Raw genomic sequence first — 52,428 nt, forward strand, 5'->3', positions numbered from 1 at the left:
CTCTCGCCGAGGTCGACGCGGAGTTCGAAGGCGGCAAGGCCGTCGCCGTGGACGGGTGGACCACTCTTCCGCTCGCCACCGTCTTCACCCTGTCGGAGGAGCTGGAGCAGCTCTCCGTCCCGTTCAGTGACGACCCCAACGACGGCAGCCTCCGTGCCCCCGACGGTCAGAACGGCTACCTGTACGTCTCGACGCTGACCTACGACGCCGCTGCCGACACGATCACGGACACCGCGACCGGCACGGTCTACAGCGACACCGGCGACGGTGCGTTCACGGCGGAGGACGGCGAGCAGCTGCTGCCCGGCTGGCAGACCACGGTCGGCTTCGACAACTTCGTCCGCGCGGTGACCGACGAGTCCATCCGCGGTCCGCTCATCTCCGTCACCGTCTGGACCTTCGTCTTCGCGCTGGTGTCCGTCGCGACGACCTTCTTCCTCGGCCTGCTGCTCGCGCTCGTCTTCAACAACACGCGCATGCGCTTCCGCAACGGCTACCGGATCATCCTCATCCTCCCGTACGCCTTCCCCGCGTTCCTCTCCGCGCTCGTCTGGGCCGGGATGATGAACGAGAGCTTCGGGTTCATCAACCAGGTGCTGTTCGGCGGCGCGGCCATCCCGTGGCTCACCGACCCGGTGCTGGCGAAGGTGTCCGTGCTGCTGGTGAACCTCTGGCTCGGCTTCCCGTACATGTTCCTCGTCTGCATGGGCGCGCTGCAGGGCATCCCGGACGACGTGAACGAGGCCGCCGTCATGGACGGCGCGAACGCGTGGCAGATCTTCCGCCGCATCAAGCTGCCGCTGCTGCTGGTGACCGTGGCGCCGCTTCTGATCTCGTCGTTCGCGTTCAACTTCAACAACTTCAACCTGATCTACATGCTGACCAAGGGCGGCCCGCGCTTCAGCGACGTGTCGATCCCCGTCGGCCACACCGACATCCTCATCTCGATGGTCTACAAGGTGGCCTTCACCGGACAGACCCGCGACTACGGACTCGCCTCCGCCTTCACGATCCTGATCTTCGTCGTGGTCGCGACGATCTCGATCATCAGCTTCCGCAAGACCAAGGCCCTCGAGGAGCTGAACTGACATGAGCACCGTCCCCAGCACCGCCACCGCCACCGCCCACCGCACCGCTCCGCGGCGTCGTTCGTTCGGCGCCTGGTTCGCCGACACCGGCTGGCGTCATCTCGTCGCCATCGTGGTGAGCGCCTTCGCCCTCTTTCCGCTGCTGTACGTGGTGTCGGCCTCGCTCAACCCGAAGGGCACGCTCACCGGGTCGAACCAGCTCTTCTCGGCCATCGGGATCGACAGCTACGTGCGCATCCTCAGCGACCCGCAGAACCCGTACGGGACGTGGTTCCTGAACACGCTGCTCACCGCGGTCGTGACGGGCGCGGTCACCGTCTTCATCGGGGCCTGTGCGGCATATGCCTTCTCCCGCATGCGCTTCGCGGGCCGCCGCGTGGGGCTCGTCACCATCGTCGTCGTGCAGATGTTCCCGCAGCTCCTCGCGGTCGTCGCGATCTTCCTGCTGATGTCGACGCTGGGGGACTGGTTCCCGGCGATCGGCCTCAACACGCACACGGGCCTGATCCTCGTCTATCTCGGCGGCGCGCTGGGCGTGAACACCTACCTGATGTACGGCTTCTTCAACACGATCCCGAAGGAGATCGACGAGGCCGCCCGCATCGACGGCGCCGGGCACGCGCGGATCTTCTTCACGATCATCCTGCGCCTGGTCGCCCCGATCCTCGCGGTCGTCGGTCTGCTCTCCTTCATCGGCACGGTGAACGAGTACGTGATCGCCAGCGTCATGCTCGTCGACGTGGATCAGCAGACCCTTGTCGTCGGTCTGACCAAGCTCGTCGCGAACCCCCGCTATGCCGACTGGTCGGCCTTCTCCGCCGGCGCGGTCATGGCCGCGATCCCGGTCATGGTGCTGTTCCTCTTCCTGCAGAAGTACATCGTCGGCGGTCTGACCGCCGGAGCGACAAAGGGCTGATCGAAGAACCGCTGCCGCTATCCTGCGTCACATGCTACCTTGTGAGGCATGACAGCGGACGTCGGTGCGCAGATGCGCAAGGGAGTGGTCGAGTACTGCGTACTCGGTCTGCTCTCGCGCGAGCCCATGTACGGCTGGCAGCTGTCGGATGCACTCACCGGCGCCGGGCTGATCGCCAGCATCGGCACGCTGTATCCGCTCCTCGGGCGGCTACGCGACAACGGCTGGGTGACGACGTTCGACCGGCCGTCGGAGAGCGGTCCGGTGCGCAAGTACTACCGGCTCACGGATGCCGGTATCGATCAGCTCGCGCGCTTCCGGGCGCAGTGGGCGCCGTTCGCTCGTGCCGTCACGGGCATGGTGGGGGAAGGATGACAATGACCGAGAAGACCGCAGCCGAGCTGCGTGACGACTACCTGGCTCGGCTGGACGAGGCGATGCGGGGACTACCGCACGGTGTCGCGTCGGACATCCGCGGCGGGATCGCGGAGGAACTCGACGGGCTCGATGCGGAGGCGACCGCGGAGCGGATCGACCGGCTGGGGGACCCCCGAGGGATCGCCCGCGAGGCGGAGGACGAGGTGCCGACCGCGCCGCCCGTCGTGCTCCCTGCGCCCACGCCCGCACCCTCGGCTCCGCGCACGCCGACGACCGCGACGCGGGGCTTCGCGATCGCGGCCGCGCTCACCCTCAGCTTCGGCGGGATCGTGGTGCCGGTCGTCGGCTGGTTCGTGGGTGCGGTGCTCGTGAGCCTGAGTGCGATGTGGCGGACGTGGGAGAAAGCGGTTGCGATCCTGGTGCCCTTCGTCGCCACCGGGCTGACCGTCCTGATCGCATCGACGATGACCGGCTTCTCCACCGGATCGGCGTCCGGCAGCTCGACCGGCGGCGAAACCATGCCGGAGGTGGTGAACCCACTCGTCCCCTCCTTCGGGGAGTGGCACCTGCTCCTGCTTCTGGGGTTCCTACTGGTCCCGGCTTCCGGGCTCTGGCTGCTCTGGCGGATGCGCGGTCGTAGCGCCCGTTGAGCGACACCACCTCGACGCGGCGTTGCTCACGACCCTCGCGACGGCTCGGGCCTACGGTGAGACCATGGCACGGGTGGGTGGACGCAACCTCGGGATGAGCTGGTTCGCCGGCATCGTGTGTGCAGGGATCGTCGCCGGACTCGTCTGGCTCTCGCTGCCGATGGTGCCGATCCTCGCGCAGTTCGCCGGGGATGCGCTTCGCAGTACCTTTCCCTGAGCGGCGAAACCGCGGGACCACGCGTATGGCGACACGACGGCACGCCTGCGGAAGCGCCGGGACAGGCGGCGGTAATCTCGCACTGCACATCCCCGATGAGAGGCGCACCCCATGAGTGATCCCGAGGCTCGTCAGCCCGAGAAGTCGAACGACGTCGACGACGTCGTCGGCAGCGCGAACGCCGGTCTCGACGCCGCGGCGGCGGCCCGCGGAGATGTCCCCGGCCACGCCGACGACGCCCGTGCGGATGATTCCCGCGCCGCAGACGTCACCGCGGCCTCCTCCGAGCCAGTGGCCGACCAGGCCGCGACCCGGCAGGAGTCCGCCGTCGACCCCGATCTCGCCGCCTTCGAGGCCGCCGAGCGGGACCACCCCGGTACTTTCAGCTCCGCCGCCCCGATGCCCTCGCGCACCGACGGCGACCGCCGTGACGCGGACCTCCGCGACGCCGACCGCCGCGATGCGTCCCCCGAGACCTCGCTGTACGCGACGCCGGAGACCTCGCTGTACTCCACGCCCAGCAGTCACGCGCACGAGGAGTCGGCCATGGCCGGTGCGGCCTACGCATCGCACGCCGATGACACCGACACCCGGATCGTGCCGTCCGAACCGCTCACGAACGGCGCGGCCGCCGCACCGCAGCAGCCGCAGCCGATCTTCGTGCAGGCACCGGAGCCGCCGCGCGAGCGCGGCAACCGGGGTACCGCCGGGGCCATCGGCCTGCTCGCCACCGTCGCCTTCGCGCTGCTCTACCTCGCCACCACGCTCGGCCTCGGCGCCCTCGCGGGTGACGTGAACGGGGAGAACATCGGCGAGGCGCTCGTCGCCCCGCTCCTCACCTGGGGGTTCTGGACCCCGGTGGTCGTGTTCTTCCTCGGCTTCTGGCTCCTGGGAGCCATCATCAACCGCGGCCGCTGGGGCCTGTGGGTGGTGTTCGGCATCGTGGTCGGGCTGATCGCCTACGCCGGACACATCTTGGGCCAGCTCTTCGAGGCGCCCTTCTGGAAGCTCACGGCGTCGCAGGGTCTCGAACTCGCGGGTGACCAGTTGCTCGCCCCGCTGGCCATCGCGGCCTTCGTCTTCGCCCGCGAACTCACCATCTGGTTCGGCGCCTGGGTGGCCCGCAGCGGTGCCCGCAAGACCGAGCTGAACGAGGAGGCGCAGCGCGAGTACGAGCGCACCCTCGAGGCCGGTCCCACCCTGTCGAGGTAATCACGAACACCACCACGCCGAACCCCCGCGGGCCCGAGTCCGCGGGGGTTTCGGCTGTCCTGGCGGCGGTCATGGCCACCATCGCCTTCTTCGCCCTCGCGGTCTTCGGCCTCGGCGCCCTCAGCGTCGCCACCGACCGCGACATCATCGACGTCCCGGGCCTGGGGCAGGTCCCCGGGGTGTCCGGCATGGTCGCGGCCGTCGTCGTGTTCGCACTCACGCTGTGGGCGACGGTGCGGAGAGGACACGCCTCCTTCGGGTCTGCTCCCGTGATCGCGCTGCTCACGGCACTCGTGCACCTGGCCGCGGTCTGGATCGCCGTGCTCGTCGCGACGAGCGATGTGGTCGTGGCCACGGCCGTCGCCGGAGATCTCGTCCGCGGCGGCGCGAGCCTCGTGCTCCTCGCCGCCGCAGCGGTGGCCGCCTGGGGTGGGATAGCCCTCCGCCGGACGAGGTCCGCACAGCCGCGATGGCCGTGGGAGCGTGACGAGGGGGAGTGACACCCCGTAAATCCGCGCCGTGAGCGGCGACGCGCCGTACGCTGGTGGGGTGGAGCGCTCATTGGAGACGCAGGTCGACCAGGCCGTCGAGGCCTGGTTGCGCTGGGTGCCGCGCTGGGAGCCGGCGACCCACCGCGGAAGGACTGCGCCGTGCCGGCGCTGTCTCGGCTCGCCCGTCCTCGCCGCCGCAGGCATTGCGGGCACCACGCCGCACGGTGTCCAGCATGGGCTGTCGACGCGCATCAAGACGATCGTCGACCACGCGGTCGCGGAGTACACGGCGCGGAACCTCCCGACCCTGCAGCGCGAGCTCGATCAGCAGGCAGCGCGCAACCGCGCCCGCAGCTACCGGCCGACGGAGGACCTCGACCCCGAGTTCGAGGGCATGCCGCTGGATCCGGAGCCGGTACCCGGCGCCCCCTTCCTCTTCACGATCGCCGGTCTCGCTGACGATTCCGCTGCGGAGTTGCCGCCGCTGCCCCCGCTGTCGGACGAGGCGAAGACCGCTCTCCGGCAGGAGGTCGCCCTGGCCGACGAGTACGCGAACCTCGTCGGGCGCGAGATCTGCGGGATCCTGCTCCGACACCGGATCACGATCCAGGCTGCAGTGTCGCGACATGTCGAGCCGCAGATCGAGGCGCTTCTCGCCGAGCTCACGGAGTCGCTGGACTCGCCGTTCGACCCCGACACCCCCTGACTTCGGGTGGCGCGGGGGAGTGCGGCCATCATTTGACCGTCAGGTTACGCGGCATTACACTTGATCAGGTGTGTGCACGTCCTGACGTGCGCGCTGGGCGTCGGCACCTCGCCGGTCCGCCCCCACGGCATACCCACCAAACCAAAAGCTCGTCGGTTCCGGCGTGCCGGTGGGTCATGATGTGAAACCCATCACGCTGTCACCGTGCAGCACTATGAGGAGAGAACGTGCCAACCATTCAGCAGTTGGTTCGCAAGGGTCGCTCGCCCAAGGTCACCAAGACCAAGGCGCCAGCGCTCAAGGCGAACCCGCAGCAGGCCGGGGTCTGCACCCGCGTCTACACCACCACCCCGAAGAAGCCGAACTCGGCGATGCGCAAGGTCGCTCGTGTGAAGCTCCGCAACGGGACCGAGGTCACCGCGTACATCCCCGGTGAGGGCCACAACCTGCAGGAGCACTCCCTGGTGCTCGTCCGCGGCGGTCGTGTGAAGGACCTCCCCGGTGTGCGTTACAAGATCGTCCGTGGCGCTCTGGACACCCAGGCCGTCAAGAACCGTAAGCAGGCTCGTTCCCGCTACGGCGCGAAGAAGGGTTGAGTTAGATGCCTCGTAAGGGTCCCGCCCCCAAGCGCCCCGTCGTCAACGACCCGGTCTACGGCGCTCCGATCGTCACCTCGCTGGTGAACAAGATCCTCGTCGACGGCAAGAAGTCGCTGGCCGAGTCGATCGTCTACGGCGCCCTCCGCGGTGTCGAGGCGAAGAACGGCCAGGACGCCGTCGCCACCCTGAAGAAGGCGCTCGACAACGTGCGCCCCACGCTCGAGGTCCGCAGCCGCCGCGTCGGTGGCTCGACCTACCAGGTTCCGGTCGAGGTCAAGCCGCACCGTGCGAACACTCTCGCGCTGCGCTGGCTCGTGAGCTACGCCAAGGGTCGTCGTGAGAAGACGATGACCGAGCGTCTCCAGAACGAGATCCTGGACGCGTCGAACGGCCTGGGTGCCGCGGTCAAGCGCCGCGAGGACACCCACAAGATGGCCGAGTCGAACCGCGCGTTCGCTCACTACCGCTGGTAACCCCTTCGACGGGCTCAGGGACCCTTCCGCGTTCCTGGGCCCGTCGCACCCCCTCTTCGCAGTACACCTGCTGCTCCAAAAGATAAGGACACTCCTGTGGCACAAGACGTGCTCACGGACCTGAGTAAGGTCCGCAACATCGGCATCATGGCGCACATCGATGCCGGCAAGACCACGACGACCGAGCGCATCCTGTTCTACACGGGCGTCAACCACAAGCTCGGCGAAACGCACGACGGTGCGTCGACCACCGACTGGATGGAGCAGGAGAAGGAGCGCGGCATCACGATCACGTCTGCCGCCGTGACCTGCTTCTGGAACAAGAACCAGATCAACATCATCGACACCCCCGGTCACGTGGACTTCACGGTCGAGGTGGAGCGTTCGCTCCGCGTCCTCGACGGTGCGGTCGCCGTGTTCGACGGCAAGGAGGGCGTCGAGCCCCAGTCCGAGACCGTGTGGCGTCAGGCCGACAAGTACAACGTGCCCCGCATCTGCTTCGTCAACAAGATGGACAAGCTCGGCGCGGACTTCTACTTCACGGTCGACACGATCATCAACCGCCTCGGCGCCAAGCCGCTGGTGCTGCAGCTCCCGATCGGTGCCGAGAACGACTTCGTCGGCGTCATCGACCTCGTCGAGATGCGTGCTCTGGTGTGGCCCGGCGATGCCAAGGGTGACGTGACCATGGGCGCCTCCTACGAGGTGCAGGAGATCCCGGCCGACCTCAAGGACAAGGCCGAGGACTACCGCCAGCAGCTGCTGGAGACGGTCGCCGAGACCGATGAGGAGCTTCTCGAGAAGTTCTTCGGCGGCGAGGAGCTCACCGTCGCGGAGATCAAGGGCGCCATCCGCAAGATGGTCGTCGCCAGCGAGATCTACCCGGTCCTCTGCGGCTCCGCCTTCAAGAACCGCGGTGTGCAGCCGATGCTGGACGCCGTCGTCGACTACCTCCCGTCCCCGCTGGACGTGCCCGCCATCGAGGCGCACGACCCGAAGGACGAGGAGAAGATCATCGAGCGTCACCCCGACGCGAAGGACCCGTTCGCGGCCCTGGCCTTCAAGGTCGCCGTGCACCCGTTCTTCGGTCGTCTGACGTACGTGCGCGTCTACTCGGGCGAGCTCGAGTCGGGCGCCCAGGTCATCAACTCGACCAAGGGCAAGAAGGAGCGCATCGGGAAGATCTTCCAGATGCACGCCAACAAGGAGAACCCGGTCGACAAGCTGACCGCCGGCAACATCTACGCCGTCATCGGCCTGAAGGACACCACCACCGGTGACACCCTCGCCGACATCGCGCAGCCAGTCGTCCTCGAGTCGATGACGTTCCCGGAGCCGGTGATCGAGGTCGCGATCGAGCCGAAGACCAAGGCCGACCAGGAGAAGCTGGGTCTCGCGATCCAGAAGCTCGCTGAGGAGGACCCGACCTTCCGCACGGAGCTCAACCCGGAGACCGGTCAGACGACCATCAAGGGCATGGGCGAGCTGCACCTCGACATCCTCGTGGACCGCATGAAGCGCGAGTTCCGCGTCGAGGCGAACGTCGGCAAGCCGCAGGTCGCGTACCGCGAGACGATCCGCAAGGCCGTCGAGAAGCACGACTATACGCACAAGAAGCAGACCGGTGGATCGGGCCAGTTCGCCAAGATCCAGTTCAACATCGAGCCGCTCGAGCTCGACGGCGAGAAGACGTACGAGTTCGTGAACGCGGTCACCGGTGGCCGCATCCCGCGCGAGTACATCGGCTCGATCGACGCCGGTTTCCAGGACGCCATGAATGTCGGTGTCCTCGCGGGCTACCCGATGGTGGGCGTCAAGGCGACCATCGTCGATGGTGCGGCGCACGACGTCGACTCCTCGGAGATGGCGTTCAAGATCGCGGGCTCCATGGGCTTCAAGGAGGCCGCGCGTCGTGCCAACCCCGTGCTGCTCGAGCCGCTGATGGCCGTCGAGGTCCGTACTCCGGAGGAGTACATGGGCGACGTCATCGGCGACCTGAACTCGCGTCGTGGCCAGATCCAGTCGATGGAGGACGCCGCCGGCGTCAAGGTCGTGCGCGCCGCGGTGCCGCTGTCCGAGATGTTCGGCTACATCGGCGACCTGCGCTCGAAGACCTCGGGCCGTGCCGTCTACTCCATGGAGTTCGACAGCTACGCCGAGGTCCCGCGCGCGGTGGCCGACGAGATCGTCCAGAAGGCCAAGGGCGAGTAATCGCTCTTCTGGGAGCCCTGGGTGCTGAGCAAGTCAAAGCACCCGGGGTTCCCAGGTCACCTACAACTTCACATTCCCTCTCTACTAAACTGAGAACCTAACCCGTAGAGAACCGGTCGCAAACCAGTGCCCGGCACCTCTACAACGACGTCCTGAGGAGGACCCAGTGGCTAAGGCCAAGTTCGAGCGGACCAAGCCGCACGTCAACATCGGAACGATCGGTCACGTCGACCACGGCAAGACCACGCTCTCCGCAGCGATCTCGAAGGTGCTTGCTGACAAGTACCCGTCCGACACGAACGTGCAGCGCGACTTCGCTTCCATCGACTCGGCGCCGGAAGAGCGCCAGCGCGGTATCACGATCAACATCTCGCACATCGAGTACGAGACCCCGAAGCGCCACTACGCCCACGTTGACGCCCCCGGCCACGCCGACTACGTCAAGAACATGATCACGGGTGCGGCGCAGATGGACGGCGCGATCCTCGTCGTCGCGGCCACCGACGGCCCGATGGCGCAGACGCGCGAGCACGTTCTGCTCGCCAAGCAGGTCGGCGTCCCCTACCTGCTCGTCGCGCTGAACAAGTCCGACGCGGTCGACGACGAGGAGATCCTGGAGCTCGTCGAGCTCGAGGTTCGCGAGCTGCTCTCGAGCCAGGGCTTCGACGGCGACAACGCTCCCGTCGTCCGTGTCTCCGCTCTCAAGGCCCTCGAGGGCGACGAGAAGTGGGTCGACGCGATCCTCGAGCTCATGCAGGCTGTCGACGACAGCGTTCCGGACCCGGAGCGTGACCGTGACAAGCCGTTCCTCATGCCCGTCGAGGACGTCTTCACGATCACCGGTCGTGGCACCGTCGTCACGGGTCGTGCCGAGCGTGGCACCCTGGCCATCAACTCCGAGGTCGAGATCGTGGGTCTGCGCCCGACGCAGAAGACGACCGTCACCGGTATCGAGATGTTCCACAAGCAGCTCGACGAGGCATGGGCCGGCGAGAACTGTGGTCTGCTCCTCCGCGGCACCAAGCGCGAGGACGTGGAGCGCGGCCAGGTCATCGTGAAGCCGGGTTCGGTCACGCCGCACACCAACTTCGAGGGCACGGCCTACATCCTGTCCAAGGACGAGGGTGGCCGCCACAACCCCTTCTACACGAACTACCGTCCGCAGTTCTACTTCCGCACCACGGACGTCACCGGCGTCATCTCGCTGCCCGAGGGCACCGAGATGGTCATGCCCGGCGACACCACCGACATGACGGTCGAGCTGATCCAGCCGATCGCCATGGAGGAGGGCCTCGGCTTCGCCATCCGTGAGGGTGGTCGTACGGTCGGCGCCGGTACGGTGACGAAGATCATCAAGTAAGCAACCGCTTCCTCGCAGAGGGGTCGAGCCTTCGGGCTCGACCCCTCTGTCGTTTCCGGGTCGAGGGTTCCGTCGCCCGGTTCCGCCCGGCACAATGAGGTGTCCGGCGCGATCGTCGGAAGCACACACCTCCGAAGGGGATTCACATGGGTATCGAGGACGCCGTCAACAAGGGCAAGGACCTGTACGAGCAGAACAAGGACAAGCTGGCCGAAGCGGTCAAGAGCGAGCAGGCCGAGGACATCAGCGACAAGGTGCTCGACGGCGTCGCCGACTTCGCGAAGAAGATCGCGCCCGGTGCCGCCGAGAAGATCGATGAGATCCGCGAGAGCGCCGACAAGAGCGTGGGCAACGAGTAGATCCCGACATCTCCGTGGAGAGCGGCGGTCCCGAGAGGGGGCCGCCGCTCTTCCGTGTCGAGGGGACGCATGGCGCCCTCGGATGTGGCGGATTCTCGAAGACATCGAGTAGGATCGTGTCGACCGCCTGGGGATCTTGCGGTCGGGGTGCCGAAGGGGTTCGGCTCCCGAATCACGCGGGTTCATCCGCGTTCACACTGGGGAAAGCGATCTTGGGGATCATCGTGCGACGCGCGCACTCTCTGCGCCTGAGCGTCTCCCCGCCCGCGCGGCGGGTCTTCCGCCGCGCCCTCGGTCGAGGCATCCGGCGTCCCTTCACGCTGGATTCCTCGCGTTCGGTGTGCCCCCTCGCACCGGACGCCCTCCCCAAGCGGGGCGAGGCATGGGGATGCCTCGCCCCGCGCTCCTCCGCGGGCTGAGGCGCCCGGGAAGAGGCGTTCACTGGGAGTCCGGTGAGCGCGACACGCCCGGGTTTGCAGAAGTGAAATCCGTCGTGGCAGAATAGACAGGTTCGATATTCCGTCGCCGCTGTGCGTGCGCCGGATCACTGCCAGGGCAGTGCATAGACGGCGCCTCCTCCGGGAGGCTGCAGGGTTCTAGGCCGCGGGCAGCAGAACACAATCCCGACACCTTCATCATCGAGGGCACTGCCGTGCGCGGCGGGCGTCGGGCATCCGTCACCTTCGGGTGTGCGGCTGACAGCAGAACAGTGGTGCAGCCTCTTCGACAGGCTCCCTGACCGCGAGGTCGAGAGCCGGAGAAGACGAGTGCCGAGGCGCGAACAGCGCCGACGTGCGTCCAATGCCCCAAGGCCACCCGGTCTCGGACGGTAAGACGCTTAAAGAGAGAGAGCAGACAATGGCGGGACAGAAGATCCGCATTCGCCTGAAGTCGTATGACCACGAGGTCATCGACACGTCCGCACGCAAGATCGTCGACACCGTGACCCGTGCGGGCGCGACCGTCGTCGGACCCGTGCCCCTTCCGACCGAGAAGAACGTCGTGTGCGTCATCCGGTCGCCCCACAAGTACAAGGACAGCCGCGAGCACTTCGAGATGCGCACCCACAAGCGCCTGATCGACATCGTCGACCCGACGCCCAAGGCTGTCGACTCGCTGATGCGTCTCGACCTTCCGGCCGACGTCAACATCGAGATCAAGCTCTGAGGTCCGCCATGGTTGACATCAACTCCAAGGTTTCCAAGGGCATGCTCGGCACCAAGCTCGGCATGACCCAGGTCTGGAACGAGAACGGCAAGCTCGTTCCCGTCACCGTCATCGAGCTCGCGCCGAACGTGGTCACCCAGATCCGTACCCCCGAGAAGGACGGCTACAACGCCGTGCAGATCGCGTACGGTCAGATCGACCCCCGCAAGGTGAACAAGCCCCTCTCGGCTCACTTCGAGGCTGCCGGCGTCACGCCGCGTCGTCACGTGACCGAGGTCCGCACGGCCGACGCCGCCGACTACACCCTGGGCCAGGAGCTCACGGTGGACGGCACGTTCGAGGCCGGCCAGCTCGTCGACGTCGTCGGCACGAGCAAGGGCAAGGGCACCGCCGGTGTCATGAAGCGCCACAACTTCAAGGGCGTCTCGGCATCGCACGGTGCACACCGCAACCACCGCAAGCCCGGCTCCATCGGCGCATCGTCGACCCCGAGCCGCGTATTCAAGGGCATGCGCATGGCCGGCCGTATGGGTGGCGAGCGCGTGACCGTCCTCAACCTCACGGTGCACGCCATCGACATCGAGAAGGGACTCATGCTCGTCAAGGGCGCCGTCCCCGGTGCTCGCGGCCGCATCGTCTACGTCCGCAACGCAGTGAAGGGTGCCTGATCATGGCTGACTCCACTCTCGCGCTCGACGTCCTCAAGGCAGACGGCAAGAAGGCAGGCTCCGTCGAGCTTCCCGCCGCGCTGTTCGACGTCAAGACGAACATCCCGCTCATCCACCAGGTCGTCGTCGCGCAGCTCGCGGCGGCTCGCCAGGGCACGCACTCGACCAAGCGTCGTGGCGAGGTCTCGGGCGCCGGCCGCAAGCCCTTCAAGCAGAAGGGCACGGGTAACGCCCGTCAGGGCTCGATCCGCGCGCCGCACATGACCGGCGGTGGCATCGTGCACGGCCCGAAGCCGCGCGACTACTCGCAGCGCACCCCCAAGAAGATGATCGCTGCCGCCCTCCTGGGCGCGCTCAGCGACCGCTTCCGCGGTGACCGTCTGCACGCGATCGACACCTTCGGCACCGACGGCGCGCCGTCGACCAAGGCCGCCGCGGGCTTCCTCGCCCAGGTCGCCACGTCGAAGAACGTCCTCGTGGTCATCGAGCGCGGCGACGAGCTCGCGCTCAAGAGCATCCGCAACCTCGGCCACGTCCACGTGCTGACGTTCGACCAGCTCAACGCCTACGACGTGCTCGTCTCCGACGACATCGTCTTCACCCAGGCCGCGCTCGAGGGCTTCATCGCCTCCAAGTCCGGCGCCAACCAGGAGGTCTCCGCATGAGCGAGCAGGCATCTGTTCTCCAGACGGCCCTGAACAAGGACCCGCGCGACATCATCCTGAAGCCGGTCGTGTCCGAGAAGAGCTACGGCCTGATCGACGAGGGCAAGTACACCTTCCTCGTCGACCCGCGCGCTTCGAAGACCGAGATCAAGCTCGCCATCGAGAAGATCTTCGGCGTCAAGGTCGCGTCCGTCAACACGATCAACCGCGTCGGCAAGGCCCGTCGCACCCGCTTCGGCACCGGTAAGCGCAAGGACACCAAGCGCGCCATCGTGAGCCTGAAGTCGGGCACCATCGACATCTTCACGGCAATCGGCTGATCCGGGGGATAAGGACAATCATGGCTATTCGCAAGTACAAGCCCACGACCCCGGGCCGTCGCGGCTCGTCGGTGGCTGACTTCGCCGAGATCACCCGATCGACGCCGGAGAAGTCGCTGCTGCGCCCGATCTCGAAGACCGGTGGTCGCAACAACCAGGGCCGCATCACGACCCGTCACATCGGTGGTGGCCACAAGCGCCAGTACCGCGTCATCGACTTCCGTCGCAATGACAAGGACGGCGTGAACGCCAAGGTCGCTCACATCGAGTACGACCCCAACCGCACCGCGCGCATCGCGCTGCTGCACTACTTCGACGGCGAGAAGCGCTACATCCTCGCGCCGGCGAAGCTGAAGCAGGGCGACATCGTCGAGTCCGGCCCCGCGGCGGACATCAAGCCGGGAAACAACCTCCCGCTGAAGAACATCCCCACGGGTACCGTCATCCACGCCATCGAGCTCCGCCCCGGCGGCGGCGCGAAGATGGCGCGCTCGGCCGGTGCGTCGGTCCGCCTCGTCGCCAAGGACGGCCCCTACGCCCAGCTGCGTCTGCCCTCCGGTGAGATCCGCAACGTCGATGCGCGCTGCCGCGCGACCATCGGCGAGGTCGGCAACGCCGAGCAGTCGAACATCAACTGGGGCAAGGCCGGCCGCATGCGCTGGAAGGGCGTCCGCCCGACCGTCCGCGGTGTCGCGATGAACCCGGTCGACCACCCGCACGGTGGTGGTGAGGGCAAGACGTCCGGTGGACGTCACCCCGTCTCCCCGTGGGGTCAGGCCGAGGGCCGCACCCGCCACGCCAACAAGGAAAGCGACAAGTACATCGTGCGTCGTCGCAACGCCGGCAAGAAGCGCAAGTAGGAGTAAGAGAAGATGCCTCGCAGTCTCAAGAAGGGCCCCTTCGTCGACGAGCACCTGCTTCGCAAGGTGGTCGTGCAGAACGAAGCCGGCACGAAGAACGTCATCAAGACCTGGTCCCGCCGGTCCATGATCATCCCGGCCATGCTGGGTCACACGATCGCGGTCCACGACGGTCGCAAGCACATCCCCGTGTTTGTCTCCGAGACCATGGTCGGTCACAAGCTGGGCGAGTTCGCGCCCACCCGCACCTTCCGCGGCCACGAGAAGGACGACAAGAAGGGCCGCCGCCGCTGACGCGGTGGCGATAGAGGAGAGAGAAATGGTGGAGTCCATCGCACGCGTGCGACACATCCGCGTGACCCCTCAGAAGGCTCGTCGTGTCGTCGCGCTCATCAAGGGCAAGCAGGCCCAGGAGGCTCTGGCGATCCTGAAGTTCGCTCAGCAGTCCGCCAGTGAGCCGATCTACAAGCTTGTCGCGTCGGCCATGGCCAACGCGCAGGTCAAGGCGGATCGTGACGGCGAGTACCTCGACGAGCAGGACCTGTACGTGAAGAACGCGTACGTGGACGAGGGCACGACGCTCAAGCGTTTCCAGCCCCGTGCACAGGGTCGCGCTTTCCAGATCAAGAAGCGCACGAGCCACATCACGGTCGTGCTCTCGACGCCGGAGGCGGCTCCTGCTGCGGCCGGCGACAGCAACAAGAAGGCGAGCAAGTAATGGGACAGAAGGTCAACCCGTACGGCTTCCGCCTCGGCATCACCACGGACCACGTGTCGCGCTGGTTCTCCGACTCGACGAAGCCGGGTCAGCGTTACGCCGACTACGTGGCCGAGGACATCAAGATCCGTCGCCTGCTGCAGACGCAGCTCGACCGTGCCGGCGTCTCGAACATCGAGATCGAGCGCACCCGTGACCGCGTCCGCGTCGACATCCACACCGCCCGCCCGGGCATCGTGATCGGTCGTCGTGGTGCAGAGGCCGAGCGCATCCGCGGCGACCTCGAGAAGCTCACGGGCAAGCAGATCCAGCTGAACATCCTCGAGGTCAAGAACCCCGAGGCCGACGCCCAGCTGGTCGCCCAGGGCATCGCCGAGCAGCTCTCGGCTCGTGTGGCGTTCCGCCGCGCGATGCGCAAGGGTCTGCAGGGCGCGCAGCGCGCCGGCGCCAAGGGCATCCGCATCCAGGTCTCGGGCCGTCTCGGCGGCGCCGAGATGAGCCGGTCGGAGTTCTACCGCGAGGGTCGTGTGCCGCTGCACACGCTGCGCGCGAACATCGACTACGGCTTCTACGAGGCCAAGACCACCTTCGGCCGCATCGGCGTGAAGGTGTGGATCTACAAGGGCGACCTCACCGCCAAGGAGCTCGCGCGCGAGCAGGCCAACGCGCCGAAGTCGCGCCGTGACGACCGTGGTGACCGCCGCCGTGCCCCGCGCAACGAGGCACCTGTTGCAGAAGGAGCTTCGGCATAATGCTCATCCCCCGTAAGGTCAAGTACCGCAAGCAGCACCACCCGGGGCGCTCGGGTCAGGCCACCGGCGGCACGAAGGTCTCCTTCGGCGAGTTCGGCATCCAGGCCCTCACCCCCGCGTACGTGACGAACCGTCAGATCGAGTCCGCTCGTATCGCGATGACCCGTCACATCAAGCGTGGCGGCAAGGTGTGGATCAACATCTACCCGGACCGTCCGCTCACGAAGAAGCCTGCCGAGACCCGCATGGGTTCCGGTAAGGGTTCCCCCGAGTGGTGGGTCGCCAACGTCAAGCCGGGCCGCGTCCTCTTCGAGGTCGCGGGTGTCGACGAGCAGCTCGCTCGCGAGGCACTGACCCGTGCAATCCACAAGCTGCCGCTCAAGGCACGCATCATCAAGCGCGAGGAGGGCGACGCGTAATGGCGATCGGCACCAAGGAGCTCGCTCCGGCAGAGCTCGACACGTTCGAAGACCAGCGCCTCGTTGAGGAGCTGCGCAAGGCCAAGGAGGAACTGTTCACCCTCCGTTTCCAGTCGGCCACCGGCCAGCTGGAGAGCCACGGCCGCATCCGCGCCGTCAAGCGCGACATCGCGCGCCTCTACACGGTGATCCGCGAGCGCGAGCTGGGCATCCGTGCGACGCCCGCTCCGGTCGAGGCTCCCGCGAAGAAGGCGACCAAGTCGAAGGCGAAGAAGGCGGACGCCGCCGAGGACGCCCCGAAGGAAGAGGCTGAGTGATGGCCACCAAGAAGGAAGCCGCCGTCGAGGCTGAGCACGCCGCTCACGACGTGCGCGACGCCGACGCCCGCGGGTACCGCAAGGCCCGTCGTGGCTATGTCGTCAGCGACAAGATGGACAAGACGATCGTCGTCGAGGTCGAGGACCGCGTGAAGCACCCGCTTTACGGCAAGGTCATCCGCCGCACGTCGAAGGTCAAGGCGCACGATGAGGCGAACTCCGCCGGCATCGGCGACCTGGTCCTGATCAACGAGACCCGCCCGCTGAGCGCCACCAAGCGCTGGCGTCTGGTGGAGATTCTGGAGAAGGCCAAGTGATTCAGCAGGAGTCCCGTCTCAAGGTCGCCGACAACACCGGCGCCAAGGAGCTGCTCACGATCCGCGTCCTCGGTGGCTCGCGCCGCCGGTACGCCGGTCTGGGCGACACCATCGTCGCGACCGTCAAGGACGCGATCCCCGGTGGCAACGTCAAGAAGGGCGACGTCGTCAAGGCGGTCATCGTCCGCACCAAGAAGGAGACCCGTCGTCCCGACGGCTCCTACATCAAGTTCGACGAGAACGCCGCCGTCATCCTGAAGAACGACGGGGAGCCCCGCGGCACCCGTATCTTCGGGCCGGTCGGCCGTGAGCTTCGCGACAAGAAGTTCATGAAGATCGTCTCGCTGGCACCGGAGGTCATCTGATCATGGCGAAGATCAAGAAGGGCGACCTGGTTCAGGTCATCTCGGGCGCCAAGCCCGAGCGTGGTGGCGACCGCGGCAAGCAGGGCAAGGTCCTCGACGTCCTCGTCGAGCAGAACCGTGTCGTCGTCGAAGGCGTCAACTACGTCACCAAGCACACGCGCGTCGGTCAGACGCAGCGTGGCACGAAGACGGGTGGCCTCGAGACCGTCGAGGCGCCCATCCACATCTCGAACGTCGCACTCGTCGACCCCTCGACCAAGAAGCCGACCAAGGTCGGCCACCGGGTCGAGGAGCAGACCAAGGACGGCGTGAAGCGCACCGTCCGCGTGCGCTTCGCGAAGAAGAGCGGTAAGGACCTCTGATGGCAACGACCGACGCTGCGGTGGCTGGCAAGATCCAGCCCCGCCTGAAGGCGAAGTACAACGCCGAGATCAAGAAGGCTCTGCAGGACGAGTTCGGCTACGAGAACGTCATGCAGATCCCCGGCCTGGTCAAGGTCGTCGTGAACACCGGTGTCGGCGAGGCTGCTCGCGACAGCAAGGTGATCGATGGTGCGGTCGACGACCTCACCAAGATCACCGGCCAGAAGCCGATCGTCACCAAGGCCCGCAAGTCCATCGCGCAGTTCAAGCTGCGTGAGGGCCAGGCCATCGGTGCGCACGTCACCCTCCGAGGCGACCGTGCGTGGGAGTTCGTGGACCGCCTGGTCTCGCTCGCGCTGCCCCGCATCCGCGACTTCCGCGGTCTGTCGGCCAAGCAGTTCGACGGCAACGGCAACTACACCTTCGGTCTCCAGGAGCAGAGCGTGTTCCACGAGATCGATCAGGACAAGATCGACCGCGTCCGTGGTTTCGACATCACCGTCGTGACCTCGGCGAAGACGGACGACGAGGGCCGGGCACTGCTCCGTCACCTCGGCTTCCCGTTCCGCGCGGACGACGCCCAGGCGTGACCCTTCGACGGGCTCAGTGGTCTCGTGTCACTGAGCCCGTCGATGTGCACGTACAATTGAAGATTGCGTGCTCATCGCAGGCCGTCTGTCGTGTAACGGCAGCCGGAACCTCATGAACGAAAGTAGACAACAATGACAATGACAGACCCGGTCGCAGACATGCTGACCCGTCTGCGCAACGCGAACTCGGCGCACCACGACACCGTGACGCTGCCGTCGAGCAAGCTCAAGACGCACATCGCAGAGATCCTCCAGCAGGAGGGCTACATCGCCGGTTGGGAGACCTCCGACGCGCGCGTGGGCAAGAACCTCACGCTGACGCTGAAGTACGGCCCGAACCGCGAGCGCTCGATCGCGGGCATCAAGCGCGTGTCGAAGCCCGGCCTCCGCGTGTACGCGAAGTCGACCGAGATCCCCACGGTCCTCGGCGGCCTCGGCGTGGCCATCCTGTCCACCTCCTCCGGTCTCCTCACGGACCGCCAGGCTGAGCAGAAGGGCGTGGGCGGAGAAGTTCTCGCCTACGTGTGGTAATCCGAAATGTCGCGTATTGGACGACTTCCCATCGACGTTCCCGCGGGCGTGACCGTTTCGGTCGACGGCCGTGAGGTCGCGGTGAAGGGCCCCAAGGGTGAGCTCACCCTCACGGTGGCCAGCCCCATCGAGGTGTCGGTCGAGGAGAACCAGGTTCTCGTCACCCGCCCCGACGACGAGCGCGAGTCCCGGTCGCTTCACGGCCTGACCCGCACGCTCATCAACAACAACATCATCGGCGTGACCCAGGGCTACACCAAGGGTCTCGAGGTCGTCGGCACCGGTTACCGCGTGCAGCAGAAGGGCAACTCGGTCGAGTTCGCCCTCGGCTTCTCGCACCCGGTCCTGGTCGACCCGCCCGCCGGCATCACGCTCACGGTCGAGGGCACGAACAAGCTCACCGTCAGCGGGATCGACAAGCAGGCCGTCGGCGAGGCGGCTGCGAACATCCGCAAGATCCGCAAGCCCGAGCCGTACAAGGGCAAGGGTGTGCGCTACGCCGGCGAGGTCGTGCGTCGCAAGGCCGGAAAGGCTGGTAAGTAACCATGGCTGTGAAGTCGAAGTCCGACGCCCGCGCGCGTCGTCACGCCCGTCTTCGCAAGAAGATCGTGGGCACCGAGGTGCGTCCGCGCCTCGTCGTCAACCGTTCGGCGCGTCACGTCTTCGTGCAGCTCGTCGACGACAGCAAGGGCCACACGGTCGCCTCGGCCTCGACGCTCGAGACCGACCTGCGTTCGCTGGATGGCGACAAGACCGCCAAGGCCCGCAAGGTCGGCGAGCTCCTCGCCGAGCGTGCGAAGGCCGCAGGCGTTTCCGAGGCAGTGTTCGACCGTGGCGGCAACCGCTACGCGGGTCGTGTCGCCGCCATCGCCGACGGCGCCCGTGAAGGGGGTCTGGCACTGTGAGTGACAACAAGGAGAACGAAGTGACCGAAGCGGCTGCTGCCACTTCCGAGACGGCCGCCGGCACCGCGCAGGCTGAGCCCACTCGCGACCAGCGGGACGGCCGCCGCGGCGGACGTGACCGCAACCAGGGCGGCCGCGACCGCAACTCGCGCGACCGCGGCGACAACCAGTTCCTGGAGCGCGTCGTCACCATCAACCGCGTCTCGAAGGTCGTGAAGGGTGGTCGTCGCTTCAGCTTCACCGCTCTCGTGGTCGTCGGCGACGGCAACGGTCTGGTGGGCGTCGGCTACGGCAAGGCCCGTGAGGTCCCCCTGGCGATCTCGAAGGGTGTCGAAGAGGCGAAGCGCAACTTCTTCCGCGTCCCGCGCGTCGGCAGCACCATCCCGCACCCCGTGCAGGGTGAGTCGGCCGCCGGTGTGGTGCTCCTGCGCCCCGCCGCCGCCGGTACCGGTGTCATCGCCGGTGGTCCGGTCCGCGCCGTGCTCGAGTGCGCCGGCATCCACGACGTGCTGTCCAAGTCGCTCGGCTCGTCGAACACGATCAACATCGTGCACGCGACGGTCACCGCCCTGAAGGAGCTCGAGGAGCCCCGCGCCGTCGCCGCACGTCGTGGTCTCGAGTTCGACCAGGTCGCCCCGGCCCGGCTCGTCCGCGCCGAGGCCGAGGCCATCGCCGCACAGAAGGTAGGTGCCTGATGGCCGCGCGACTCAAGGTCACGCAGATCAAGTCCAAGGTGAGCGAGAAGCAGAACCAGCGCGACACGCTGCGCAGCCTCGGTCTCAAGCGGATCGGTGACACCACCGTCCGCCCCGACGACGCGCAGACGCGCGGCTACGTCAAGACCGTCGCCCACCTCGTCAAGGTTGAGGAGATCGACTAATGGCTGAGAAGAACGAGGCCGTCGAGGCCGAGAAGGCCACCAAGAAGGCGGCGGCTCCCAAGGCCGACGCCGCCAAGAAGCCCGCCGCGAAGAAGGCACCGGCCAAGACCGCTGCCGCCGACGCCAAGGCCGACGGCTCCGCCAAGGCTGCGCCGAAGAAGGACGCCCCGGCGTCCCGCCCCGGTGTGCTGAAGGTCCACCACCTGCGTCCCGTCCCCGGCTCCAACACCGCGAAGACCCGTGTCGGTCGCGGTGAGGGCTCGAAGGGCAAGACGGCCGGTCGCGGCACGAAGGGCACCAAGGCCCGCAACACCGTGCGCGTCGGCTTCGAGGGTGGCCAGATGCCGCTGCACATGCGCACGCCGAAGCTGCGCGGCTTCAAGAACCCGTTCCGCGTCGAGTACCAGGTCGTGAACCTGGAGAAGCTCGCGGAGCTCTACCCCCAGGGTGGCGACGTCACCGTGAGCGACCTGGTCGCCAAGGGTGCGGTTCGCAAGAACGAGAAGGTCAAGGTTCTCGGAGGCGGCGACATCGCCGTGAAGCTCACCGTCGCGGTCGATAAGGTCTCGGGTTCTGCCGAGCAGAAGATCGTGGCTGCGGGCGGATCCGTCAAGTAACCACTGCGGAAGAGGGGTCGGAGATTCTCCGGCCCCTCTTCTGGTTCGGCGGGGGAGAAGCCGACCGCTCGCATTCCCCGGACCTCGGAGTGGGTTACCCTGGTGTTTCAGCCGCCCCTCGAGGGTTCGGCCACCTTTTCAGGAGGAACGTTCTTGTTTAGCGCCATCGCGCGGATCTTCCGCACGCCCGACCTGCGTCGGAAGATCGGTTTCACTCTCGCGATCATCGCGATCTACCGTCTGGGCTCGAACGTCCCTGCGCCGTTCGTCAACTTCCCGAACGTCGAGCAGTGTCTCGCTGCCAACGCCGGCACCGAGGGCCTGCTCGGACTCGTCAACCTCTTCTCCGGCGGCGCTCTGCTGCAGCTGTCGATCTTCGCGCTCGGCGTCATGCCGTACATCACCGCGACGATCATCACGCAGCTCCTGCGCGTCGTCATCCCGCACTTCGAGGCCCTGCACAAGGAAGGCCAGGCCGGACAGGCCAAGCTGACCCAGTACACGCGGTACCTCACGATCGCCCTCGCGCTCCTGCAGTCGACGACACTCGTCACTGTGGCCCGTACAGGCCAGCTCTTCGGCACGACCGACATCGGGGCGTGCACGCAGCTCCTCACGAACGACGTGTGGTGGGCGCAGGTGCTCATCATCATGGCGATGACGGCCGGCACCGGTCTGATCATGTGGTTCGCCGAGCTCGTCACCGAGCGGGGCATCGGCAACGGCATGTCTCTGCTGATCTTCACCTCGATCGCTGCGACCTTCCCCGGCGCGATGTCGATCATCTGGCAGACCCGCGGCTTCGAGGTGTTCCTCCTCGTGCTGCTCGTCGGCATCATCGTGATGGGGCTCGTGGTCTTCGTCGAGCAGTCGCAGCGGCGCATTCCCGTGCAGTACGCGAAGCGCATGGTGGGCCGCCGCACGTACGGCGGGACGAACACGTACATCCCGATCAAGGTCAACATGGCGGGCGTGATCCCGGTCATCTTCGCCTCGTCGCTGCTGTACATCCCGGCGCTCATCGCGCAGTTCAACACCCCGCAGGACGGCTCCACGCCGCCCGCGTGGGTCAGCTGGATCAGCGCGAACTTCACCACCGGCAACAGCCCGATCTACATGGCGGCGTACTTCCTGCTGATCATCGGGTTCACCTACTTCTACGTCGCGATCACGTTCAACCCGGTCGAGGTCGCCGACAACATGAAGAAGTACGGCGGCTTCATCCCCGGGATCCGGGCCGGCCGTCCGACCGCGGAGTACCTGGACTACGTGCTCACCCGCATCACGCTCCCCGGTTCCCTCTACCTGGGTCTGATCGCCCTCATCCCGTTGATCGCCCTCGCCACGGTCGGCGCCAACCAGAACTTCCCGTTCGGTGGCGCGTCGATCCTCATCATCGTCGGCGTGGGTCTCGAGACGGTCAAGCAGATCGATGCCCAGCTGCAGCAGCGACACTACGAAGGACTTCTCCGATGACGGTTCGACAGGCTCACCGACCCACTGCCCGTTTGCTCATCGTCGGCCCCCAGGGTTCCGGCAAGGGCACGCAGGGTGTGCGCATCGCCGAGTCCTACGGGATCCCCGTCGTCTCGACCGGCGACATCTTCCGCGCGAACATCAAGGAGGGGACGGCTCTCGGGCAGCAGGTCACGGCGATCCTCGACAAGGGCGACCTCGTGCCGGACGAGCTGACGAGCGAGATCGTGCGCGACCGGCTGAGCCAGGACGACGCGCAGAACGGCTTCCTCCTCGACGGCTACCCCCGCAACACCGCTCAGGTCGCGCACCTGGACGCGTTCCTCGAAGGACGCGGCGAGGCGCTGGACGCGGTGATCCTCCTCGACGTCCCGCGCGAGGAGAGCATCGCCCGCCTCGCGCTCCGGGCCGCCGAGCAGGGGCGTTCCGACGACACGGACGAGGCCATCGCGCACCGACTCGACATCTACGAGAAGGAGACGGCGCCGATCATCGAGGTCTACAGCAGCCGCGGCATCGTCGACCGCATCGACGGTGTGGGCTCCCTCGAGGAGATCACGGAGCGCATCTCCGCCGCCCTGGCCGCTCGTGGGCTGCGTTCCACCACGTCCGCCGTCTGAGATGTTCCGGCGCTCGATCTACAAGACCCCGGCTCAGCTGCGAGCCATGGTCGAACCCGGCCTCATCACCGCCGAAGCCCTCGATGGCGTCCGGGCCCTCATCAAGCCGGGGGTGAAGACGATCGAGCTCGACGCCGCCGCGAACCGCGCCATCCTGCAGCGGGGGGCGGAGTCGAACTTCCAGCTCGTCAAGGGGTACCACCACACGATCTGCGTCTCGGTCAACGAGCAGGTCGTGCACGGCATCCCGGGGGAGCGGGTCCTCCAGCCCGGCGACATCGTCTCGGTGGACTGCGGCGCCCAGTTCGAGGGCTGGAACGGTGACAGTGCGATCACGGTCGTCGTCCCCGATCCCGAGCGCCCCGAGCTCGTCGCGCGCCGCGAGGAGCTCTCCCGCGTGACCGAGGGGTCCATGTGGGCGGGGATCGCCGCGATGGCCACGGCCTCGTCGATCGACGAGATCGGCGCCGCCATCCAGGACTACATCGAAGCGCAGGGGCCGTCCGCAGTGAGCGGTGAGCCCTACGGGATCCTCCGCGAGTACGTCGGACACGGCATCGGGCGGAAGATGCACGAGGCCCCCAGCGTCTTCAACTACCGGACGCCCGACCGCGGCGCGGACGTGAAGCCCGGGCTCGTGCTCGCCATCGAGCCCATGGTCACCGCCGGCGGCGAGGCGACGTTCGTGGAGGATGACGACTGGACCGTCACGACGGTCGACGGCACTGACGGCTCACATTGGGAACATAGCGTCGCCCTGCATGATGGGGGCATCTGGGTGCTCACCGCGCCCGATGGTGGAAGAGCCGGACTCGCCCCGTTCGGGGTCGAGCCTCGAGAGATCGGAAAGTAATGGCAGCGGCGAAGAGCAACACCAACTGGTTCGCGATCGGCGTCTCCATCGCCGTCGTCGTGGTCCTGGTGGCCCTCGGCGGACTCGTGGTGTTCCTCAACAACCAGGCGACCTCTCCCGGCGCCACCCCGACCGCTAACGAGAACTTCGACGCCGAGGCCGGCTCCATCTCCATGGGTGACGGCGACACGACGGTGTCGGTCTTCCTCGACTTCCAGTGCCCGGTCTGCAAGTCCTTCGAGGACCAGTTCGGTGCCGCCCTCGAGGCCAAGGCGCAGAGCGGCGAGATCACCCTCGAGCAGCACCCCATCGCGATCCTGGACCGCTTCTCGCAGGGCACCGAGTTCTCCTCCCGTTCGGCCGGTGCCGCGTTCTGCGTCGCCGAGTCGGACTCCGACCTCTACTTCGACTACGCGAAGGTCCTGTTCGAGAACCAGCCGGCGGAGAACACCCCCGGCCTCACGAACGAACAGCTCGCCGAGTTCGCCACCCAGATCGGCGCGGGCGACGACGTCGTGTCCTGCATCACGGACGAGACGTACCGCAAGTTCGGTGCCGCGCAGGCGAAGGCCAACGACATCCAGGGCACGCCGACCGTCGAGATCGACGGCGAGCGGCTCGACCTCCAGAACCAGGAAGACATGAAGCGGTTCACCGACCTGCTCGGCTGAGACCCGCTCACCCGCTCGACGCCCCATTCGGCCAAGTTGCCGGATGGGGCGTCGTCGGATAACATAGATCTTTGGTGCCTTGTGCCATGCGTTCGGCGTGTCCGATCCGGCCCGGTACCGCACACCACCCACCCACCGCAGATCGACCGATCTGCAGAAGCGTCAGCGAGGCTATGGCTAAGAAAGACGGTGTCATCGAGATCGAGGGCGTGATCTCCGAGGCTCTTCCCAACGCGATGTTCCGCGTTGAGCTCAGCAACGGACACAAGGTCCTGGCAACGATCTCCGGAAAGATGCGGCAGAACTACATCCGTATCATCCCCGAGGACCGTGTGGTCGTGGAGCTCAGCCCCTACGACCTGACCCGCGGCCGCATCGTCTACCGCTACCGCTGATCGGTCGAGAAGTAACGGCTGCCCTTCGACGGGCTCAGGGACCCAGGTCTCGGAGGTCGGACATCGGGCAGCACGAAGACAGCGAACAGGAAACATCATGAAGGTCAACCCCAGCGTCAAGCCGATCTGCGACCACTGCAAGGTGATCCGCCGCCACGGCCGCGTGATGGTGATCTGCAAGAGCAACCCGCGCCACAAGCAGCGCCAGGGCTGAGCCCCCGCTGCGTGAGCGCCGCTCTCGCAATCTCATAACTCAATACGAAACGGCAGGATCAGAACCCGCGGAAGCGGGGGACACCTCGGGGCGGAGGCCCGGGCACCGATCCTGCTCCACACCTCCACAACACCCAGGAGAACCGCATGGCACGTCTTGCCGGCGTTGACATCCCGCGCGACAAGCGCGTGGTGATCGCCCTTACCTACATCTACGGCGTCGGCCGTACCCGCTCGGTCGAGATCCTCAAGGCGACCGACATCGACGAGAGCATCCGCGTCAAGGACCTCAGCGATGACCAGCTCATCGCCCTCCGCGACTACATCGAAGGCAACTACAAGGTGGAGGGTGACCTGCGCCGCGAGGTCGCCGCAGACATCCGCCGCAAGGTCGAGATCGGCTCCTACGAGGGCCTCCGCCACCGTCGTGGCCTTCCGGTCCGCGGTCAGCGCACCAAGACCAACGCCCGTACCCGCAAGGGCCCGAAGCGCACCGTCGCCGGCAAGAAGAAGGCCCGCTAAGCAGCGGCCAGGGACTAGGAGAACACTTTCATGGCTGCACCCAAGGCCGCCGCGCGCAAGCCGCGCCGCAAGGAGAAGAAGAACATCGCGCTGGGCCAGGCCCACATCAAGTCGACGTTCAACAACACCATCGTTTCGATCACCGACCCGTCCGGCGCCGTCATCGCCTGGGCTTCGTCGGGTGGCGTGGGCTTCAAGGGCTCCCGCAAGTCGACCCCCTACGCCGCAGGCATGGCAGCGGAGTCCGCTGCCCGCCAGGCCGCTGAGCACGGCGTGAAGAAGGTCGACGTCCTCGTGAAGGGTCCGGGCTCCGGCCGCGAGACCGCGATCCGCTCGCTGCAGGCCGCCGGCCTCGAGGTGGGTTCGATCCAGGACGTCACCCCGCAGGCGCACAACGGCTGCCGTCCGCCGAAGCGCCGCCGCGTCTGATGCGTGTGCCGAGCCGCTCGTCCTTCGGGTCGAGCGGCTCGGCGCCCCGCGTGGGGCATCGACTTCCACAACTCAAGACCTCACCCCACCACATGTCATATAGCGGGCATGTGATCGAAAGGAACACAGAGTGCTTATTGCACAGCGTCCCACACTGACCGAGGAAAAGATCGTCGAGAACCGGAGCCGGTTCATCATCGAGCCTCTGGAGCCCGGCTTCGGCTACACGATCGGCAACGCGCTGCGTCGCAGCCTGCTGTCGTCGATCCCCGGCGCCGCTGTCACCAGCGTCCGCATCGACGGTGTGCTGCACGAGTTCAGCACGATCCCCGGCGTGAAGGAGGATGTCACCGAGATCATCCTCAACATCAAGCAGCTGGTCGTCTCCAGCGAGCGCGACGAGCCCATCACCGCGTACCTCCGCAAGACCGGTGCCGGTGAAGTGACCGCCGCCGACATCTCGGCTCCGGCCGGTGTCGAGGTGCACAACCCCGAGCTCGTCATCGCGACGCTCAACGACACCGCCAAGTTCGAGCTCGAGCTCACCATCGAGCGCGGCCGTGGCTACGTCTCCGCGACGCAGAACCGCAACGAGTACGCCGAGGCCGGTCAGATCCCGATCGACTCGATCTACTCGCCCGTGCTCAAGGTCAGCTACCGCGTCGACGCCACCCGTGCCGGTGAGCGTACCGACTTCGACAAGCTCATCCTCGACGTCGAGACCAAGTCGGCGATCAGCCCGCGCGACGCCGTCGCCTCGGCCGCCAAGACGCTCACCGAGCTGTTCGGTCTCGCCCGCGAGCTGAACGTCGAGGCCGAGGGCATCGAGATCGGCCCGGCGCCGGTGGAGGCTGTGAACTCCAGCGAGCTGTCGATGCCGATCGAGGACCTCGACCTGTCGGTCCGCTCGTACAACTGCCTGAAGCGTGAGGGCATCAACACCGTTTCTGAGCTCGTCGCCCTGTCGGAGACGCAGCTCATGAACATCCGCAATTTCGGCCAGAAGTCGGTCGACGAGGTGCGCGACAAGCTCATCTCGCTCGGTCTGTCGCTCAAGGATTCGGTGCCCGGTTTCGACGGCGCCCACTTCTACGGCGGCAGCGAAGACGAGTCCTTCTGATACCCGACCCTTTCTGACCAGGAGTTAGACGATTATGCCCAAGCCCACCAAGGGTCCCCGCCTCGGAGGCGGCCCCGCCCACGAGCGCCTGCTGCTTGCCAACCTCGCGGCTGCGCTGTACACCCACAAGTCGATCAAGACGACCGAGACGAAGGCCAAGCGCCTGCGTCCGCTCGCCGAGCGCCTCATCACCTTCGCCAAGCGCGGGGACCTGCACGCCCGCCGTCGCGTGCTGTCGGTCATCGGTGACAAGGAAGTCGTGCACGTCCTGTTCAACGAGATCGCTCCGCTCGTCGCGGACCGCGAGGGTGGCTACACGCGCATCACCAAGGTCGGCAACCGCAAGGGCGACAACGCTCCCATGGCCGTGATCGAGCTCGTCCTCGAGCCCGTCACCCCGAAGGCGAAGTCGACCAAGAAGGCCGCCGCGGCTCCGAAGGACGAGAAGCCCGCTGCCGAGGAGGCTCCCGCTGAGGAGGCCGTCGAGGCTCCCGCGGACGAGACCGCTGCCGACGACACGGCTGCCGAGGCCGGCGCCAAGTCGCAGGCCGAGGGCGAGGCCGCTGAGGCCGCCGCCGAGGACGCTGTCGAGAAGAAGTCCGAGTAAGGACCGCTCTCCCACGAAGCCCGCCGCCCCTCTCGGGGTGGCGGGCTTCGTCGTTCAGCGGGGATCGGTGACCCGATAGCGCGCTCCGGGGCGCCCCTTGGTCGAGTAGTCCAGGGACCGCACGGCCTGGCCCGTGGCGGCGAGGTGCTCGAGATAGCGACGGGCGCTGACGCGGGAGATGGCGAGGTCGTCCCCGATCTCGGTCGCTGAGGCATCCGGTCGGGCGGCGAGGGCGGCGGAGACCCGTTCCAGGGTCTCCGCACTCAAGCCCTTCGGCAACCCGTACCGCTCCCGGAAGGCGATGATCGCGTCGGCCGCCTCGACTCGGCGGACGACGTCGTGCAGCTCGGTGTGGTCGCGGAGCAGGAGCGTCGCCCCCACGTCGGCGGATCCGTCTCCGGAGGCGGTGCTGCGGGCGACGAGCACATGCGAGCCGACGATGACGGGGCGGCCCGCGGCCTCCCCTTCCCGGAGCACGGTGGCGAGCTCCTCCCCGAGGACCTCGTCCGCGGGAGCGCCGTCGAGATCGGCGGCATCGCGGCCGAGGAACCTCGCAGCCGCGTCGTTGACCAGGGTGATCCGACCGGCGCCGTCCACGGTGACGACGCCTTCGCTGAGCCCGTGCAGGGTCGTCTCCTGGTTCTTGACCAGCGCCGCGATCTGGTGCGGCTCGAGCCGGTAGATGCGTCGCCGGATGAAGGACGTCACCCACGCGGCCCCGAAGACCCCGAGGACCGCTGCCACGAGCATGGCGGAGATGAGACCCACGAGGTTGCTGGTGAACTCCTCGTTCAGCTCGGACTCCAGGATGCCGACGGAGGCCGTGCCGATGACGGCACCGTCCTCGTCGCGGATGGGCACCTTCACCCGCCACGAGGTCCCGAGCGTGCCGGTCTGCGTGCCGACGAAGATCTCGCCGCCGAGCGGGATCGACGGGTCGGTGGACACCCGCTCGCCGATGCGGTCGGTGTTCGGATGCGAGTACCGGATGCCCTCGTCGTTGGCGACCACGACGTACGCGAGGTCGGAGGCCTCGCGGATGACCTCGGCGACCGGCTGGATGGCAGCGGCCGGGTCCTCGTCGTCGAACGCATCGAGGACGACGGGGAGAGCGGCGACGGACTGGGCGACCGCCTGCATGCGGTCCTTGTAGGCCTCGCGAAGCGCGTTCTCCTGGAACGCTCCGGCGGCGATGCCGGTGCCGAGGGTCACCAGGAACACGATCAGCGCCTGCAGCGCGAGCAGCTGCACACGGAGCGTCATCTTCGAGGCCACGGATCCATTCTCCCGGGTGGGTGGACGGGCCGCGAGCCGGCGCCGGAGCTGTTCGCGACCAATAGTTACGGAACGCGACCAATGGTTTCCGAAGCTTGAGCGGGTGCATCGGCGCCTCGACAGTGGACGGATTGCACTCGAACGCTCAAGGAGGAGCGCCATGAATCACGCCCGCATCGGGACCCTCGCCGCGGCAGTCGCCGCGACCGCCCTCGTCCTCACCTCGTGCTCGACCGCCGACGGCGGAACGGCCGGCTCCGACGGCGGCGACGACGCGGCCGCCATCACCGACGTCAACATCGTCGTCCCCGCCGACCCGGGCGGCGGCTGGGACCAGACCGGCCGCGCCCTCTCGCAGCTGCTCACGCAGGAGGACATCGTCGGTTCGGCGCCCGTCACCAACGTCGGCGGCGCGGGAGGCACGGTGGGTCTCGCGCAGCTCGCCAACGAGAAGGATCCGGCGACCCTCATGGTCATGGGCCTCGTGATGGTGGGCGCGGTGGAGACCAACGCCTCCGCCGTCCGCATCGAGGACATGACCCCGATCGCCCGACTCACGGACGAGCCCCTCGTCGTGGTCGTCCCCGCGGACTCGGAGTACGACACGCTGGAGGACCTCGTCGAGGATGTCGTGGACAAGGGCCAGGAGGTCACGATCACGGGCGGCTCCGCCGGGGGAGCCGATCACATCCTCGCCGGGCTGCTGCTCGAGGAGGCGGGACTCGACGGCGCCGAGATCGCCGAGAAGCTGAACTACACGCCCAACTCGGGCGGCGGCGAGGCCACCTCGCTGATCCTCGGAGGCAAGGTCTCGGCCGGCATCTCCGGCGTGGGCGAGTTCCTGCAGCATATCGAGGCCGGCACCATGAAGGCCCTCGCCGTCTCGTCGGAGGAGCCGGTCACGCAGCTGCCGGACGTCGACACGATCACCGAGTCCGGGTACGACGTCGTGCTCACCAACTGGCGCGGCGTGATCGCTCCGGGTGGGATCAGCGACGCCGAGCGCTCGGAACTCGAGCGCCTCGTCACCGAGCTGGAGGCGTCCGACGCGTGGAAGGACGAGCTGGAGACGCGAGGGTGGGCGGACGCGTTCCTCACCGGCGCGGAGTTCGACGAATTCCTCGACGGCAACATCGCCGAGGTCACCACGACGCTGCAGAACATCGGGCTGGTCGGCTGAGATGACGACCGGGTCTTCCGGACCCGGCGAGGAGGTGCGGACCGACGCCCGTCGGTCCGCACGTCTCGTCGCGTCCCTGCCGCGGGGGGAGCTCGTCTTCGCCCTGCTCATGGTGGCCCTCGGCGTGTTCGCGTTCGCCGGTGTGTTCACCATCCACGTGCCCGCGGGCGGCCAGGTCGGGCCGACGGTCTTCCCGCTGTTCGTCTCGGTGCTGCTTCTGGGCTCGTCTCTCGCCGTCGTGGTGAGCATCCTCCGCGGCCACCGCGGTGTGCCCGAGGAGGGGGAGGACGTCGATCAGAGCCTGCCGACCGACTGGCTCACGCTCGTGAAGATCGTGGCGCTCGTGGTCGCTCATCTGCTCCTCATCGAGCCGCTCGGCTGGGCCCCGGCGGCGGCTCTGCTGTTCGGCGGCGTCGCGTGGGCGCTCGGCGCCCGCCGCTGGTGGATGGCGCTCCTCATCGGCAGCATCCTCGCGCTGGTCGTCCAGGTCGTGTTCGGCGGTCTGCTCGGGCTGTCGCTCCCCTGGGGACCGGCGCTCGGTTGGCTGGGAAGGATGTTCTGATGGACAGCTGGAGTCTGCTCCTCGAGGGGTTCGCGACCGCGCTGCAGCCCCAGTACCTCGTGTTCGCCTTCTTCGGCGTGCTGATCGGCACCGCCGTTGGAGTGCTCCCCGGGATCGGGCCGGCGATGACCGTCGCCCTGCTCCTTCCCCTCACCTACACGTTGGAACCGGCCGCAGCGCTCATCACGTTCGCGGGGATCTACTACGGCGGCATGTACGGCGGGTCGACCACGAGCATCCTGCTGAACACCCCGGGGGAGTCGTCGTCGATCGTGACGGCGATCGAGGGCAACAAGATGGCCAAGCTCGGGCGGGGCGCGGCGGCGCTGGCCACCGCGGCGCTCGGGTCGTTCGTCGCGGGGACCCTCGCCACCGTAGGCCTGACGCTGCTCGCACCGGTGCTCGCGCAGTTCGCCGTGAACCTCGGGCCCGCCGACTACGTGGCTCTCATCGTCGTAGCCTTCGTCACCGTCGGTGCGCTGATGGGGTCCTCCGTGCCGCGCGGCCTGCTGTCGCTCGGCGTCGGCTTGTTCCTCGGCCTGGTCGGCACGGACTGGCTCTCGGGCCAGCAGCGGTACACGCTCGGCCTGCTGCCCCTGGCGGACGGCATCGACGTGGTGCTCGTGGCGGTGGGGCTCTTCGCGGTCGGCGAGACGCTGTACGTCGCGGCCCGGCTGCGGCACGGCGCGATCGACGTGATCCCCGTGTCGCGCGGGTGGCGCAGCTGGATGACGAAGGACGACTGGCGCCGCTCATGGAAGCCGTGGCTCCGCGGCACCGCCATCGGCTTCCCGATCGGCACGATCCCGGCCGGCGGTGCGGACGTGGCGACCTTCCTGTCCTACGCCACCGAGCGCAAGCTCTCGCGCCGCAAGGACGAGTTCGGCCGCGGGGCCATCGAAGGCGTCGCGGGCCCGGAGTCGGCGAACAACGCGGCGGCCGCGGGCGTGCTCGTGCCGCTGCTGACGCTGGGACTTCCGACGACGGCGACGGCCGCGATCATCCTCACCGCGTTCCAGACGTACGGTCTGCAGCCCGGGCCGCAGCTGTTCACCGGACAGGCTGACCTCGTCTGGGCACTGGTGGCGAGCCTCTACATCGGCAACGTGATCCTGCTCGTGCTGAACCTGCCGCTCGTGGGCATGTGGGTGAAGCTCCTGCAGATCCCGCGGCCGTACCTGTACGCGGGCATCCTCCTGTTCGCCGCCTTCGGCGCGTACGCGCTGAACTTCGCGGTCGTCGACATCCTGATCCTGCTGATCATCGGCGTCCTCGGCTACTTCCTGCGGCGGTACGGGTTCCCGGTGGCGCCGCTGGTGGTGGGCATGATCCTCGGGCCGATGGGCGAGGAGCAGCTGCGGCGCGCGCTGCAGCTCAGCCAGGGCGACCTGACGACGCTCATCGCGCAGCCGTTCTCCGCAGTCGCCTACGTCATCCTCGCGCTGCTCATCGTCGGCGGGCTGTGGCTGCGGCGCCGACAGCGCCGGTACGAGCAGGCGCTCACGGAGTCCATCGCGGTGCCCGTCAAAGCGGACTCGGAGGTTTGAGCCCGCTCGATTCGAGGAGGGGAGAGGCCGGGAGTAGGCTGGTCCGGTGAGCGATGCGACGGTCCTGAAGCGCGGGCCTCGCGCCTACGCCACGTTCATCGGCATCGGCCTCCTCGCCGGCCTCCTCTCCGGTCTCTTCGGCGTCGGCGGCGGCACGGTCATCGTCCCCCTGCTGGTGCTGCTGCTCGCGTTCGACCAGCGGCTCGCGGCCGGGACCTCGCTGGCGGCGATCGTCCCGACGGCGACCGTCGGGGTCATCTCCTACGCTGCGTCGGGCTCCGTCGCCTGGATCCCGGCGCTGATCCTCGCCGCCGGAGCCGTGGTCGGAGCGCAGATCGGCACCCGCCTGCTCCCGCGGATCTCGCAGACCGCCCTCCGCTGGGGGTTCGTCGGCTTCCTCGTCGTCGTTATCGTGAGCCTCTTCCTCGTCATCCCCTCGCGCGACGCCGTCTTCGAGCTCACCTGGCTCACCGGGATCGCCCTGGTGGTCGTGGGAATCGGAACCGGCATCCTGGCCGGGCTCATCGGCGTGGGCGGCGGTGTGATCGTCGTGCCGGTGCTCATGCTCGCGTTCGGCACGAGCGACCTCGTCGCGAAGGGCACCTCGCTGCTCATGATGATCCCGACCGCGCTCTCCGGCACGGTCGGCAATCTCCGCAACCGCAACGTCGATCTCCTCGCCGCGCTGCTCATCGGCGTCTCGGCGTGCACCACGACGGCCCTCGGCGCCTGGCTGGCGACCATCGTCGACCCGACCGTCGGCAACCTCCTCTTCGCCGCGTATCTCGTCGTGATCGCGGTGCAGATGGCCCTCAAGGCCGTCCGCGGGCGTCGGCGCGGCTGAGTCAATTTCCGCCGGCCCCGCCCGGACCGGACTGTCGGCGTGCCTCGGTAGGATCGACGGGTGGCAGTGAACCAAGAACTCGTCGGCCGGGAGTTCCCGCCGACCGCCCCCTACCTCGTCGGGCGGGAGAAGGTGCGCGAGTTCGCGCGCGCCGTCTTCGCCGACGCCCCGCAGCACACCGACGTCGAGGCCGCCCGTGCGGCCGGCTTCGCCGACGTCGTCGCGCCGCCGACCTTCGCGATGGTCCTGCAGGACCTCACGCTGCAGCAGCTGCTGGCCGAGCCGGATTCCGGCATCGTCTTGGCGCGCACCATCCACGCCGAGCAGCGGTTCCGCTACACCAGGCCGATCGTCGCGGGAGACGAGCTGACGGCGCAGCTGCGCGTCACCGGCATCCGCATGATGGGCGGCAACGCCATGATCACGAGCGAGGCCGAGATCACCGACGACGGGGGCGCGCACGTCGTCACCGCCACCAGCGTGCTCCTCGTCGGCGCCGAGGAGGAGACCGCATGAGCGCGTTCACCGTGGGAGACGTGCTGGCCGAGCGCACCGTGCACCTGACGAGGGAGTCTCTCGTCCGCTACGCCGGTGCCTCCGGGGACTTCAACCCGATCCACTACCGCGACGACGTCGCCGCCGCGGTGGGCCTTCCCGGCGTGCTCGCGCACGGCATGCTGACCATGGGGATCGCCTCGTCGGTGGTCGTCGCCGCGCTCGACCCGCAGACCCGGATCCTCGACTACGGTGTGCGCTTCACGAAGCCCGTGGTGGTCGACCCCGAGACCGGCGCCGACGTGCACGTCGTCGCGACGGTCGGCGCGGTGGACGATGCGTCCGCGCGCATCGACCTCAAGGTCACGACCGGCGACACCACCGTGCTCGTCAAGGCGCAGCTGCGCGTCGCCGTCCGATGAGCGACGTCGAGCCGATCCGGCTGGCCGAGCTCACGACGCTCCGCACCGGCGCCGCCCCCGCGCGCATGCGCGAGGCGACGACGACGGCGGAGCTCGTCGCGGTCCTCCGGGAGACCTGGGCGGAGGGCGACCCCTGGCTGGTACTCGGCGGGGGTTCGAATCTCTTCGTCGGCGACGAGCCGTTCGAGGGCACCGTCATCCGCATCCGCACGAGCGGGATCGAAGAGCTCCCGTCGCCGCATGCCGGCCGCATCCGCCTGCGCGCGCAGGCCGGACACGGCTGGGACGATCTGGTGTCGTACGCGGTCGAGCGGGGCTATGCCGGACTCGAGGCCATGAGCGGCATCCCCGGCACGGTCGGCGCTGCGCCCGTGCAGAACATCGGCGCCTACGGGCAGGAGATCCAGGAGACCCTGGTCGAGGTCGAGCTGATCGATGAGGGTTCCGGCGAGATCTCCACTGTTCCGGCGACCGAGCTCGGGCTCGGATTCCGCACCTCGGTGCTCAAGCACCATCACGGGAGCGAGCCGCAGCGCCGGGCCGTGATCCTGTCCCTCACGGTCGATCTCCTCGTCGCCCGCGAACGCGTGGTCCGCGGTGAGCAGCTGCGACGCGCTCTCGGCCTGACCGACGACACCCCGGTGCCGCTGGTATGGGTCCGGGAGCGCATCCTCGCCACGCGCGCATCGAAGGGCATGCTGCTCGACGCCGACGACCCGGACACGCACGGGGTCGGCTCCTTCTTCCAGAACGCGATCGTCACGGCCGCCCAGGCCCGGTCCCTTCCGCCGGAGTGCCCGCGCTGGCCGGTCGCCCCCGACCTCGACGCCGTGACCGTCATCCCCCTCGCCTCCTACGACGGACACGTGCCGCCGACGAAGACCGAGGCCCCGGACGTGAAGGTGAGCGCCGCCTGGCTGATCGAGCAGGCCGGCATCCGCAAGGGGTTCAAGCTGCCCCGCTCGCGGGCGTCCGTCTCGACCAAGCACGCCCTGGCCCTGACCAACCGGGGCGGCGCCACGGCGGCCGAGGTCGCCGAGCTCGCCCGATTCATCCAGCACCGTGTGCACGCCGAGTTCGGTCTGGTGCTGCAGCCGGAACCCGTTCTGGTGGGCGTCGACCTGTGACGAAGCTCGAGCGGGTGTCGCGGACGCAGGCCGTCGTGGACGGTCTGCTCGACGCCATCATCACGGGTCGGCTCGAAGCCGGACAGCCGCTGCCGCCCGAGGGGGAGCTCGCGGAGCAGTTCGGGGTCTCCCGCCTCACGATGCGCGAGGGCGTCCGCCTGCTGCAGGCGCAGGGTGTGATCGTCGCGGTGCCCGGCACCCGACACCGCATCGCGCCGACCGACGAGTGGACGGGCCTCGACGCGGTCGTCCGGCACGCCCAGAGCGCAGGCGCCCGAGAGCGCTCCTCGCTGGAGATGCTCGAGATGCGCATGATGTTCGAGACCGGGGCGGCGGAGTTCGCGGCGGGGCGCCGCACCGAGGAGCACCTCGCCGAGATGGCCGCGCTCCTCGAGGAGATGCAGGCGGCGCACGAGCGGGCCGACGTGGACGCCTTCGTGGCCGCCGACCTCGCCTTCCACGACGTGATCATCCGCGCGGCGGAGAACCGCATCCTCGTGGCCTCGATGCGTCCGCTGACGACGATGCTGCAGGCCACCCGCAGCGAGACGAGTGCCATCCCGGACATCCGCGAGCACGCGCTGGCGGAGCACGCGGCGGTGCTGGAGGCGATGCGGACCGGGTCCGGCGCGGCTGCCCGCCAGGCCATGCGCAGCCACATGCGCCAGACCCGCGACGACCTGCTGCGCTACGTCCACGGGCGCTGAGCAGCACGCTCTCCGTCGGTTTGGAAGGACGGTGATCGTGAGGTACGCTCGTCGTTATCTGATATCGGATAGCGATGCAGATTCCCCTGGCCCGTGGCCCCCACCACGGGCCATCTTCCGGAACGAAGGAGTTCGTGTGCACATCGACGACCTGCTGGCCCCCCTGCCTGCACCCGTCGCCGTCACCGCGGCCGACGTCCGCACCGAGGTCGACCCCGCCGCCGTGCTCCTCGTCCTCGACGACGACCCGACCGGCACGCAGTCGGTCGCGAACCTCCCGGTCCTCACCCGATGGGAGCGCGCAGACCTGGACGAGGCGCTCGCGACCGGCGCCGCCGCCGTCTATGTGCTCACGAACACCCGGTCCCTCGACGAGGAGGCCGCGGCCGCCCGCAACCGCGAGATCGTCGACGTGGCCCTCGCCGCCGCCGAGGCCCAGGGGCGGCGCGTGACGTTCGTGTCCCGGGGCGACTCGACGCTGCGCGGCCACTTCCCGCTCGAGACCGATGTCCTCTCGGCGGAGGTCGGTGCCCGCACCGGCCGCACCCCCGCACTGACCCTGCTCGTCCCTGCGTTCCCCGACGCCGGGCGCATCACGGTCGACTCCGTGCACTACTGGGTGACCGACGGCGAGGCCACCCCGGTCGGCGAGACGCCTTTCGCGGCGGACGCGACCTTCGGCTACGGCTCTTCCGACCTGCGCGAGTGGGTCGCCGAGAAGACCGGCGGACGCATCCCGGCGTCCGCGGTCGCGGGTCTCGACATCCGCACCATCCGCGCCGGGGTGGACGCCGTGGCCGGCTTCCTCGAGGGACTGACCGACGGCACGGTCGTGGTGGTCGACGTGGTCGAGGAATCGGACATGCGCGTCGTCGCGCTCGCGCTGCACCGCTTGCGGGACCGCGACGTGCTCCTCCGAGTCGGCCCGCCCTACGTGCGCGCGCACATCGGACAGGAGATCGCCGAGCCGGTGCGCGCGGAGGACATCCCCTTCGCGCATGATCGCGGTGGCCTCGTGGTCGTCGGCAGCCACGTGCCGCTCACCACCGCTCAGCTCGAAGCTCTCACAGCGGCCCGGCCGAACACCCGCACGATCGAACTCGACGTGCGTGCCCTCATCGGCTCCGAGCGCGAGACCCACCTCGAGACGCAGGCGCACGCCGTCGCCGAAGCGCTCGCCACGGGGACCGTGATCGTGCACACCACCCGCGAACTCGTCACGGGTGCCGACGGCGACGAGAGCCTCGCGATCGCCCGCCGCATCTCCAGCGGCGTGGTCGAGCTCGTGCGTCGGGTCCTCGCCATCGCTCCGCCCCGCTTCGTCATCGCGAAGGGCGGGATCACCTCCAGCGATGTCGCGAGCGAGGCCCTCGAGATCCGCCGGGCCACCGTGCTCGGTCCCATGCTGCCCGGCCTCGTGTCGCTGTGGCAGCCGGAGACCGGCCCTGCCGTCGGTATCCCGTACGTCGTGTTCGCCGGCAACGTCGGCGACGCGGACTCCCTCGTCACGGTCGTCGCCACGCTCGCAGGCGACGATGGAAACAACCCGGAAGGACACTCATGACATCCACCGTCGCTGTCATCGGACTCGGCGCCATGGGGCTGCCGATGGCCACCCGCCTCGCCGAGCGCTTCGCGGTGCGTGGCTTCGACATCGCTGCCGAACGCGTCGCCCTCGCCGCAGAGGCGGGTGTCACGCCGGCGGCGTCCGCAGCCGACGCCGTGGACGGTGCCGACGCGGTGCTGGTCGCCGTCCGGACCGGCGCGCAGCTCGAGGCGCTGCTCTTCGGCGAGGACGGGTTCGCCCCGCACCTCGCGGACGGCGCGGTCGTGATCCTCACTAGCACGGTGGGCACGGACGGCATCGATGCCATCGCCGCCCAGCTCGCCGCGCACGGTGCGCAGCTCGTCGACGCTCCGCTGTCCGGAGGGCCGGTCCGTGCCGGGGAGGGCGACCTCCTCATCGTCGTCGGCGCCACCCCGACCGCTCTGGAGACCGCGCGGCCCGTGCTCGACCAGCTCGCCTCGACGCTGTCCATCGTCGGCGACAAGCCCGGGGACGGCCAGGCGCTGAAGACCGTCAATCAGCTCCTCTGCGGCGTGCACATCGCCGCGGCCGCGGAGGCGCTCGCGCTCGCCGACGCCCTCGGACTGGATCGCGCCCGCACACTGGACGCGCTGACGGCCGGTGCCGCGAACTCCTTCATGCTCGGCAACCGCGGTCCGCGCGCCCTGCAGGCCTACGACGAGGACGGCGCCGAGGTGCTCAGCCGCCTCGACATCTTCGTCAAGGACCTCGGCATCGTCGGCGACGCCGCCCGCCGCGCGCACCTGTCCACGCCGGTCGCTGCCGCGGCCGAGCAGCTGTTCCTCCTCGGCGAAGCGCAGGGCCTCGGGGCCCTGGACGACTCCGCCGTCATCCGCGTCGTCGCACCCGAACGACTGTCCTGAGCGCGACGTCGCGCCCTCACTGAAAGAAGAGATCCAGAGATGCTTCCTCTTCCGATCCTCATCCTGATCGGCCTGGCGGGCCTCGGCCTGCTGCTCCTGCTCATCATCCGGTTCAAGATGCAGGCGTTCTACGCCCTCATCCTCGTGTCGATCATCGTCGGCATCGCGGCAGGTCTACCGCTGACCACGATCCCCGCCGACGGTGACACCCCCGAGCAGCTCGGCGTCATCCAGGCGATCATCGCCGGTGTCGGCGGCACCCTCGGCTCGGTGGCCGTGCTCGTCGCCCTCGGCTCGATGCTCGGCAAGATCATCGAGCTGTCCGGCGGCGCCGAGTCGCTCGCCGGACGCTTCACCAGCTGGCTGGGCCCGAAGCGCGTGGGCATCGCGCTCGTCATCGCCGCCGGCATCCTGGCGATCCCGGTGTTCTTCGATGCCGGCTTCATCATCCTCATCCCCATCGTGTTCGCCTTCTCGAAGGTGGCCGGTCTCAACCCGATCAAGTTCGGCCTGCCGGTCGCGGGCATCATGCTCGCGGTGCACGTCGCGGTGCCCCCGCACCCGGGCATCGTCGGCGGTTCCGCGATCCTCGGTGCCGACATCGGCTGGGTGACGATCTTCTCCCTCGCGATCTCCGTGCCGCTCGGCGTGCTGTCCTACCTGGTGGCGAAGTGGATCAACACCCGCGAGTTCGCGATGCTCGCGGCCACGAAGGAGATGTACGACAACTTCGGGACGGAGAAGTCGACGCTCACCGGCGGACTCGGCGAGGGCGAGAAGGCGCCGGGCGCCGGCACCGTCCTCGGCCTCATCCTCCTGCCGCTCGTGCTCATCATGCTCGGTACCGCGGTCGCGCCGCTGTTTGAGGCCGGGACGTTCTGGAACGGATTCCTCAGCATGGTCGGCCAGCCGATCTTCGCGCTCATGGTCGCGATCGCCGCCGCGATGTACCTGCTCGGCGTGCGCCGCGGCTGGTCCGCCGCCCACCTGGGCGAGGTCATGGAGTCGGCGCTGCCGGCCGCCGCGGTCATCATCCTCGTGACGGGTGCCGGTGGTGCCTTCGGTCGGGTCCTGACCGAGACCGGGATCGGTGGAGCGGTCGCCGAGGTGCTCGCGTCCAGCGGGATGCCCCTGCTGCTCGCGGCCTTCCTCATCTCGCTCATCATGCGTGCCGCCCAGGGGTCCGCGACCGTCGCGATCGCCACGACCGCGGGGCTCCTGCTGCCGTCGGTCTCCGCGATGGGGCTCGACACCGTGCACACCGCGCTGCTTGCGGTCGCGATCGGCTACGGCGGTCTCGGCCTCAGTCACGTGAACGACTCGGGCTTCTGGGTGGTCACGCGGTACCTCGGCCTCTCGGTGAAGGATGGTCTGCGCACCTGGACGCCGCTCACGACGGTGCTCGGCGTGACCGGCTTCGCGCTGACCTGGATCCTCTACGCGGTGATCCCCGTCTCCTGACCCGTCCGCACGAGCGGCCGTCGCCTCCGGGTGGCGGCCGTTCGGCGTCTCCGGCGGGTGGTGACCGGGGCCACGGCGGACTACGCTCGCGGGATGAGCGGACTGATCCCGTACCTGCTGTTCCCCGGCAATGCCGCAGAAGCGCTCGGCCACTACCGCGACGTCTTCGGCGGCGAGCTCCAGCTGATGGACTACGCGAGCGCCGGTCGTCACGACGGCCCGGGCGATGCGGTCGCGCACGGACAGCTCAGCGGGCTGGTCGAGCTCGCCGGGGCCGACGCGGGCGCCGATGACGACGCGGTGCAGATGAGCGGGATGTTCCTCTCGCTCCTCGGCGCCGCCGCCCCGGGGACGCTCACCCGCTGGTACGACCGCCTCGCCTCCGGCGGCCGCGTGATCGACCCGCTGCAGCAGCGCCCGTGGGGAGACGTCGACGGCACCCTCGTCGATCGCTACGGCGTCCGCTGGCTGATCGGCTTCCACCCCGAGGACTGACCCGAGACCCCGGATTCACGCCGAGACCCCCTCGTACCTGCGCAGGTACGAGGGGGTCTCGGCGCTAAAGCGGGGTCTCGGGTCAGGAGGAGAACAGACGCTGCAGGCGCTGCACGCCCTCGAGGAGCTGGTCGTCGCCGAGCGCGTACGACATGCGGATGTAGCCCGACGGACCGAACGCCTCACCGGGGACGACGGCGACCTCGGCCTGGTCGAGGATGAGGTCGGCGAGCTCCAGCGAGGTGGTCGGAGTCACGCCGCCCCAGGTGCGACCGAGCAGGCCCTGCACGTCGGGGTAGACGTAGAACGCTCCGAGCGGGTTCGGGACCACGAGTCCGTCGATCTTGGACAGTTCCGACACGATGAGCTGGCGGCGGCGGTCGAAGGCCTCGCGCATCTTCTCGGCCTCGTCCTGCGGACCGTTGAGCGCCGCGATCGCCGCCTTCTGCGCGACGTTGTTCACGTTGCTCGTGAGGTGCGACTGCAGGTTGCCGGCGATCTTGATGGCGTCGGCCGGACCCACCATCCAGCCCACACGCCAGCCGGTCATCGCGTAGGTCTTGGCGACCCCGTTGACGAGGATCGTCTGGTTCGCGGCCTCCGGCACGGCCTCCACGATCGAGGTCGCCTTCACGCCCTCGTAGGTGAGGTTCTGGTAGATCTCGTCGCTGATGATCCAGATGCCGTGCTCCACCGCCCACTCGCCGATGGCCTTCGTCTCCTCGGCGGTGTACACGGAACCGGTGGGGTTCGACGGCGACACGAACACGAGGACCGTCGTACGATCGGTGCGCGCCGCCTCGAGCTGCTCGACGGTCACCTTGTACTCCTGGTCGGCGCCGGCGAAGACCTCGACGGGGGTGCCGTCGGCGAGACGGATCGCCTCCGGGTAGGTCGTCCAGTACGGGGCCGGCAGCAGCACCTCGTCGCCGGGGTTCACGACCGCCTGGAACGCCTGGTACACCGACTGCTTCCCGCCGTTGGTGACGATGACCTGACCAGGGGAGACCTCGAGGCCGGAGTCGCGGAGCGTCTTGGCGGCGACCGCCTCGCGCAGCGCCGGCAGTCCGGGAGCGGGGGTGTACCGGTAGCTCGCGGGGTCGGCCAGCGCCTCGGCCGCCGCATCGACGATGAACTGCGGCGTGGCGAAGTCGGGCTCGCCCGCGGCATACGAGATGACGGGCTTGCCCTCGGCCTTGAGGGCCTTGGCCTTGGCATCGACCTTGAGGGTCGCGGACTCGGCGATGGCGGACAGCTTGCGGGAGAGAGGAGCGCGTTCGGTCACGGTTACGAGCGTACTCGGGTCGATACGGCGGGGGAGGTGTGGGATGCCGCCAAGATCCGAGGTTCTTTCGGGTTCGACAGGTCAGTCGGTGGAGAGGCCGTGCGCCTGGGCGACGGCGTCCAGCGTGATGCGTCCCCCCTGCACGTTGAGGCCCTTCGCGAGGGCAGCGTCGTCGGAGGCCGCCCGCTCCCAGCCCTTGGCCGCGATCGCCGAGACGTAGGGGAGGGTGGCGTTCGTGAGCGCCCGGGTCGCGGTCGTCGGCACGGCTCCCGGCATGTTCGCGACGCAGTAGTAGATCGAGTCGTGCACCGCGAAGGTCGGGTCGTCGTGCGTGGTCGGACGGGAGCCCTCGAAGCAGCCGCCCTGGTCGATCGCGATGTCGACGAGCACGGACCCCGGCTTCATGGCCGCGACCATGTCGTCGGTCACCAGCTTGGGAGCCGCGGCGCCGGGGATCAGGACGGATCCGATGACGAGATCCGCCGTCGTCAGCTCCTCGGCGATGTCGTACCGGCTGGAAGCGCGCGTCTCCAGAGCGCCGCCGTAGCGGTGCTCGAGTTCGCGCAGCCGGGGGAGCGCCACGTCGACGACGGTGACCTTCGAGCCGAGTCCGAGCGCGTTCGCCGCGGCGTGCTCACCTGCGACGCCGCCGCCGATCACCACGGTCTTCGCCCGCGGGGTGCCGGCGATGCCACCCAGCAGCATGCCGCGACCGCCCTGCGAGCGCAGCAGCGAGTGGGACCCCATGATGACGGAGAGGCGGCCGGCGATCTCGCTCATCGGCACGAGCAGCGGCAGGGTGCGATCCGGCAGCTGCACGGTCTCGTAGGCGACGGCGGTCGTGCCGGCCGCCACGAGCGCCTCGGTCAGCGGGCGGTCGGCCGCAAGGTGGAGGTAGGTGAAGAGCGTGAGGTCGGGACGCAGGAAGCCGTACTCCTCGGCGACGGGCTCCTTGACCTTGATGAGCAGGTCGGCCTCTCCCCACGCGTCGGCGGCGGTCGCCACGATCTCGGCACCGGCCGCGCGGTACGCGTCGTCGTCGATGCTCGACCCGACGCCGGCACCGGACTGCACGAGCACGCGGTGCCCTTCCCGCACGAGCCGATCGGCGCCGGCCGGGGTGAGGGCGACGCGGTTCTCGTTGTTCTTGACTTCGGTCGGGACGCCGATCTTCATCGATCCTCCAGGTGTCGGGGCGCAGGGTGCAGCCAAGGATCGCAGAAACGTCGAGACATTGACAGATTCGATGAAGACTCTTCGGCGAAGGCTCGAATCCTGAATAATGCTTCGTATGACCACCGCCGCCGCGTCATCCGAGCCGAACAGCGTTCGGGCGCCCGCGCTCGGCCCCACCGACGCGCGCATCGTGCAGCTCCTCACCGCCGACGGGAGGATGACGAACGCCGAGCTGGCCGGACGGCTGGGAGTCGCCCCGTCGACGGCGCACGCACGACTGCGCGGGCTGATCGAGCGCGGGGTCATCACCGGGTTCCATGCGAGCGTCGACGAACGCGAGCTCGGCGCCGGACTCCAGGCGATCATCGGCGTCAGCCTGCGCCCGGCCGCCCGACGGGAGAGCATCGTGGAGTTCGCGGATCGTGTGCGCGCGCTGCCGCAGGTGATCCAGGTGTTCTTCCTCGGCGGAGACGACGACTTCCTCCTGCACATCGCGGTCGCCGACTCGTCGGAGATGCGCGAGTTCGTGCTCGAGCACCTGTCCGCTCAGAGCAGCGTGGCATCGACCCGCACGAGCATCGTGTTCGACTACCACCGCAACTCGGTCGCCGCGTCGTTCCACTGAGTCGCCGCGCGGCGACTCAGGTCTCGAACGAGGAGGGGACGGCGCAGTAGTCGGCGAAACGCCGGGTGGGATGGGCCGGATCGGTCACGTCGACCAGGGCGTTCGCCGCGGTGTGCGGGGGCTCGTCTCCGGCGAGCTGCCAGAGGACGTAGTTCCACATCCCGCGTGCGCTCGGCGACACGATCGCGCCCGGTCCGGACACGAGGAGCACGGCGTCGCTGTCGGTGGCGCGGAACGGCGCCACAATGTCGGCGCGGAGGGCGGCTTCCTCCCCGTCCGCGGTGTGTGCGCGCTCGACGGTCTGGCCGGCAGCGGTGAGCGCGGCGGCCAGGCCATCCGCGGCCACGCGCGAACGCTCGGCGTCGGCCCCGGCGACCGCGACCAGCCGTCGCCCCCGCGGATAGAGGTGCAGGAACTCCTCGGCGATGCTGTCCCATACGGCGATCATGGCTCCAGGCTACGCCCGGCAGGGCACGTGCGGGCCGGGTGGGACGTGAGGATGCCGCGGACCTCGCGGCCCGCGGCATCCCGGCGTCGTCAGTCCTCGTCGACCAGGAACCGGCTGTAGGCGCCCAGGGTGAGGAAGGTCGGGAACTCCTCGCGGAGGGCGACCTCGCGGAAGATCTCGGCGGCGTCGTCGAAGCGGTCGCCCTCGCGTCGCTCGACCTCGTCCAGCACCTCGCCGATCAGCCCTTCGACGTACTCGACCGTGATGGGGGTGCCGTCCTGCGTGGTGCGGTCCTGGTGGATCCACTGCCACACCTGGGAGCGGCTGATCTCCGCGGTCGCGGCATCCTCCATGAGGTTGTCGATCGCGACGGCGCCGAGCCCGCGCAGCCAGGCCTCCAGGTAGCGGATGGCGACCGAGACGTTGTCCCGCACGCCCTGCGCCGTGATCGGGCGACCGATGTGCAGGTCGAGCAGGTCGCGTGCCTCTACGTGCACGTCGTCGCGCTGGCGGTCGATCTGGTTCGGGCGGTCTCCGAGCACGGCGTCGAACTCGGCCTGCGCCGTCGGGATCAGGTCCGGGTGGGCGACCCAGGTGCCGTCGAAGCCGTCGCCGGCCTCGCGCTTCTTGTCAGCCGACACCTTCTCGACCGCGCGTGCCGTCACCTCGGGGTCGCGGCGATTGGGGATGAACGCGCTCATGCCGCCGATCGCGAAGGCGCCGCGCTTGTGGCATGTCTGCACCAGCAGCTCGGTGTAGGCCCGCATGAACGGCACCGTCATCGTGACCTCGCTGCGGTCGGGGAGCACGAAGCGGGCGCCGCGGCCGCGGTAGTTCTTGATGATGGAGAAGATGTAGTCCCAGCGCCCGGCGTTGAGGCCCGCGCAGTGGTCGCGCAGCTCGTACAGGATCTCGTCCATCTCGAACGCGGCAGGCAGCGTCTCGATCAGCACGGTCGCGCGGATGGTGCCGTGCGGGATGCCGATGTACTCCTCGCTGAAGGAGAAGACGTCGTCCCACAGCTTGGCCTCTTCGCTCGACTCCAGCTTCGCGATGTAGAAGTACGGTCCGCGTCCACCCTCGATCAGCGCCTGCGCGTTGTGCAGGAAATAGAGGCCGAAGTCGACCAGGGAGCCGGACGCCGAGGTCTGGCGGCCGGAGCGGTCGATGAAGGCGAGGTGCTTCTCCGGCAGATGCCACCCGCGCGGGCGCATCACGATCGTGGGGGTGCGCTCGGCGGTGACGCGGTACTCCTTGCCCTCGGGGGAGGTGAAGGAGAGCTCGCCCCGGATCGCGTCGCGGAGGGACAGCTGCCCTTCGATGACGTTCTTCCAGGTCGGGCTCGTGGCGTCCTCCTGGTCGGCGAGCCAGACGCGAGCCCCGGAGTTCAGGGCGTTGATGGTCATCTTCGGGTCGGTGGGGCCGGTGATCTCGACGCGGCGGTCCTCGAGCCCGGGGCCGGCGCCGGCGACGCGCCAGGTGGTGTCCTGACGGATGTGCGCGGTGTCCTCGCGGAACTGCGGGTCGTGCCCGTTGCCGATCTCGAAGCGGCGGCGCATCCGGTCGGCCAGCCGGTCATGGCGGCGGGAGGCGAATCGGTGGTGGAGCTCGGTGAGGAAGGCGATCGCCTCCGGGGTGAGGATCTCGTCGTAGCGATCGCGCATCGGCCCGGCGATCTCGATCGCGGGCCCCTGCCGGGTCGTCTGCATCGGTGCGGTGGTCATGATGGTGTCCTTTGCCTTATGCCGAGCCCCGGGGTGTCGTCGAGACCCCGCGCTCCCGGCGTGTGCGGGGCGGGGTCTCGACGAGAACCGGGGGTCTCGGGGGAGAATCAGTGGAACTGGGCGGTCTCGGTGGAGCCGGCCAGGGCGAGGGTCGCGCTGTCGGGGTTGAGCGCGGTGGAGATGACGTCGAAGTAGCCGGTGCCCGCCTCGCGCTGGTGCTTGGTGGCGGTGTAGCCGTCGGCCTCGGCGGCGAACTCGGCTTCCTGCAGCTCGACGTAGGCGCTCATGGCGCGCTCGGCGTAACCGCGGGCGAGATCGAACATGGAGTGGTTCAGGGCGTGGAACCCGGCCAGGGTGATGAACTGGAACTTGTAGCCCAGGTCTGCCAGCTCCTGCTGGAACGTCGCGATCTCGGCGTCCGACAGGTGGCGCTTCCAGTTGAAGCTCGGCGAGCAGTTGTAGGCCAGGAGCTTACCGGGGAACTGTGCGTGGATCGCGGTGGCGAACTCCCGTGCCAGCGCGATGTCCGGCTCCCCGGTCTCGACCCAGAGCAGGTCGGCGTAGGGGGCGAACGCGAGGCCGCGGCTGATGACCGACTCGATGCCCGGGCGGATCCGGTAGAAGCCCTCGGACGTGCGCTCGCCGGTGGTGAACTCCCGGTCGCGCTCGTCGACGTCGCTCGTGAGTAGATCGGCGGCGAGGGCATCCGTGCGGGCGATGATGACGGTCGGAACGCCGGCGACGTCCGCCGCGAGTCGTGCCGCGTTCAGCGTGCGGATGTGCTGCTGCGTGGGCACGAGCACCTTGCCGCCGAGGTGGCCGCACTTCTTCTCGCTCGCGAGCTGGTCCTCCCAGTGGATGCCGGCGGCACCGGACTGGATGAGGGACTGCGCGAGCTCGTAGGCGTTGAGCGGACCGCCGAAACCCGCCTCGGCGTCGGCGACGATCGGCGCGAGCCAGTCCTGCGTGATCTCGCCCTCGGCGTGCTCGAGCTGGTCCTGCCGGAGCAGGGCGTTGTTGATGCGGCGCACGACCGCCGGGACCGAGTTCGCGGGGTAGAGCGACTGATCGGGGTAGGTCTGTCCTGCGAGGTTGCCGTCCGCGGCGACCTGCCAGCCGGAGAGGTAGATGGCCTTCAGCCCGGCGCGCACCTGCTGCACGGCCTGGCCTCCGGTGTAGGCGCCGAGAGCCCGGATGTAGTCCTCCGTGTGCAGAAGGTTCCAGAGGTTCTCCGCGCCGCGGTGGGCGAGGGTGGCGTCCTCGCGGACCGAGCCGCGGATGCGGATGACGTCCTCCGCGGAGTAGGTGCGCTCGACGCCGTCCCACCGCGGGTCGGTGTCCCAGATCTCCTGAAGCTCCGCGGCCGTCTGGACCTGGTCGCCGGCGCGCAGGCCGGCGGGGCGCGGGGTGGGGGTCGCTGCGGTGTTCGTCATGGTGTCTCCTCGGATGGGAATCGGCGTCGGTGCCGATGGCGTGCCTCCACTCTGTGTGAAGTTCCCCTGCTCTCCCACGCCGGATCCAGGAGAAGTTTGCGCGAATTTCTGCTTTTGTGACAGACTCGGCCCTCACGCCCCGCTCACCCGGCTTGCCGGGATCAGAAAAGACCCCGGCGCGGTCTCGCGCGGAGCGTTCCCGATCCCGCACCGACGCGGACGGTGGGCCGAGAGGATCCGACATGGACGACACCACGGAAGACGCCGACGCCCTCACCGTCGGCCGACGCATCCGCCAGCTGCGCACAGCACGGGGCCTGACGCTCGAGGAGCTCGCCGCCGCGGTCGATCGCGCGCCGAGCCAGATGTCGATGATCGAGACGGGCAAGCGCGAGCCCAAGCTCACGCAGCTGCAGGCCATCGCCCGCGCGCTCGGGGTGACCATCGACGCGCTGCTTTCCGGGGAGCCGCTCGACGAGCGCAGCGCGATCGAGATCGCCCTGGAACGCGCGATGAAGGGGCAGACGTTCCAGGCGCTGGGCATCGCGCCGTTCCGCATCGCCAAGAGCGTGCCGACGGAGGCGCTCAAGGCGCTGCTCGCCCTGCAGGGCGAGATCGACCGCCTCAAGGACGAGCGCGCCGCGACGCCCGAGGAGGCGCGGCGCGCCAATGTGGACCTCCGGCACTTGATGCGCCGCCAGGACAACCACTTCGCCGACCTCGAGGCGAAGGCGGCCGACATCCTCGCAGCCGTCGGTCATCCCGGGGGGCCGCTGACCCAGCGCACCGCATCCGAGATCGCGGCGTACCTCGGCTTCACCCTCCACTACGCCGCCGACCTGCCGCAGACCACCCGCAGCGTCGCCGACCTCGCCAACGGCCGGCTGTACCTGTCGAGCAGCGTGCCGGCCAAGGGGGATGCCCGCACCGCGGTCCTGCAGGCGCTGTCGAGTCGCATCCTGGGGCACGCCGAGCCGCGCAGCTACGCCGAGTTCCTCCGCCAGCGCGTCGAGACGAACTACCTCACCGGCGCCCTGCTGATGCCGGAGGCCGACGTCGTCCCTGCCCTGCAGGACGCGAAGCAGCGGCGCGCGATCTCCATCGAAGACCTCCGTGACGCGTACTCGGTGTCGTACGAGACGGCGGCGCACCGCTTCACGAACCTCGCCACCCGGCACCTCGACATCCCCGTCCACTTCCTCAAGGTGCACGAGTCGGGCACGATCACCAAGGCGTACGAGAACGACGACGTGAACTTCCCGACCGACCGGCTCGGCGCCATCGAGGGGCAGATGTGCTGCCGCCGGTGGACCTCCCGGGTGGTGTTCGACGAGGACGACCGCTTCAATCCGTACTACCAGTACACCGACACCGGCAACGGCACCTACTGGTGCACCGCCCGTGTGGAGGCGTCGAGCGAGGGCCTGCACTCGGTGAGCGTGGGGGTGCGGTTCGACGACACGAGGTGGTTCGTCGGCAGGGACACCCCGCACCGCGGTGTGTCGAAGCACTCGGTCGAGGTGTGCTGCCGCCGGGCCCCCGCCGAGCTGGAGGAGCGGTGGCGCGAGAACTCCTGGCCCAACGTGAAGACCCCGCGCACGCTGCTGGCGACTCTGCCCACGGGAGCATTCCCCGGCGTGGACACCACCGACGTGTACGAGTTCCTGGAGTCTCACGCGCCCCGGTGATCCCGCTCGGTACGCTCGGTCGATGAGCAGCGGTGTCTTCCCCGGTCCCTTCGGTCCGATGCCCGAGGCGGGTGCCGCCGCGATCCTGTGGATGCCCCCGCAGCCGGACGCTCCGGGGCCGGTCCGGTTCGTCGACGGCTTCGAGCCCTTCGTCGAGTTCGCGCGGGGCCAGGGGAACGACCCTGCAGCGCTCGCCGTCGATCTCGGGGCGACGTGGGACTTCATCGCCGGTCATCCGGAGGTCCTCGAGAGCGACCGGCTGGCCACCGCGGCGGCGCGGTTCGTGGGGAACGTCATCGCGGTCGTGCATCCGGCCGCGACATGGCGGATGACGGGCGAGCCGGAGATCGGGACCAACACCCTCTCGATCCCGGTCGCGGGCCTCGTGCAGGGGATGGTGCAGCAGCCCGAGCAGCGGGACGCGCTTCTGCAGATGCTCGCGTCGTGGGAGCAGGACGACCTCGACGACGAGGAGATGAGAGCGCTGTCCGCGGAGGATTCCGCTCCCGCGGTCGTCGTCATCCCGGCGCGCGCGTATGTCCGGCCTGCTCTCCCGCTCCTGGACTTCCATGACGAGAGCGGCGAGGTCATCCGTTACGGACGCCGCTGGCCCGATGGCATCGCGCCGGAGGAGTCGTACTCTCGGGAGAGCCACCCGGAGCGCTTCGCGCCGCTGCTTCTCGTGGTCGATGCGCTCGTCGAGCACCTCTCCCGCGAGTACGAGGTCGAGGCGCGGCGAGAGTCGGGGGAGGACGGGACGGAACGCATCGTGCTCGCACCGGCGTGCGGTGCGCGAGTCATCCTCACGCCGACCGTTCCCTCCGTCAGCATCGAGGCGGGCGCCCTGTTCCACGCGATCGTGCCGTCGTGCATCTGCGATGCGTGCGATGAGACCGCCGAGACCGCGGCGGACGAGCTGGAGCGGATCGTGCTGTCGATCGCCGCTGGCGGCTTCCGGGAGAAGCACCCCGTCGGTCGCCGTGCGTGGCTGTACACCGAGATCCGGTCGCCGGACGGCGAGCGGCGGGAGAGCAGTTCCGGCCCCGCCCCGGACCACTCCGCCGAGGATCACGAGCGCGCGGCGGCCCTGCTGAGCGGACTCGACGACGGCTGGTGGCCTGCCTGGCCGCTCCGCTCGACCGCACAAACTTAGTTTGATCTTGCTTAGTCAAGATTGACTATGTTACTTTCATCGAGCCATCAATGACGAACGGCCGAGAAGGGACCCTCATGGCTACTTCCTCTGCGGAAACCCGATTCCGCACCACTGCCACCCTGACGTGCGTTCTCGCCGCCACGCTGACGCTCGGAGCATGCTCCTCGCCGGCGCCCGGCGGCGATACCGCCCCCACGAGCGCGGGCGGCAGCGACGCCTGTCAGCGCAACCAGGATGCCGGCACCATCACCTACATCTCCGGCTACGGGTACTCCGCCAGCGCCGGGCAGCTCGACGTGTTCCTGGCGAAGGAGCTGGGCTACTTCGACGACCTCTGCCTCGACGTGGAGATCAACGCCTCCGGCGCGAACGGGCAGCAGCTCGTCGCCTCGGGGCAGGCGCAGTTCACCGCTCTCGGCTCCGCCTCCGACGTGATGCTCGCCGCGGCGAACAGCAAGAACCTCACCGCGGTCGCGACCTACGGCACGACCCCGCCGTTCTCGATCTTCGGCAACGAGAAGCTCACCGACCTCACCGACCTCGAAGGCGGTTCGCTCGGGTACTTCATCAACCTCACGCCCATCGCCTCGGCCATGCTCGACGAGGCCGGCGTCGACGTCTCGAAGATCGAGATGGTGAAGATGACCAACTACGACCCGACCGTCGTCGTGCGCGAGCAGGTCGATGCGATCGTCGGCTACGCCTCCAACCAGCCGCAGACGCTCAAGGCACAGGACCTCCCGTTCAGCGAGTTCCTGCCCTCCGACCTCGGCGTCGAGGGCACGTACAACGTCATGGAGGTGAACTCGCGCTTCCTCGACGAGCACCGCGAGGTCGCGGCCGACTTCATGCGCGCGAGCCTCAAGGCCCTGCAGTTCTGTCTCGACGAGGCGGACGAGTGCATCGACATGCTGGCGGCCCTCGCGGAGGAGAACGGCCAGGGTGCGGCATTCCCGCGCGATCAGCTCGCCCGCACGTGGGAGGTGGAGTCGGCCTGGGTGCGCGAGAGCGCGGGCGGCAACCCCGGCGTGCAGACGGCGGACATGTGGCAGCCGGAGTACGAGATCGTGCAGGAGTACGGCGACGTGAAGGACCTCCCCGCCATCGCCGACATGATGGACCCGGATCTCGTGGCCGACCTGTACGACGGCGACACCCTCATCTGGGCGGAGAAGTGATGACCGCAGCACAGGGGGCGGGCGTCGAGGTCAGGAACGTCTCGAAGGCTTTCGGCGTCGACGGAGCCCAGGTGACCGTGCTCGACGACGTGAGCCTCACGATCGGCATGGGCGAGTTCGTGTCGGTGATCGGCCCCAGCGGCTGCGGCAAGTCCACGCTGCTCAAGGTGGTCGCCGGACTCCTCGACGCCGACTCCGGCACCGTCACGATCGACGGCGAGAGCGTCACGGCGGCCTCCCGCGACAAGAAGATCGGTCTCGTCCCGCAGTCCCCGGCGCTGCTGCCGTGGAAGACGGTGCGCGAGAACGTCGAGCTCCCCGTGCGGATCAACCGCGGAGCCAACGGCGACCGCGCCCTCCGCGACCCGGCCGAGCTGCTGTCGACGTTCGGGCTCGGCCATGCGCTGAAGAAGTACCCCGGGCAGCTCTCCGGCGGTATGCAGCAGCGCGCCGCGATCGCCAGGGCCTTCGTGTTCGATCCGGCGATCATGCTGATGGACGAGCCGTTCTCGGCCCTCGACGAGATGAACCGGGACCTGCAGCGCATCGCCCTGCTGGACTTCTGGCAGTCGAACCGCAAGGCCGTGATGTTCGTCACGCACTCGGTGCCGGAGGCGATCATGCTGTCCGACCGCATCGTGGTCATGGCGGCCCACCCCGGACGCATCGCCGAGGTGATCGATGTGAACCTCCCGCGGCCGCGGACCGAGGAGGCGTACGCGACAGACGAGTTCCGCGACCTGGAGGCAGTCGTGCGCGGTGCGCTGCGCGCGCAGACGGAGAAAGCCCATGTCTGAGCTGACGATGAGAGACACCACCGCCACCCTCGCCACCGCCCGGCTGAAGGCGCAGCCCCGCCGCGGCATCCCCGGGTGGCTCCGCTGGGGCTCCTGGGTGCCGTCCCTGATCACGTTCGTGATCGCGGCCCTGCTCTGGCAGATCGTGGCGTGGACCACCTCCTTCGTCCTCCCGACGCTGGAGGCCATCGGCGCCAGCCTCGTCGAGGACGCGGGCATGTACTGGTCGTACTTCCTCGTGACGCAGCTCGTGGCCGTCGTCGGCGTCGCCGGCACGGTCGCCGTCCCCTTCGCGCACTGGCGCGACGCGGGCGCCGCCGACGCCTTCAACGT

General features: G+C 68.5%; 66 protein-coding genes and 1 pseudogene (1 of these 67 running past the window's edge). 61 read left to right on the plus strand and 6 right to left on the minus strand.

What is annotated here, in order from left to right; all coding sequences use genetic code 11:
- The 43 genes from malF to rplQ form a co-directional block, all read left to right on the plus strand.
- On the plus strand, positions 1-1,088 hold the 3' portion of the coding sequence (gene malF, locus KVS71_RS13870) for a maltose ABC transporter permease MalF (RefSeq protein ID WP_105950330.1). 517 nt of this gene lie to the left of the window's left edge; 1,088 of the gene's 1,605 nt are visible here — the last part of the coding sequence; its start codon lies beyond the left edge, outside the window; the stop codon is at positions 1,086-1,088.
- A 1-nt stretch (position 1,089) separates the two neighbouring features.
- Positions 1,090-2,004: a sugar ABC transporter permease gene (locus KVS71_RS13875; protein WP_217584831.1), complete on the plus strand. Its 915-nt coding sequence runs from the start codon at positions 1,090-1,092 to the stop codon at positions 2,002-2,004.
- A gap of 48 nt (positions 2,005-2,052) precedes the next feature.
- Positions 2,053-2,379 carry a PadR family transcriptional regulator gene (locus tag KVS71_RS13880; RefSeq protein WP_025102416.1) on the plus strand — a complete coding sequence of 109 codons (327 nt, stop codon included), beginning with the start codon at positions 2,053-2,055 and terminating at the stop codon, positions 2,377-2,379.
- 2 nt (positions 2,380-2,381) lie between these two features.
- On the plus strand, positions 2,382-3,032 hold the full coding sequence (locus tag KVS71_RS13885) for a hypothetical protein (protein ID WP_060921242.1): 651 nt from the start codon (positions 2,382-2,384) through the stop codon (positions 3,030-3,032).
- Positions 3,033-3,096: 64 nt separating this feature from the next.
- The gene (locus tag KVS71_RS13890) at positions 3,097-3,249 is read left to right on the plus strand and encodes a hypothetical protein (RefSeq protein ID WP_167627836.1); all 153 of its coding nucleotides are present in this window, start codon (positions 3,097-3,099) and stop codon (positions 3,247-3,249) included.
- Positions 3,250-3,360: 111 nt separating this feature from the next.
- A complete protein-coding gene (locus KVS71_RS13895; protein WP_105950328.1) occupies positions 3,361-4,461 on the plus strand; it encodes an ABC transporter in 1,101 nt (366 codons plus the stop codon).
- A gap of 71 nt (positions 4,462-4,532) precedes the next feature.
- Positions 4,533-4,961 carry a hypothetical protein gene (locus KVS71_RS13900; RefSeq protein ID WP_025102413.1) on the plus strand — a complete coding sequence of 143 codons (429 nt, stop codon included), beginning with the start codon at positions 4,533-4,535 and terminating at the stop codon, positions 4,959-4,961.
- A gap of 49 nt (positions 4,962-5,010) precedes the next feature.
- Entirely contained in the window at positions 5,011-5,658 is a 648-nt protein-coding gene (locus KVS71_RS13905) for a spermidine/putrescine ABC transporter substrate-binding protein (protein WP_217584832.1), read from the plus strand.
- 227 nt (positions 5,659-5,885) lie between these two features.
- Positions 5,886-6,254: a 30S ribosomal protein S12 gene (gene rpsL / locus KVS71_RS13910; RefSeq protein ID WP_018187369.1), complete on the plus strand. Its 369-nt coding sequence runs from the start codon at positions 5,886-5,888 to the stop codon at positions 6,252-6,254.
- Positions 6,255-6,259: 5 nt separating this feature from the next.
- Positions 6,260-6,730: a 30S ribosomal protein S7 gene (rpsG, locus tag KVS71_RS13915; RefSeq protein WP_017201608.1), complete on the plus strand. Its 471-nt coding sequence runs from the start codon at positions 6,260-6,262 to the stop codon at positions 6,728-6,730.
- Between the two features lie 96 nt (positions 6,731-6,826).
- Positions 6,827-8,941 carry an elongation factor G gene (fusA, locus tag KVS71_RS13920; protein ID WP_025102411.1) on the plus strand — a complete coding sequence of 705 codons (2,115 nt, stop codon included), beginning with the start codon at positions 6,827-6,829 and terminating at the stop codon, positions 8,939-8,941.
- Positions 8,942-9,107: 166 nt separating this feature from the next.
- Positions 9,108-10,301 carry an elongation factor Tu gene (gene tuf / locus KVS71_RS13925; protein WP_025102410.1) on the plus strand — a complete coding sequence of 398 codons (1,194 nt, stop codon included), beginning with the start codon at positions 9,108-9,110 and terminating at the stop codon, positions 10,299-10,301.
- Positions 10,302-10,447: 146 nt separating this feature from the next.
- Positions 10,448-10,660 carry a hypothetical protein gene (locus KVS71_RS13930; protein WP_025102409.1) on the plus strand — a complete coding sequence of 71 codons (213 nt, stop codon included), beginning with the start codon at positions 10,448-10,450 and terminating at the stop codon, positions 10,658-10,660.
- Positions 10,661-11,518: 858 nt separating this feature from the next.
- The gene (rpsJ, locus tag KVS71_RS13935; protein WP_017201594.1) at positions 11,519-11,827 is read left to right on the plus strand and encodes a 30S ribosomal protein S10; all 309 of its coding nucleotides are present in this window, start codon (positions 11,519-11,521) and stop codon (positions 11,825-11,827) included.
- Between the two features lie 8 nt (positions 11,828-11,835).
- Complete coding sequence (gene rplC / locus KVS71_RS13940) at positions 11,836-12,495, plus strand: 50S ribosomal protein L3 (RefSeq protein WP_025102408.1); 660 nt, start codon at positions 11,836-11,838, stop codon at positions 12,493-12,495.
- Between the two features lie 2 nt (positions 12,496-12,497).
- Positions 12,498-13,160 carry a 50S ribosomal protein L4 gene (gene rplD / locus KVS71_RS13945; protein WP_025102407.1) on the plus strand — a complete coding sequence of 221 codons (663 nt, stop codon included), beginning with the start codon at positions 12,498-12,500 and terminating at the stop codon, positions 13,158-13,160.
- Positions 13,157-13,480 carry a 50S ribosomal protein L23 gene (gene rplW, locus KVS71_RS13950; RefSeq protein WP_025102406.1) on the plus strand — a complete coding sequence of 108 codons (324 nt, stop codon included), beginning with the start codon at positions 13,157-13,159 and terminating at the stop codon, positions 13,478-13,480. The genes rplD and rplW overlap by 4 nt, the downstream gene beginning before the upstream one ends.
- Before the next feature lie 20 nt (positions 13,481-13,500).
- Positions 13,501-14,340: a 50S ribosomal protein L2 gene (rplB, locus tag KVS71_RS13955; protein ID WP_025102405.1), complete on the plus strand. Its 840-nt coding sequence runs from the start codon at positions 13,501-13,503 to the stop codon at positions 14,338-14,340.
- A 12-nt stretch (positions 14,341-14,352) separates the two neighbouring features.
- On the plus strand, positions 14,353-14,634 hold the full coding sequence (gene rpsS, locus KVS71_RS13960) for a 30S ribosomal protein S19 (RefSeq protein ID WP_017201589.1): 282 nt from the start codon (positions 14,353-14,355) through the stop codon (positions 14,632-14,634).
- A gap of 25 nt (positions 14,635-14,659) precedes the next feature.
- The gene (rplV, locus tag KVS71_RS13965; protein WP_025102404.1) at positions 14,660-15,058 is read left to right on the plus strand and encodes a 50S ribosomal protein L22; all 399 of its coding nucleotides are present in this window, start codon (positions 14,660-14,662) and stop codon (positions 15,056-15,058) included.
- Positions 15,058-15,810, plus strand: coding sequence for a 30S ribosomal protein S3 (gene rpsC, locus KVS71_RS13970; RefSeq protein WP_025102403.1), 753 nt, complete (start codon positions 15,058-15,060; stop codon positions 15,808-15,810). Before rplV ends, rpsC begins: the two co-directional genes overlap by 1 nt.
- Positions 15,810-16,229 carry a 50S ribosomal protein L16 gene (gene rplP, locus KVS71_RS13975; protein WP_025102402.1) on the plus strand — a complete coding sequence of 140 codons (420 nt, stop codon included), beginning with the start codon at positions 15,810-15,812 and terminating at the stop codon, positions 16,227-16,229. The genes rpsC and rplP overlap by 1 nt, the downstream gene beginning before the upstream one ends.
- On the plus strand, positions 16,229-16,546 hold the full coding sequence (gene rpmC / locus KVS71_RS13980; RefSeq protein WP_217584833.1) for a 50S ribosomal protein L29: 318 nt from the start codon (positions 16,229-16,231) through the stop codon (positions 16,544-16,546). The genes rplP and rpmC overlap by 1 nt, the downstream gene beginning before the upstream one ends.
- Positions 16,546-16,863, plus strand: coding sequence for a 30S ribosomal protein S17 (gene rpsQ / locus KVS71_RS13985; protein ID WP_025102400.1), 318 nt, complete (start codon positions 16,546-16,548; stop codon positions 16,861-16,863). Before rpmC ends, rpsQ begins: the two co-directional genes overlap by 1 nt.
- Positions 16,860-17,228, plus strand: coding sequence for a 50S ribosomal protein L14 (gene rplN, locus KVS71_RS13990; protein ID WP_025102399.1), 369 nt, complete (start codon positions 16,860-16,862; stop codon positions 17,226-17,228). Before rpsQ ends, rplN begins: the two co-directional genes overlap by 4 nt.
- A 2-nt stretch (positions 17,229-17,230) precedes the next feature.
- Positions 17,231-17,590: a 50S ribosomal protein L24 gene (rplX, locus tag KVS71_RS13995; RefSeq protein ID WP_025102398.1), complete on the plus strand. Its 360-nt coding sequence runs from the start codon at positions 17,231-17,233 to the stop codon at positions 17,588-17,590.
- A complete protein-coding gene (rplE, locus tag KVS71_RS14000) occupies positions 17,590-18,180 on the plus strand; it encodes a 50S ribosomal protein L5 (protein WP_025102397.1) in 591 nt (196 codons plus the stop codon). The genes rplX and rplE overlap by 1 nt, the downstream gene beginning before the upstream one ends.
- A gap of 132 nt (positions 18,181-18,312) precedes the next feature.
- Complete coding sequence (rpsH, locus tag KVS71_RS14005; RefSeq protein ID WP_025102396.1) at positions 18,313-18,711, plus strand: 30S ribosomal protein S8; 399 nt, start codon at positions 18,313-18,315, stop codon at positions 18,709-18,711.
- A 6-nt stretch (positions 18,712-18,717) separates the two neighbouring features.
- Positions 18,718-19,254: a 50S ribosomal protein L6 gene (gene rplF, locus KVS71_RS14010; RefSeq protein WP_025102395.1), complete on the plus strand. Its 537-nt coding sequence runs from the start codon at positions 18,718-18,720 to the stop codon at positions 19,252-19,254.
- A gap of 2 nt (positions 19,255-19,256) precedes the next feature.
- Positions 19,257-19,616: a 50S ribosomal protein L18 gene (rplR, locus tag KVS71_RS14015; RefSeq protein WP_025102394.1), complete on the plus strand. Its 360-nt coding sequence runs from the start codon at positions 19,257-19,259 to the stop codon at positions 19,614-19,616.
- Positions 19,613-20,311: a 30S ribosomal protein S5 gene (gene rpsE / locus KVS71_RS14020; RefSeq protein ID WP_025102393.1), complete on the plus strand. Its 699-nt coding sequence runs from the start codon at positions 19,613-19,615 to the stop codon at positions 20,309-20,311. The genes rplR and rpsE overlap by 4 nt, the downstream gene beginning before the upstream one ends.
- Complete coding sequence (gene rpmD, locus KVS71_RS14025) at positions 20,311-20,496, plus strand: 50S ribosomal protein L30 (protein ID WP_017201575.1); 186 nt, start codon at positions 20,311-20,313, stop codon at positions 20,494-20,496. The genes rpsE and rpmD overlap by 1 nt, the downstream gene beginning before the upstream one ends.
- A complete protein-coding gene (rplO, locus tag KVS71_RS14030) occupies positions 20,496-21,113 on the plus strand; it encodes a 50S ribosomal protein L15 (RefSeq protein WP_025102392.1) in 618 nt (205 codons plus the stop codon). Before rpmD ends, rplO begins: the two co-directional genes overlap by 1 nt.
- 153 nt (positions 21,114-21,266) lie before the next feature.
- On the plus strand, positions 21,267-22,589 hold the full coding sequence (gene secY / locus KVS71_RS14035) for a preprotein translocase subunit SecY (protein ID WP_025102391.1): 1,323 nt from the start codon (positions 21,267-21,269) through the stop codon (positions 22,587-22,589).
- On the plus strand, positions 22,586-23,209 hold the full coding sequence (locus KVS71_RS14040; protein WP_029989083.1) for an adenylate kinase: 624 nt from the start codon (positions 22,586-22,588) through the stop codon (positions 23,207-23,209). The genes secY and KVS71_RS14040 overlap by 4 nt, the downstream gene beginning before the upstream one ends.
- 1 nt (position 23,210) lies before the next feature.
- Complete coding sequence (gene map / locus KVS71_RS14045) at positions 23,211-24,062, plus strand: type I methionyl aminopeptidase (protein ID WP_217584834.1); 852 nt, start codon at positions 23,211-23,213, stop codon at positions 24,060-24,062.
- Positions 24,062-24,733, plus strand: coding sequence for a thioredoxin domain-containing protein (locus KVS71_RS14050; protein ID WP_217584835.1), 672 nt, complete (start codon positions 24,062-24,064; stop codon positions 24,731-24,733). Before map ends, KVS71_RS14050 begins: the two co-directional genes overlap by 1 nt.
- A 173-nt stretch (positions 24,734-24,906) precedes the next feature.
- The gene (gene infA, locus KVS71_RS14055; RefSeq protein WP_017201569.1) at positions 24,907-25,128 is read left to right on the plus strand and encodes a translation initiation factor IF-1; all 222 of its coding nucleotides are present in this window, start codon (positions 24,907-24,909) and stop codon (positions 25,126-25,128) included.
- Positions 25,129-25,225: 97 nt separating this feature from the next.
- The gene (gene rpmJ, locus KVS71_RS14060) at positions 25,226-25,342 is read left to right on the plus strand and encodes a 50S ribosomal protein L36 (RefSeq protein WP_005050492.1); all 117 of its coding nucleotides are present in this window, start codon (positions 25,226-25,228) and stop codon (positions 25,340-25,342) included.
- A 146-nt stretch (positions 25,343-25,488) separates the two neighbouring features.
- Positions 25,489-25,863 carry a 30S ribosomal protein S13 gene (gene rpsM / locus KVS71_RS14065; RefSeq protein ID WP_025102387.1) on the plus strand — a complete coding sequence of 125 codons (375 nt, stop codon included), beginning with the start codon at positions 25,489-25,491 and terminating at the stop codon, positions 25,861-25,863.
- Between the two features lie 30 nt (positions 25,864-25,893).
- Positions 25,894-26,292, plus strand: coding sequence for a 30S ribosomal protein S11 (gene rpsK / locus KVS71_RS14070; protein ID WP_017829189.1), 399 nt, complete (start codon positions 25,894-25,896; stop codon positions 26,290-26,292).
- 130 nt (positions 26,293-26,422) lie between these two features.
- The gene (locus tag KVS71_RS14075; protein ID WP_025102386.1) at positions 26,423-27,412 is read left to right on the plus strand and encodes a DNA-directed RNA polymerase subunit alpha; all 990 of its coding nucleotides are present in this window, start codon (positions 26,423-26,425) and stop codon (positions 27,410-27,412) included.
- Positions 27,413-27,446: 34 nt separating this feature from the next.
- Positions 27,447-28,019, plus strand: coding sequence for a 50S ribosomal protein L17 (rplQ, locus tag KVS71_RS14080; protein ID WP_217584836.1), 573 nt, complete (start codon positions 27,447-27,449; stop codon positions 28,017-28,019).
- 54 nt (positions 28,020-28,073) lie between these two features.
- On the opposite strand, the gene KVS71_RS14085 is transcribed toward rplQ, so the two are convergent.
- Positions 28,074-29,294 (minus strand): PAS domain-containing protein, encoded by a 1,221-nt coding sequence (locus KVS71_RS14085; RefSeq protein ID WP_060921248.1) that lies wholly within the window; start codon positions 29,292-29,294, stop codon positions 28,074-28,076.
- Positions 29,295-29,454: 160 nt separating this feature from the next.
- Here KVS71_RS14085 and KVS71_RS14090 point away from each other — a divergent pair, with 160 nt between their 5' ends.
- The 12 genes from KVS71_RS14090 (at position 29,455) to KVS71_RS14145 (ending at position 40,585) form a co-directional block, all read left to right on the plus strand.
- The gene (locus KVS71_RS14090) at positions 29,455-30,474 is read left to right on the plus strand and encodes a tripartite tricarboxylate transporter substrate binding protein (RefSeq protein WP_025102383.1); all 1,020 of its coding nucleotides are present in this window, start codon (positions 29,455-29,457) and stop codon (positions 30,472-30,474) included.
- Between the two features lies 1 nt (position 30,475).
- On the plus strand, positions 30,476-31,036 hold the full coding sequence (locus tag KVS71_RS14095) for a tripartite tricarboxylate transporter TctB family protein (RefSeq protein ID WP_036292133.1): 561 nt from the start codon (positions 30,476-30,478) through the stop codon (positions 31,034-31,036).
- Positions 31,036-32,583 carry a tripartite tricarboxylate transporter permease gene (locus KVS71_RS14100; RefSeq protein WP_025102381.1) on the plus strand — a complete coding sequence of 516 codons (1,548 nt, stop codon included), beginning with the start codon at positions 31,036-31,038 and terminating at the stop codon, positions 32,581-32,583. The genes KVS71_RS14095 and KVS71_RS14100 overlap by 1 nt, the downstream gene beginning before the upstream one ends.
- Positions 32,584-32,629: 46 nt before the next feature.
- Positions 32,630-33,427 (plus strand): sulfite exporter TauE/SafE family protein, encoded by a 798-nt coding sequence (locus KVS71_RS14105; RefSeq protein WP_025102380.1) that lies wholly within the window; start codon positions 32,630-32,632, stop codon positions 33,425-33,427.
- Positions 33,428-33,487: 60 nt separating this feature from the next.
- Positions 33,488-33,943, plus strand: coding sequence for a MaoC family dehydratase N-terminal domain-containing protein (locus tag KVS71_RS14110; RefSeq protein ID WP_036292129.1), 456 nt, complete (start codon positions 33,488-33,490; stop codon positions 33,941-33,943).
- Complete coding sequence (locus tag KVS71_RS14115) at positions 33,940-34,344, plus strand: MaoC/PaaZ C-terminal domain-containing protein (protein ID WP_217584837.1); 405 nt, start codon at positions 33,940-33,942, stop codon at positions 34,342-34,344. Before KVS71_RS14110 ends, KVS71_RS14115 begins: the two co-directional genes overlap by 4 nt.
- Complete coding sequence (locus KVS71_RS14120) at positions 34,341-35,471, plus strand: UDP-N-acetylmuramate dehydrogenase (protein WP_217584838.1); 1,131 nt, start codon at positions 34,341-34,343, stop codon at positions 35,469-35,471. Before KVS71_RS14115 ends, KVS71_RS14120 begins: the two co-directional genes overlap by 4 nt.
- Positions 35,468-36,178 (plus strand): FadR/GntR family transcriptional regulator, encoded by a 711-nt coding sequence (locus KVS71_RS20460; RefSeq protein WP_025102370.1) that lies wholly within the window; start codon positions 35,468-35,470, stop codon positions 36,176-36,178. Before KVS71_RS14120 ends, KVS71_RS20460 begins: the two co-directional genes overlap by 4 nt.
- 136 nt (positions 36,179-36,314) lie before the next feature.
- Complete coding sequence (locus tag KVS71_RS14130; RefSeq protein WP_025102369.1) at positions 36,315-37,742, plus strand: four-carbon acid sugar kinase family protein; 1,428 nt, start codon at positions 36,315-36,317, stop codon at positions 37,740-37,742.
- Positions 37,739-38,629 carry an NAD(P)-dependent oxidoreductase gene (locus tag KVS71_RS14135; protein ID WP_217584839.1) on the plus strand — a complete coding sequence of 297 codons (891 nt, stop codon included), beginning with the start codon at positions 37,739-37,741 and terminating at the stop codon, positions 38,627-38,629. The genes KVS71_RS14130 and KVS71_RS14135 overlap by 4 nt, the downstream gene beginning before the upstream one ends.
- A 39-nt stretch (positions 38,630-38,668) precedes the next feature.
- Positions 38,669-40,090: a GntP family transporter gene (locus KVS71_RS14140; RefSeq protein ID WP_217316497.1), complete on the plus strand. Its 1,422-nt coding sequence runs from the start codon at positions 38,669-38,671 to the stop codon at positions 40,088-40,090.
- Positions 40,091-40,183: 93 nt separating this feature from the next.
- Positions 40,184-40,585, plus strand: coding sequence for a VOC family protein (locus tag KVS71_RS14145; protein ID WP_144882368.1), 402 nt, complete (start codon positions 40,184-40,186; stop codon positions 40,583-40,585).
- A gap of 82 nt (positions 40,586-40,667) precedes the next feature.
- Here the strand turns inward: KVS71_RS14145 and KVS71_RS14150 are convergent, their stop codons facing one another.
- Both KVS71_RS14150 and ald read right to left on the minus strand, forming a co-directional pair.
- Positions 40,668-41,870: a pyridoxal phosphate-dependent aminotransferase gene (locus KVS71_RS14150; RefSeq protein WP_025102364.1), complete on the minus strand. Its 1,203-nt coding sequence runs from the start codon at positions 41,868-41,870 to the stop codon at positions 40,668-40,670.
- Between the two features lie 81 nt (positions 41,871-41,951).
- The gene (gene ald / locus KVS71_RS14155) at positions 41,952-43,046 is read right to left on the minus strand and encodes an alanine dehydrogenase (RefSeq protein WP_029989077.1); all 1,095 of its coding nucleotides are present in this window, start codon (positions 43,044-43,046) and stop codon (positions 41,952-41,954) included.
- Between the two features lie 106 nt (positions 43,047-43,152).
- Here ald and KVS71_RS14160 point away from each other — a divergent pair, with 106 nt between their 5' ends.
- Entirely contained in the window at positions 43,153-43,671 is a 519-nt protein-coding gene (locus KVS71_RS14160; RefSeq protein WP_217584840.1) for an Lrp/AsnC family transcriptional regulator, read from the plus strand.
- A gap of 16 nt (positions 43,672-43,687) precedes the next feature.
- Here KVS71_RS14160 and KVS71_RS14165 read toward each other — a convergent pair whose 3' ends face one another.
- The 3 genes from KVS71_RS14165 to aceA all read right to left on the minus strand — a co-directional run bounded on the left by KVS71_RS14165 (position 43,688) and on the right by aceA (position 47,276).
- On the minus strand, positions 43,688-44,119 hold the full coding sequence (locus KVS71_RS14165) for a hypothetical protein (RefSeq protein WP_025102362.1): 432 nt from the start codon (positions 44,117-44,119) through the stop codon (positions 43,688-43,690).
- A gap of 89 nt (positions 44,120-44,208) precedes the next feature.
- On the minus strand, positions 44,209-45,843 hold the full coding sequence (aceB, locus tag KVS71_RS14170; RefSeq protein ID WP_217584841.1) for a malate synthase A: 1,635 nt from the start codon (positions 45,841-45,843) through the stop codon (positions 44,209-44,211).
- A gap of 107 nt (positions 45,844-45,950) precedes the next feature.
- Positions 45,951-47,276, minus strand: a complete 1,326-nt coding sequence (gene aceA / locus KVS71_RS14175) for an isocitrate lyase (RefSeq protein ID WP_060921262.1) — start codon at positions 47,274-47,276, stop codon at positions 45,951-45,953.
- A gap of 242 nt (positions 47,277-47,518) precedes the next feature.
- On the opposite strand from aceA, the gene KVS71_RS14180 reads away from it, so the two are divergent.
- From KVS71_RS14180 to KVS71_RS14200, 5 genes and pseudogenes are all read left to right on the plus strand, one after another.
- On the plus strand, positions 47,519-48,964 hold the full coding sequence (locus tag KVS71_RS14180) for a helix-turn-helix transcriptional regulator (RefSeq protein ID WP_144882372.1): 1,446 nt from the start codon (positions 47,519-47,521) through the stop codon (positions 48,962-48,964).
- A 22-nt stretch (positions 48,965-48,986) separates the two neighbouring features.
- A complete protein-coding gene (locus KVS71_RS14185; protein ID WP_029989075.1) occupies positions 48,987-50,117 on the plus strand; it encodes a DUF6226 family protein in 1,131 nt (376 codons plus the stop codon).
- 77 nt (positions 50,118-50,194) lie between these two features.
- The gene (locus KVS71_RS14190; protein WP_247641296.1) at positions 50,195-51,298 is read left to right on the plus strand and encodes an ABC transporter substrate-binding protein; all 1,104 of its coding nucleotides are present in this window, start codon (positions 50,195-50,197) and stop codon (positions 51,296-51,298) included.
- Positions 51,298-52,095: an ABC transporter ATP-binding protein gene (locus tag KVS71_RS14195; protein WP_029989074.1), complete on the plus strand. Its 798-nt coding sequence runs from the start codon at positions 51,298-51,300 to the stop codon at positions 52,093-52,095. The genes KVS71_RS14190 and KVS71_RS14195 overlap by 1 nt, the downstream gene beginning before the upstream one ends.
- A pseudogene (locus tag KVS71_RS14200) lies at positions 52,088-52,428 on the plus strand (hypothetical protein); the annotation flags it as partial. The gene KVS71_RS14195 and the pseudogene KVS71_RS14200, both read left to right, overlap by 8 nt.

The sequence above is a fragment of the Microbacterium sp. GbtcB4 genome (assembly GCF_019091465.1).
GTDB lineage: Bacteria > Actinomycetota > Actinomycetes > Actinomycetales > Microbacteriaceae > Microbacterium > Microbacterium paraoxydans.

What these genes read in the sequence shown, in the direction of transcription:
- KVS71_RS14140 (WP_217316497.1), top strand. Translation starts at nt 38,669, where the DNA reads ATGCTTCCTCTTCCGATCCTCATCCTGATCGGCCTGGCGGGCCTCGGC.
- rplQ (WP_217584836.1), top strand. Translation starts at nt 27,447, where the DNA reads ATGCCCAAGCCCACCAAGGGTCCCCGCCTCGGAGGCGGCCCCGCCCAC.
- KVS71_RS13875 (WP_217584831.1), top strand. Translation starts at nt 1,090, where the DNA reads ATGAGCACCGTCCCCAGCACCGCCACCGCCACCGCCCACCGCACCGCT.
- KVS71_RS13900 (WP_025102413.1), top strand. Translation starts at nt 4,533, where the DNA reads ATGGCCACCATCGCCTTCTTCGCCCTCGCGGTCTTCGGCCTCGGCGCC.
- aceA (WP_060921262.1), bottom strand. Translation starts at nt 47,276, where the DNA reads ATGACGAACACCGCAGCGACCCCCACCCCGCGCCCCGCCGGCCTGCGC.
- KVS71_RS14100 (WP_025102381.1), top strand. Translation starts at nt 31,036, where the DNA reads ATGGACAGCTGGAGTCTGCTCCTCGAGGGGTTCGCGACCGCGCTGCAG.
- KVS71_RS14145 (WP_144882368.1), top strand. Translation starts at nt 40,184, where the DNA reads ATGAGCGGACTGATCCCGTACCTGCTGTTCCCCGGCAATGCCGCAGAA.
- KVS71_RS14180 (WP_144882372.1), top strand. Translation starts at nt 47,519, where the DNA reads ATGGACGACACCACGGAAGACGCCGACGCCCTCACCGTCGGCCGACGC.
- rpsJ (WP_017201594.1), top strand. Translation starts at nt 11,519, where the DNA reads ATGGCGGGACAGAAGATCCGCATTCGCCTGAAGTCGTATGACCACGAG.
- rpsH (WP_025102396.1), top strand. Translation starts at nt 18,313, where the DNA reads ATGACAATGACAGACCCGGTCGCAGACATGCTGACCCGTCTGCGCAAC.
- KVS71_RS14120 (WP_217584838.1), top strand. Translation starts at nt 34,341, where the DNA reads ATGAGCGACGTCGAGCCGATCCGGCTGGCCGAGCTCACGACGCTCCGC.
- rplX (WP_025102398.1), top strand. Translation starts at nt 17,231, where the DNA reads ATGGCGAAGATCAAGAAGGGCGACCTGGTTCAGGTCATCTCGGGCGCC.
- KVS71_RS14195 (WP_029989074.1), top strand. Translation starts at nt 51,298, where the DNA reads ATGACCGCAGCACAGGGGGCGGGCGTCGAGGTCAGGAACGTCTCGAAG.
- rplD (WP_025102407.1), top strand. Translation starts at nt 12,498, where the DNA reads ATGGCTGACTCCACTCTCGCGCTCGACGTCCTCAAGGCAGACGGCAAG.
- KVS71_RS14135 (WP_217584839.1), top strand. Translation starts at nt 37,739, where the DNA reads ATGACATCCACCGTCGCTGTCATCGGACTCGGCGCCATGGGGCTGCCG.
- rplC (WP_025102408.1), top strand. Translation starts at nt 11,836, where the DNA reads ATGGTTGACATCAACTCCAAGGTTTCCAAGGGCATGCTCGGCACCAAG.
- KVS71_RS14095 (WP_036292133.1), top strand. Translation starts at nt 30,476, where the DNA reads ATGACGACCGGGTCTTCCGGACCCGGCGAGGAGGTGCGGACCGACGCC.
- rplP (WP_025102402.1), top strand. Translation starts at nt 15,810, where the DNA reads ATGCTCATCCCCCGTAAGGTCAAGTACCGCAAGCAGCACCACCCGGGG.
- KVS71_RS14165 (WP_025102362.1), bottom strand. Translation starts at nt 44,119, where the DNA reads ATGATCGCCGTATGGGACAGCATCGCCGAGGAGTTCCTGCACCTCTAT.
- rplR (WP_025102394.1), top strand. Translation starts at nt 19,257, where the DNA reads ATGGCTGTGAAGTCGAAGTCCGACGCCCGCGCGCGTCGTCACGCCCGT.
- rplW (WP_025102406.1), top strand. Translation starts at nt 13,157, where the DNA reads ATGAGCGAGCAGGCATCTGTTCTCCAGACGGCCCTGAACAAGGACCCG.
- ald (WP_029989077.1), bottom strand. Translation starts at nt 43,046, where the DNA reads ATGAAGATCGGCGTCCCGACCGAAGTCAAGAACAACGAGAACCGCGTC.
- rpsS (WP_017201589.1), top strand. Translation starts at nt 14,353, where the DNA reads ATGCCTCGCAGTCTCAAGAAGGGCCCCTTCGTCGACGAGCACCTGCTT.
- KVS71_RS14040 (WP_029989083.1), top strand. Translation starts at nt 22,586, where the DNA reads ATGACGGTTCGACAGGCTCACCGACCCACTGCCCGTTTGCTCATCGTC.
- KVS71_RS13880 (WP_025102416.1), top strand. Translation starts at nt 2,053, where the DNA reads ATGACAGCGGACGTCGGTGCGCAGATGCGCAAGGGAGTGGTCGAGTAC.
- aceB (WP_217584841.1), bottom strand. Translation starts at nt 45,843, where the DNA reads ATGACCACCGCACCGATGCAGACGACCCGGCAGGGGCCCGCGATCGAG.
- rpsK (WP_017829189.1), top strand. Translation starts at nt 25,894, where the DNA reads ATGGCTGCACCCAAGGCCGCCGCGCGCAAGCCGCGCCGCAAGGAGAAG.
- rplO (WP_025102392.1), top strand. Translation starts at nt 20,496, where the DNA reads ATGGCTGAGAAGAACGAGGCCGTCGAGGCCGAGAAGGCCACCAAGAAG.
- KVS71_RS13930 (WP_025102409.1), top strand. Translation starts at nt 10,448, where the DNA reads ATGGGTATCGAGGACGCCGTCAACAAGGGCAAGGACCTGTACGAGCAG.
- rpmJ (WP_005050492.1), top strand. Translation starts at nt 25,226, where the DNA reads ATGAAGGTCAACCCCAGCGTCAAGCCGATCTGCGACCACTGCAAGGTG.
- KVS71_RS14050 (WP_217584835.1), top strand. Translation starts at nt 24,062, where the DNA reads ATGGCAGCGGCGAAGAGCAACACCAACTGGTTCGCGATCGGCGTCTCC.
- map (WP_217584834.1), top strand. Translation starts at nt 23,211, where the DNA reads ATGTTCCGGCGCTCGATCTACAAGACCCCGGCTCAGCTGCGAGCCATG.
- rplB (WP_025102405.1), top strand. Translation starts at nt 13,501, where the DNA reads ATGGCTATTCGCAAGTACAAGCCCACGACCCCGGGCCGTCGCGGCTCG.
- rpsC (WP_025102403.1), top strand. Translation starts at nt 15,058, where the DNA reads ATGGGACAGAAGGTCAACCCGTACGGCTTCCGCCTCGGCATCACCACG.
- KVS71_RS13890 (WP_167627836.1), top strand. Translation starts at nt 3,097, where the DNA reads ATGGCACGGGTGGGTGGACGCAACCTCGGGATGAGCTGGTTCGCCGGC.
- rpmC (WP_217584833.1), top strand. Translation starts at nt 16,229, where the DNA reads ATGGCGATCGGCACCAAGGAGCTCGCTCCGGCAGAGCTCGACACGTTC.
- rplV (WP_025102404.1), top strand. Translation starts at nt 14,660, where the DNA reads ATGGTGGAGTCCATCGCACGCGTGCGACACATCCGCGTGACCCCTCAG.
- KVS71_RS14090 (WP_025102383.1), top strand. Translation starts at nt 29,455, where the DNA reads ATGAATCACGCCCGCATCGGGACCCTCGCCGCGGCAGTCGCCGCGACC.
- rpsM (WP_025102387.1), top strand. Translation starts at nt 25,489, where the DNA reads ATGGCACGTCTTGCCGGCGTTGACATCCCGCGCGACAAGCGCGTGGTG.
- rpsQ (WP_025102400.1), top strand. Translation starts at nt 16,546, where the DNA reads ATGGCCACCAAGAAGGAAGCCGCCGTCGAGGCTGAGCACGCCGCTCAC.
- KVS71_RS14160 (WP_217584840.1), top strand. Translation starts at nt 43,153, where the DNA reads ATGCTTCGTATGACCACCGCCGCCGCGTCATCCGAGCCGAACAGCGTT.
- infA (WP_017201569.1), top strand. Translation starts at nt 24,907, where the DNA reads ATGGCTAAGAAAGACGGTGTCATCGAGATCGAGGGCGTGATCTCCGAG.
- rplF (WP_025102395.1), top strand. Translation starts at nt 18,718, where the DNA reads ATGTCGCGTATTGGACGACTTCCCATCGACGTTCCCGCGGGCGTGACC.
- KVS71_RS13895 (WP_105950328.1), top strand. Translation starts at nt 3,361, where the DNA reads ATGAGTGATCCCGAGGCTCGTCAGCCCGAGAAGTCGAACGACGTCGAC.
- KVS71_RS13885 (WP_060921242.1), top strand. Translation starts at nt 2,382, where the DNA reads ATGACCGAGAAGACCGCAGCCGAGCTGCGTGACGACTACCTGGCTCGG.
- KVS71_RS14185 (WP_029989075.1), top strand. Translation starts at nt 48,987, where the DNA reads ATGAGCAGCGGTGTCTTCCCCGGTCCCTTCGGTCCGATGCCCGAGGCG.
- rplE (WP_025102397.1), top strand. Translation starts at nt 17,590, where the DNA reads ATGGCAACGACCGACGCTGCGGTGGCTGGCAAGATCCAGCCCCGCCTG.
- KVS71_RS14115 (WP_217584837.1), top strand. Translation starts at nt 33,940, where the DNA reads ATGAGCGCGTTCACCGTGGGAGACGTGCTGGCCGAGCGCACCGTGCAC.
- KVS71_RS14190 (WP_247641296.1), top strand. Translation starts at nt 50,195, where the DNA reads ATGGCTACTTCCTCTGCGGAAACCCGATTCCGCACCACTGCCACCCTG.
- rpsG (WP_017201608.1), top strand. Translation starts at nt 6,260, where the DNA reads ATGCCTCGTAAGGGTCCCGCCCCCAAGCGCCCCGTCGTCAACGACCCG.
- rpmD (WP_017201575.1), top strand. Translation starts at nt 20,311, where the DNA reads ATGGCCGCGCGACTCAAGGTCACGCAGATCAAGTCCAAGGTGAGCGAG.